This window comes from Yersinia sp. SCPM-O-B-9106 (C-191) (assembly GCF_026183365.1).
In the GTDB taxonomy this organism is placed as follows: domain Bacteria; phylum Pseudomonadota; class Gammaproteobacteria; order Enterobacterales; family Enterobacteriaceae; genus Yersinia; species Yersinia rochesterensis.
This window is the reverse complement of sequence record NZ_CP110791.1, coordinates 458,655-516,325: the sequence shown is the minus strand read 5'-3', so window position 1 is coordinate 516,325 and position 57,671 is coordinate 458,655. Positions and strand designations below refer to the sequence as shown.

Sequence of the window (57,671 nt, the reverse complement as noted above, 5' to 3'; positions counted from 1 at the left end):
TTCGTCAATGGCGGCGCGAGCATGTCACGCTACCGGTGCTTATCCTGACAGCGCGAGATGCACTTGAGGATAGAGTTGACGGGCTGGATGCCGGTGCTGACGATTACTTAATAAAACCTTTCGCCCTCGCAGAATTGTTGGCCCGTGTTCGAGCGCTGATCCGCCGCTATCAAGGGCAAAGTGACAATCTGGTCCAGCAAGATGACCTGAGTCTTAATCTGTCTACCCAGCAAGTGTGTTTGCAGGGCCAACAGTTGGAAGTCACACCCAAAGAATTTGCGATTCTCTCGCGTTTAATTATGCGGGCTGGCCAAACTGTCAATCGTGAATTGTTGCAGCAAGACCTGTATACCTGGAATGACGATCTCGGCTCCAATACGCTGGAAGTACATATTCACAATCTGCGGCGTAAATTGGGTAAAGACAGGATCCGGACAGTCCGGGGCATTGGCTATCGACTGGAAGCACTATGATGATCAGTATGCGACGCCGTCTCATTTTAATGCTGGCGTTAATATTACTGATTACTCAGTTGATCAGCGCGTTTTGGTTATGGCATGAAAGCCAAGAGCAAATCAGCTTTCTGGTCGATGAAACCCTAAGTGCCAAAGTGCGCAATGAGCGGGTTGATACCGAAATCGCCGAAGCCATTGCCTCACTACTTGCGCCGTCGCTCATCATGATGGCTATCACCCTGCTACTCTCTTTCTGGGCAATCAGTTGGATTATTCGGCCACTGGACCAATTACAGCAGAAGCTAGCCGAGCGTTCCGCCGATAATCTGACGCCCGTCATTGTTAACAGTGACATGCAAGAAATTGTCTCGGTCACTTCGACCCTTAATCAGCTGCTATCCCGGCTCTCCAATACTATTCAACAGGAGCGCTTGTTCACCGCCGATGCTGCGCACGAGCTACGCACTCCGCTTGCCGGTATTCGGCTGCATCTTGAATTGATGGAACAGCAAGGTATTACTGAAAGCAAACCGCTTATCAGCCGGATTGATTTATTAATACATACCATTGAGCAATTATTGATGTTGTCGAGGGCTGGGCAAAACTTTGCCAGCGGCCTTTATCAGACTCTCGATTGGATAGAAAACGTGGTGCAACCACTGAAAGAAGAGCTGGAGGAAATGTGTGCTCAGCGCCAGCAAACTCTACTGTGGGCACTTCCCCCTGATGCTCAGACTCAGGGCGATGCTACATTACTACGTTTGATGCTGCGTAATTTGGTGGAGAATGCACATCGTTACAGCCCGGTAGGCAGCCAAATATCCGTCAAACTCGCGACCGAAGCTCAGGGCAACCTGTTGCAAATCATAGATGAAGGGCCGGGAATAAAGCAGGAACAAGCCGGTGAACTGACTCAGGCGTTTCGCCGTATGGATCAGCGCTATGGTGGCAGCGGCTTAGGGTTGAATATTGTGATCCGAATTGCCCAACTGCACCAAGGCCGTCTAACGCTGGAGAATCGCACTGATCGCTCCGGGTTAAAAGCGCAATGTTGGATACCGACGACCACCCATAGCTAAAGTCAGCAGTTCAAATATCAACTTTATAATCATCTGTTTTATAAACAAAAAGGCCACCATGAAAGGTAGCCTTTGTTTCAATTCTTTTTTACTGATGAACGATAATTCTTACTGACAAACTATAATTCTTACAGACAAACTACAACGGGCAAATTAGCGTTCGTAGATAAACTCGATGCCGTCATCGTCTTCTTCATCCCAATCATCGTCTTCATCTTCTGCTTCAGCTTCCACTTCAGCCAGTTGCTCACGGTGATAGTCATCCCACATGAATTCAACTTTTTCTGGCGCGCTTTCAGCAATAGCCATCTCTTTGGGTTGCGAGTTAATGAAGTTCATTACATCCCAGCACAGCGCATTCACGTTGTCGCGATTTGCAGCCGAGATCATATAATACTTATCTTCCCATCCCAGAGCTTCTACAATGGCCTTAGCGCGTGCTTCAGCTTCTTCTGGGTCTAGCAGGTCAATCTTATTGAAAACAAGCCAGCGTGGCTTCTTAGCCAGATTTTCACTGTATTGCTGCAACTCATTAATAATGACTTTGGCATTTTGAACCGGATCAGATTCATCAACGGGGGCCAAATCGACTAAGTGCAGTAGCACGCGGCAACGTTCCAAATGTTTTAGGAAACGGATACCCAGGCCAGCACCTTCTGAAGCGCCTTCAATCAGACCAGGAATATCGGCAACCACAAAGCTTTGCTCGTAATCCATACGCACCACACCCAAGCTTGGGATTAGAGTGGTAAATGGATAATCAGCAACTTTTGGTTTAGCAGCAGAAACCGCGCGGATAAAGGTTGATTTACCGGCATTAGGTAACCCCAGCATCCCAACATCAGCCAGCAGCAGCAGCTCTAACGTCAGGTCACGGGTCTCGCCTTCAGTACCCATAGTCTTCTGGCGCGGGGCACGGTTAACTGAGGATTTGAAGCGGGCATTACCTAATCCGTGGAAACCGCCTTTTGCGACCATCTGACGCTGACCATGACGGGTCATATCAGCGACAATCTCACCCGTTCCCTGATCCAATACGCGGGTACCCACCGGGACTTTAATGGTGATGTCTTTACCCCGTTTACCGGTACAGTCGCGGCTCTGACCATTCTGCCCACGTTCAGCACGGAAAGATTTCACAAAATGGTAATCAATCAGTGTGTTGAGGTTTTCATCAGCCAGCAGGTAAATATCGCCACCGTCGCCACCGTCGCCACCATCAGGGCCACCATTAGGGATATATTTTTCGCGACGGAAACTGACACAACCGTTACCACCGTCACCGGCTACAACCAAAATCGTAGCTTCATCAACAAACTTCATTTACTTTCTCCGTAAATCATTCACCAGGCTGCTATTTTTGCGCAGCAACCGGGTTTATCGCTGTCCGACGTGGCCACCAACGGTGCCCAATTGCGGAAAACATTGCACCTGCCACCACCACGAATGCGCCTACATATCCCACAAAGTTGAGAGATGGTGCGGCGAACATATCTGGCCAGGCCAGCGCCAATAAAATTGAAAAAAACAAGGTAAATAGCGGCGTCAATGTGACGAGCGCACTTACCTGCGCTGCCTGCCAGCGCGCCATGGCCTCAGCCAAAGCACCATAACCAACCAGGGTATTAACCCCACAAAATAGTAAACAGGCAAACTGCCACCCATTTAGCTGAAAAATAACGGCTGGCTTTGCTAATGGGAATAATGCAATTGCACATAAAGTGTACAACAATAATAAGATTTGTTGCGATGCCATACGCCTTAATAGCACCTTCTGGGCAACACCATAACTCACCCAGACAACCGCTGCACAAACTCCCAATACCACGCCAAGAGTGTAATCAGTCAAACGGGTAAAAATTTCATGCAAACTGGTGTTAAAAAATAACATCAGGCCACAAATCAGCATAACCGCACCAATAACTTGGTTGATGCGCATCTGCTCTTTTAAAATCAGCACACTGGCAACCATCATCCCGACGGGTGAAAGTTGCCCGATGACCTGAGATGTGGTCGGGCTGAGATATTGTAATGATGAACTGAAGAAGATGAAATTCCCCAGCAAGCCACAGGTCGCAATAATCAGTAATACCAGCCAGCGACGTTGGCGAAAAAGTTTAAGCGAGGGCAACTGACGGCGTGAAGCCAGAATAATCCCCAAGCCGATAGCCGCCATCATAAAACGATACCAAACAATGGTATAAGGCTCCATGACCTCGAGCACTTGCTTCATTGCAATCGGCAAGGCACCCCAGAATACGGCAGTGGTCAGTGCCAAAAAAATACCTAAACCAGCCTGCTGCTTCGTATCCATTTTTTACCAGGGGGGTTAACCCAGAAATGTAAAAAGCCCCGCAACGAAATTGCAGGGCTTACATCTATTTACAGGACGCGAAAAACTTATTCAGCTTCGATGCTGATAAATTTACGGTTTTTCGGGCCTTTAACTTCGAACTTGACTTTACCGTCAGCCAAAGCAAACAGAGTATGGTCTTTGCCGCAACCAACGTTGATGCCTGCATGGAACTTAGTGCCACGCTGACGAACGATGATGCTGCCTGCCAGAACTGCTTCGCCGCCAAAACGTTTTACGCCAAGACGTTTACTTTCGGAGTCACGACCGTTACGAGTCGAGCCACCAGCCTTTTTATGTGCCATTTATCCGCTCTCCTAAATCTTAAGCGCTGATGCCGGTGATTTTGACATCAGTGAACCACTGACGATGACCTTGCTGCTTACGGTAATGCTTACGACGACGGAATTTAACAATCTTAATCTTCTCGCCACGACCGTGAGCAACTACTTCAGCCTTGATCTTGCCACCATCGACTAAAGGAGCGCCGATACTGATTTCTTCACCGTTAGCAATCATCAGAACTTGGTCAAACTCAACAGTTTCACCAGTTGCGATGTCCAGCTTTTCCAGGCGAATGGTCTGACCTTCGCTTACTCGGTGTTGTTTACCACCACTTTGGAAAACCGCGTACATATAAAACTCCGCTTTCCGCGCACTCCACTTTTGTAGTCCAGAGCGCACTATAAATATTCACAATAGGGCGCGAATTCTACGCAAAAATGTAGTGAATGACAAGTATATAATCAGCTCAAGAGAAGAAAAAAAGCACAGTTTCTTACATCTCGTTTATTTGATGGATTTTTCAAGTACAATCATAGTCTCAGGGAACGTCATGTAATAATGTGGGCGGTAATCTCATCGCAGTTAAAGAGAAAAACAGCTGAATATAACAATGAACCTAGAAAAGATTATCGACTTAACCGCGCCAGATATGGCGGCTGTAAACACAACTATTCTCGACCAATTGAACTCTGATGTTGTTCTCATCAATCAATTGGGCCATTACATTATCAGTGGTGGCGGCAAACGCATTCGCCCCATGATCGCTGTCTTGGTGGCTCGAGCGCTTGGCTATCAAGGGACGAAACATATCACGGTCGCAGCATTGATTGAATTTATTCATACGGCCACTCTGCTGCATGATGATGTCGTCGATGAATCTGATATGCGCCGAGGTAAGGCTACAGCAAATGCCGCCTTTGGTAATGCTGCCAGCGTATTAGTGGGCGATTATATCTATACGCGCTCATTCCAGATGATGACCAGCCTTGAATCACTGCGGGTGCTTACATTGATGTCAGCAGCCACGAACGTGATTGCTGAGGGTGAGGTTTTGCAGTTAATGAACTGCAACAATCCTGACATCACTGAAGAAAACTATATGCAGGTCATCTATAGCAAGACAGCGCGCTTGTTCGAAGCGGCTTCACAGTCTGCGGCTATATTGTCTGATGCCACGCAAGAGCAAGAACTCGCATTACAGAATTATGGCCGCTATCTGGGCACCGCTTTTCAACTTATCGACGACTTGCTGGATTACAGCTCCGATGGCACCACTTTGGGTAAAAATACCGGTGATGACCTCAATGAAGGCAAGCCGACACTTCCCTTACTGCATGCCATGCGTAATGGGACGCCGGAACATGCTGCAATGATTCGGCAAGCCATTGAAGAAGGGAATGGCCGCCATTTACTCGAACCGGTATTGCTTGCCATGCAGCAGTGCGGCTCACTGGACTACACCCGCCAGCGTGCTGAAGAAGAAGCCGATAAAGCCATTGCTGCCTTGCAGGTTCTCCCTGAAAGCGAATATCGACTGGCACTGGAAGGATTAGCTCATATTTCTGTACAACGCTCATTTTAAGAAACCATTAGGAAACTCTGGCACCTTGCCGGAGTTTTTCTTTTGTTAGTCACCAAAAACATTGAGATACATATCAATCTACTGATATTAAAAGAGTTAAATAGCCTGTAACTGTTGTATTTCATTCATGACAAAAGCTGCACCTCGCCCGCCATTATCCACACTCATCTATCGTCAACCGCTCTATTAGGCTTTTAGCGCCCTCACGAAAAATAAATGCGATAACTTGCTCACGTTCGGCTTCTGTAAAACGATAATACGCTTCAACCCATAGCACCAGAGGATCCTGCCTCGTTGTAATATATTGGGCTGGTTCTTCTCTTAACTGTAATGAATTCAATATGGTGACAGGTAAACTTTCAATGTGATACTCGACAGCCTTACCCTGAACACCACGACGACGGCGCTGTTCCCATCCCTCACGTTTAGCCATGAGGTTGACTCCTTGTGGAGATGACGGTAACCCATCAAGACCTGCCAATTCCTTAGCGGCAAACCACTCTTTTTTCATGGTGTTGCTTCCTAATATGCGTTATGACACAAAAAAGGAATATTTAGAAAACATTTAAAATTTTTCAGAAAATAAATGTTAGTATACTTCTAAATGATTACTTTCTGTTCACCGTACGATTAACAATGTACCGTTATTTATATCACTAACACGTCAGCGGCTTAGAAAAAAAAAAGGATTAAAGATGATTTTAAGGAAATCTGATTGGCACCCTGCCGACATCATTGCTGCACTTCGTAAGAAAGACACCACTCTGGCGGCGGTCTCTCGAAAAGCAGGTTTAAGTTCATCCACACTTGCTAATGCATTAACACGCCCTTGGCCCAAGGGAGAATGGTTGATTGCAGAATGCCTGGACATTCATCCTTCCGAAATTTGGCCAACACGCTATTTTGATTCAAAAACCGGTGCCCTTATCGACCGAAAAGTGAGGATTCGCCAGCCTATTGTCCAGGCATAAAAAAACCGCCAATAAACTGCTTCGGCGGTTGATGGTGTCATTTCAGGGGCGACGTTAGCCCCTGCTACACAGATTTATTTGACGAACTGCTCGCCTAACTCAATATCTTTGTGCAGGACATCTAGCATGCTTTCCAGCGCTTGTTGTTCAAAAGCACTCAGTTTGCCGATATCTTTACGTTCTGCTACACCGTTTTTGCCCAATAGAATTGGCTGAGCAAAGAAGCGGGCATATTTACCATCGCCTTCAACGTAAGAACATTCCACAACATTGCTTTCGCCTTGCAGAGCGCGAACCAAAGAAAGACCGAAGCGTGCAGCAGCTTGCCCCATAGACAGAGTCGCTGACCCGCCACCGGCTTTTGCTTCAACCACTTCAGTACCTGCATTCTGGATACGCTTTGTCAGATCAATAACTTCTTGTTCTGTGAAGCTGATACCTGGAATTTGTGAAAGTAATGGCAGGATAGTCACACCCGAGTGACCACCAATAACTGGCACTTCGATATCCTGAGGTTGTTTGCCTTTCAGTTCAGCCACAAAGGTGTTTGAACGGATGGCATCCAGCGTAGTAATACCGAATAATTTGTTTTTGTCGTAAACACCGGCTTTTTTCAGCACTTCAGCGGCGATAGCAACCGTAGTATTCACTGGGTTAGTAATGATACCAATTAATGCTTTCGGGCAAGTGCGCGCGATTTGCTCAACCAGATTACGCACGATACCGGCGTTAACATTGAACAGATCTGAACGGTCCATACCAGGTTTACGTGCTACGCCCGCAGAGATCAGAACAATATCTGCCCCTTCCAGGGCTGGGGTAGCATCTTCACCGCTGAAGCCTTTAATATTAACAGCAGTCGGGATATGGCTCAGATCAACCGCAACACCAGGAGTCACTGGCGCGATATCATATAATGAGAGGTCTGAACCTGAAGGAAGCTGGGTCTTGAGTAGGAGAGCGAGGGCCTGGCCGATACCACCAGCGGCACCGAGAACTGCAACTTTCATCCTATACTCCTTATTATATTTAATTTAAATTTGCCGTGAATTCATCTATTTACGAACCATAATTTATTGCGATTTTAAACACAATCTATTAACAGTCAGATTGAGATATCACGCATCAAAAAGGCGCATAAGGTTTGTATATTTTAGAGTAAATCGCTTATTCATTAATGATATAGCGCACATTATTCTAAAATTCCTCGCAGTATTCATGACAGGTTAATCGGCGGTTACATTACACCCTTTTTTCACATCAAAACAACATCATTTTAATAACATTTTAGCTACCCAAACCAAATGTTAATAAAAGTATATTTAGCATAATTGTAACAGCGAGATGATGTTAACATTCCAGCGCACCTTGATATCAGGGCTTTTATCGCCAATACTCCATAGTCATGTTGCATAAAAATTCATTTATATGCATAATAATCCTATTCACGATTGACTGTTCAGGGCATAAACAATGCGTAACCCCGCCAAACAAGAAGATCTTATCAAGGCGTTTAAAGCGTTATTGAAAGAAGAGAAATTCAGTTCCCAAGGTGAAATCGTTTTAGCCTTGCAGGAAGAAGGTTTCGAAAATATTAACCAGTCCAAAGTTTCGCGTATGTTGACCAAATTTGGTGCGGTCAGAACACGTAATGCAAAAATGGAAATGGTTTATTGTTTACCGGCTGAATTAGGGGTTCCGACAACCAGCAGCCCACTAAAGAACTTGGTATTAGATGTCGATTATAACGATTCGGTAGTCGTGATTAATACCAGCCCAGGAGCGGCCCAATTGATTGCCCGCCTGCTGGATTCATTAGGTAAAGCGGAAGGTATTCTAGGCAGCATTGCCGGTGACGACACCATTTTCACCACGCCGGCCAGAGGTTTCACTGTCGAACAGTTACATGAAGCTATCCTCCGCTTGTTCGAGCAAGAGCTTTAACTCGGCACTTTATCTGGTGCGGCGTGATACGCCGCATTATGCTTTTGAGCCTGTTTCTCTATTCTCTCTATCATCTGCCTCTTTAGCTCTAAACCAGAGTATCCGACTTCCTATTCCTTTCTACACCACAAAATAATTCTGTTTTCCTCTTATTAACGGTCAAACCCACCAGACTCTTTCGCACTTTTAGTCAAAAATACTCATTTCATTGAAATTAATACCTTTTTTAACAAACCTGCTGTTTTTTAATCATTTTTTATTCCTTTTAGTTCTTAAAAAGTAATAACCAAGGGTAAAGTGACGCTAAATATTATTAGCGGACTATTAATATTCTCCGTTACTAGATGTATACTCATTTTCGTGACGTAAATCACACTTCCTTTGAAGTGATAAAAGAATAAATAGAGGCAATAATATGAAAGTTAAAACTACCATCGCGACCATTAGCATTCTATCTGCGCTGTCATTTGGTGTTTTTGCAGCCGATTCAATCAGCGAAAGCCAGGCCAAAAACTTACAGCCGATGGGCACTATTACCGTCAGTGGCCTGAATGGCGCACCTTCTGATATTCGTCAGGCGCTGTCTGAGAAAGCCGATGCTATGGGCGCTAAAGCTTACAAAGTGATTGAAGCTCGTGAAGAGAATAATTGGCATGCCACCGCCACTATCTACCAATAATTGTTGAGTTGGTCGTCATTTGTCATCGAGACATAAAGAATGGCGGCAAAGCCACAGTTGAGATTTAAGTTGAATCAGCAGTAAAACCAACAGGCCAAAAGCACCAAAATGCATAATAAGCGCTGTTGGATTGTTAAATTTTATCTAGGAAATCATTATGAAAATCAAAACAACGCTAACCGCTTTAAGTTTACTTTCTGTTGTCGCCTTCGGCGCATCAGCAGCACAATCAGTCGATGCTGCTCAAGCTAGCAAAATGACGGATTTGGGTGCGATTAGTGTTAGCGGCATTACTGGCGCACCTTCTGATATTGAGCAGGCAATTGCCGATAAAGCAGACAGCAAAGGCGCGACTGCTTACAAAGTCATTGGCATTAATGATGACAATGGCTGGCACGCAACAGCTAAGATTTACAAATAAGATTATGCGCTAAGCATGAAAGTAAATGCCCCGCTCGTAGGGGCATACTTTCCAGCATGATGGTTTATTCAATCTGTTGAAACATTCATTTCCAGCATATTGAATAGAGTATCGATTGAAAAAAGTTGGTGAATTACATCAGCACCGCAACAGAATAATCCCTCGTCGTCTATCCGACGAACCCTTTTACCCCCGCTATGCGGGGGATTTTTTTATCCGGCTTATTCCTGAGATTGAGCTTCGCACTCTGCTTTTTGGCTCAAAGTATTCAATAACTTGTCATGGATCCCGCCGAAACCGCCATTACTCATCACCAGAATGTGATCCCCTGGTTGCGCTGTTTTGACAACCATATCAACTAACGTATCAATATCAGCACTCCAATGCGCTGGCTGAATACAGGCTTCGGCAACTTCAACGACTTGCCAAGGAATATGCTGTGGCTGGAACAGAAATACTTCATCAGCACGGCCCAATGACGGCGCCAGTTCATTTTTACACATACCTAACTTCATGGTGTTAGAACGCGGTTCTAGTACAGCCAGAATTCGTGCGGTTCCGCCCACTTTGCTGCGCAGGGCCGCCAGTGTCGCGAGAATTGCCGTGGGGTGATGAGCAAAATCATCGTAAACCGTGACACCATGAGCTTCGCCGCGTAATTCCAACCGGCGACGCGCATTAATAAAATCACCCAGTGCCCGGCAAGCATCTGCTGGTAACACGCCGACATGCCGGGCGGCGGCAATGGCCATCAAACCATTATGCATATTATGCTCGCCCACCAATGACCAGCTGACCTCGCCCACTAACTCATTGTCGAGGAACACTTCATAGACACTGGCATCTACCGCAACTTTACGTGCAAACCAACTGCCCGTTTCGCCCACCATTTCTTGTTCGCTCCAGCAGCCCATTGCCATCACTTGTTTCAAATGATTGTCATTATCCGGCACGATAATTTTGCCTGTCCCTGGAACTAAGCGCACCAAATGATGGAATTGCTTCTGGATCGCCTTAAGATCATCAAAGATATCAGCATGATCGAACTCGAGGTTATTCATGACCAAAGTTCTTGGGCTGTAGTGAACAAATTTAGAGCGCTTATCAAAGAAGGCGCAATCATATTCATCCGCTTCAATAACAAAGAATGGGCTATTACCTAAACGGGCGGAGACATCGAAATTACCCGGCACGCCACCAATGACAAAACCGGGTTCATAACCGCAAGCTTCCAGTATCCAGGTCACCATCCCGGCAGTGGTGGTTTTACCGTGAGTACCGGCGATGGCCAATACCCAGCGCTCCGGCAACACATGATCATGCAGCCATTGTGGGCCAGAAGTATAAGGAATACCTCGTTCCAATACCGCTTCAACACAGGGATTTCCGCGAGTCATGGCATTGCCGATGATGACGAGATCTGGAGCAGGATCCAGTTGAGCCGGAGAGTATCCCTGGATCAAGTTGATCCCTTGATTCTCCAGCAATGTGCTCATCGGTGGATACACGTTAGCATCCGACCCCGTCACTTCATGACCTAATGAGCGAGCAAGCATAGCCAAGCCGCCCATAAAAGTGCCGCAGATACCTAATATGTGAATGCGCATAAATTTTCCGTATTAATAAGCTTCGAGTTTGTCACCATTCTACCGCTCAGAATCAAAGAGAAGAAATGGAATTGCCTATGAATCATTCTCACCTTTGGGCTACACTGCTGCCATTAAGTGAGTTGTTCGTTAATAAATCGATATTTAACCGTAGATTCAGGGATTGTGTCATGAAAACGTTAGGCGAATTCATCGTTGAGAAGCAGCTAGATTTCTCTCACGCCACCGGCGAATTAACTGCATTACTTTCAGCAATCAAACTCGGCGCAAAAATCATTCATCGCGACATCAACAAAGCAGGTCTGGTTGATATTTTAGGTGCCAGTGGTGTTTCAAATATTCAGGGCGAAGACCAGATGAAACTGGACTTGTTTGCCAATGAAAAATTGAAAGCAGCCCTAAAAGCGCGTGGCGAAGTGGCCGGTATCGCTTCCGAAGAAGAAGATGACATTGTTATCTTTGATGGTGGCCGCGCAGAAAATGCCAAATATGTGGTTCTGATGGACCCACTGGATGGTTCTTCAAATATTGACGTGAATGTGTCCGTCGGTACTATTTTCTCAATCTATCGTCGCATCACCCCATTTGGTACGCCGATTACTGAAGCTGACTTCCTGCAACCGGGCACCAAACAAGTTGCCGCAGGTTATGTGGTATACGGCTCTTCAACCATGTTGGTGTATACCACCGGTTATGGCGTTCATACTTTCACTTATGATCCGTCGCTGGGTGTTTTCTGTTTATCCGGCGAAAAAGTGCGCTACCCCGCAACCGGTTGCATGTATTCCATCAACGAGGGGAACTACATTAAATTCCCGCTGGGTGTGAAGAAATACATCAAATATTGCCAGGAGCAGGATGAAGCCACTCACCGCCCTTATACCTCGCGCTATATTGGCTCATTGGTCGCTGACTTCCATCGCAACCTATTGAAAGGCGGGATTTATATTTATCCAAGCACCGCCAGCCATCCGCAAGGGAAACTGCGTTTGCTGTACGAATGCAATCCAATGGCGTTCCTGGCAGAACAAGCCGGCGGGAAAGCCACCGATGGGGTTAACCGCATTCTGGATATCGTGCCGGAGAAACTGCATCAGCGCGCACCTTTCTTCGTCGGGACTAAATCCATGGTGGAAGATGCCGAAGGCTTTATCGCCAAATTCCCGGATGAAGAAGCTCAGTAATATCATAAAAGCCACCTATTGGGTGGCTTGATATTTACGTTTTGTATCCGAGAACAGCGGCCACTAAGCCGCTGTTTTTTTTATGCTACAACCGCCAGCTCATCACCCTGTAATTTAAATACCGCCATACTGGCTGACAATGCATCAGCTTGCTCCTCCAATGAACGCGTCGCCGCAGCGGCCTGTTCAACCAATGTCGCGTTCTGCTGCGCAACCTGATCCATTTGAGCAATTGCCACATTCACTTGTTCAATACCGCTACTTTGCTCATAAGAAGCTGCTGATATCTCGCGCATCAATGCCGTCACGCGACTGACTTCATCAGCAATCTCATGCATAGTTTTCCCTGCGGATTCAGCCATATCCGCGCCTTCCCGCACACGATTTTGCGATTCAATAATCAAATCTTTAATTTCTTTTGCTGATTGCGCACTGCGCTGTGCCAGGTTACGGACTTCGCCCGCGACCACCGCAAAACCACGGCCCTGCTCACCGGCTCTGGCTGCTTCAACCGCCGCATTAAGCGCCAGAATGTTAGTCTGAAACGCAATGCCGTCAATGACGGCAATAATATCGGAGATGCGGCGCGAACTGGTGGTAATTGCCTGCATTTTATCAACCACATGGCTGACGACTTTGCTGCCTTTATTGGCGATGTCTGACACACTCATCGCCAAGCGATTAGCCTGATCTGAGTTTTCAGCATTCATTTTCACTGTCGAGGTCAGTTGCTCCATACTGGCCGCAGTCTGTTCTAATGAAGATGCTGATTCTTCCGTTCGTTCAGCTAAATGGGTGTTACCTGCGGCTAACTCCCGCGAACCCACCCCAATTTGCCCACCAACATCACGAACATTACTGACCGACACCACCAGCGATTGCTGCATGGTTTCCAGTGCTCTTGCTAGCCGAGCCAATTCCGTGTTGCCTTCACTGTTAATACTGTGGGTTAAATCACCAGCGGCTATATATTCCAACTGGTGAATTGATTGCTCCAATGGCCGCAAAATAATGTATTTAAGCGCAAACCAGGCCAGTACCGCAGAAACTAAGGTAATTATCCCCGCAACCACAATGATCGTCAGTTTGATGTTGGCGGCACTATTGGCTTTATCAATTTGTAGACGGCCGGCATTCTGCGCATAACTGCGAAAGGCCACGACATCATTATTAAAAGCTTTACTGATAGCAGTAATGCTCTTTTCCAGCACCTCATAATACTCATCCGCATAGCCCGCTTTAATAGCAGCGAGCATGGGAGTCACGCCCTTATCTACATAATCTTTATAGCTTTTCTGGATATTAGTCGCCAGTGTCTGTCCATCTCCCCGCTCAGATACTGCGCTAATAAAATGGGCCATCTCCTTTTGTGATAATGCCAATGACTCTTCGGCCTGCTTTGCCGTTTCTAATGATTCATCAATTAGCCCAATTTCTAACTGATGGATTGCCAGCGCGGCTTCAGTTCTGGCGCTTAATGTGGCATTGAAGCTATTCGATAGCGCTCCCAGTTCCTCCCCCTGGATTTGATTGATAGCTTGCAATGCGCGTGAGCTTTCTCGAATTGAATTTACGCCAATGATACTAACAATTAATAAAATCAATGACATAAGACTTAACTGAGCAATAAGCCCATTTTTAATGGTAATCTTTTTTAACATCGGTTTTTTCCGGTTATATGCAAATGGTTAAGATTACAAAGTATTAGCAGTACAGAGGACGGTCTTATTGTTTGATTAAGTTATCGGCGGTCACAGAGTCGTCTTGAACTATCAGCGGAAAAACAGCTTAAAATAGATACATTTAGCTAATGACGGGATTTTATCTCAATGAAATAGCCCTGATTCAGGCAATCTCACCGCCATCAAGCAATGAAAAGGACAGGAATTCAGATAAGACTTGGCTATAATAGCCAGCACTCCATTTCTGGTTTGATAAAAGGAAACCGACATGAGCTTGAACGACGTACCTGCAGGTAAAGACCTGCCAGAAGATATCTATGTTGTGATCGAAATCCCTGCCAATGCAGATCCGATCAAATATGAAATCGATAAAGAGACTGGCTCTCTGTTTGTAGACCGCTTCATGTCTACAGCTATGTTTTATCCGTGCAACTACGGCTACATCAACAACACCTTGTCATTAGATGGTGACCCGGTTGATGTGCTGGTGCCAACGCCGTATCCGTTGCAGCCAGGTGCAGTGATTCGTTGCCGCCCAGTTGGCGTGTTGAAAATGACTGACGAAGCGGGCGAAGATGCCAAGCTGGTTGCGGTTCCGCACAGCAAACTGACCAAAGAATATGATCACATTAAAGACGTGCAAGATCTGCCAGAGCTGCTGAAAGCTCAGATCAAACATTTCTTTGAGCATTACAAAGATCTGGAAACTGGCAAGTGGGTAAAAGTTGACGGTTGGGAAGATGCCGCCGCAGCTAAAGCTGAGATCTTGTCTTCTTTCGAGCGTGCAAAGAAGTAACTCTCTGTTTTACATTGAAAAAAGCACATAGCAAAAAAGGCACCTTCTGAAAAGGTGCCTTTTGAGTGAACAGCAAAAAACACCGCCATTGCGCGGTGTTTTTATTTTTCTTTATGTGGATATCTAACTTTGTGGCTTTTCATTTTCGTCATTGCGCTTGAGCCAATCACCACTGTAAATGCGCGGTAACCCTTCAATCGGTAAACGATAAAGATATATCCAAGCACTGCCGTAAGGCGTTTGGATCAACTCACGCCGATAATCCTTGGTATTACTTTTTAGTTCATCTAACTCATTCATAATAGACGAGTTAATCCGATAAACTTCACAATGCACAGTGCCGTCTCCGGGAACAACTGCCGGATAATGACCTAAATTGTACATATCAAAGCCTTCAAGGTCATGTTCGCCCAATAACTGGGCGTCCGTCATCCAGTGACTATTACCTTGCTTGCGCCGTAAACTACCGTAGACAATAATTCGCATTGTTAGAACTCAAACTGATAAAGCACATCTAATGCCTGATCAATACCAGACACCGCTTCCAGATACAACCTTGGCATCAACCGATAACGTAATGTTAACGTAGCCAGCGAATCAAATATACCTACACCATATTTTACTTGTAGGTCTTTGGTGACATAGCCACTCACCACCACTTGTGAGCTATCGCCAACTCCTTGAGTGTCCAGCGCCAGGTTACTGACACCAAATGCCTCGCCGATTTTACCCACCAGTTTACCACTTTGCGCCACGCCCATGCCGACCAGCATTGAGGTCATCATGCCGCTGTCAGCCCCGGAATTGCCCAAGCCCTGCCCACGTAACAGATAGGATAATGCTTCTTGCTGCGACATCGCCGGGTCTGAGAATATTTCTAGCCGTGGTGAATCCGCCATGCCGGTCACCCGCACGCCCGCTGTTACGCCGTTGGCGGTCGCATCAGGGTTACGAATTGCCTCAATATTGAGTAACGGCTGATCCGGCGGCCCGGAGAACAGCAATATCCCTTTGTTAACAATCAAGTCTTGGCCATAAGCGCGGAAGCTGCCGGATGGGATATTAATCTGCCCATTCAGCCCTAACCCGCGCTGATCCTGCACCATTTTTAAATTGCCCTGTAAACGCGCTTTCAGGCCAAATGCATTCAGACGAACATCATTACCCACCCGAATCACCAGATTACTGTTAATCGGAATACTGGCTGAGCGCGGTGAAATTGGCTTCAAATCATTATTGAGCATCACTTCATCAGGCGAGACGCCGACCGCGCTTTCCGGCACTTCTTGCACGGTAATGCGCGCCCACGGGATATCAACCGAGCCATTGAGAGTAAACAGTTGCGGCGTGGCTTCAAAAACAATATCCGGCGAAACATCAATCCGCACCATCGGTGGGACAGTGACCCGCAACTTATCGCCTTTCGCCGCAATTCTGGCCCGCCAAGCATTAATATCACGCCAGTCGGCATCGCCAGAGAGATTAAGCTGCCCCTGAGAGGTGCGAATCAACCCCTCCAGTGTCGAGGTCATCCCGTCGAAATTCATCGCCAGACGCCCTTCAGTGATATCAAATGGCATCCAGCTACCATCGACATCCACGTTATCCAGCGCCAGACGGCCAAAGACTAACGGGCTTTTCGCATTGCCGCCCAAACGGAGGTTGGCGTTTAGTGTCCCAGCGGCTTTTTCACCGTCACTCAGAATCGGGTTAATCATTGCTAGCGAGAAATTACTGATAGCAATGTTACCGGATAAATTACGCCGCCCTTCCGGGTCAGCCACCTGCACCTGCCCGGAGAATTGACCATTATTCACCAGTTTAATCAACCAGTCGGCCCGCACCTGCCCATTCGCCAAACCGCCATTCAGATTCAGGGTTTCAAAAGCAATTGGCAGCGGGTTGCCCTGCACCATTTGCTGGACTTTGACGCCATTCCCACTGAGTGACACCCGCACATCCGGCAAGCTGCCACCGGCCTTCCAGCTCACATCAGCCCGCCCGCTGAACACGCCACTCATGGTGGTATCCGGGCCAAGGAAAGGTTTTATCATGGCTAAATCAAAGCGATTCAGTACCACCGCCGCCTGCCCACTCGGGCCTGCTTCAATGGCGCGCGGCACACAAAGCTCGGCATTCGGGTTAAGCCAACAATGTGGCCCGATGGTGACCCGCTCGAGGGTGTTTTGGTAATCCAATGCAATAGCACGGCTTAAGCGCCATTCACCGACCGGTGTATCAAAGCGCGTGTTATTCAGCGTTCCACGCCAGCGCTCTTGCTGCCGGTCGAAGCTTCCCTCCAACGCCAACTGCCCGGAAACCGGCTCGCCCTGCATATTGAGGCGTAACTGATGCTGTTTTTCACTGCCACGAGCATCCAACGTCAGGAGGCTGACCAGCAAGTCAGCTTGCTTGAGTTGCTCGACTCTGATGGCCAACTGGCCCTGAATTTGATCTGTCGAGCGAACATCGCCATCAATTTTGACCCGGTTAATGGTCAATTCTTGCCATTGCAGACGATTCGCCGTGAGATCCGCCAATAACTGCGGCGCTTTCAGGTTCCCACGCAATTTCAGCGTCCCTTTGACCACACCGCCCAACCCCGGCAACGCGCCATCCAGTTGTGGCGCATCGACATTGGCATCAAGCAGCCAGTTATCATTCAGGTCGCCTTTGACATCCAGCTTATTGCGCCCTAATGCCAGATTGATGCCCGGAATATGCCACTGACCCGCTGCATTGCCGGTCAATGAACCGCGCGCAGTGACGCGATTTTGTTTTACATTGCCGTCCAGTGTTAGCTCCGGTACCTGTAATTGCCAGCTACCGCCGTGGAGACTGCCGCGCGTCACAATCTTGCCATCCAGTTTTGCTGGCCATTCCGGCCACTGTTTGGCGGTATTAATGCCCGATAAAGTTAATACCGAGTTCCAACTGATCGCTTTGCTCCAATCCACCACCCCGGTCAGGTCAGAATTACCTTGCAGTGCCGCCAGACGTAAACGTGTCAGATTGAATTGCTCGACATTCCCTTTGCCATCCAAAGTGAAAATCGCGGGCGGCAAGTCGGTTCCTTTAAAATCCGAGCGAATGGAGAGCGCATAATCTGTCGCCGCCCCATTGAAGCGCATTCTAAGATTATCGAGTTGAAACTGAGGTTCGCCGCTCAGTGGCCAATGCAATTGCTTGCTTTGCAGAGTGAGTGCCATTGGCAAACCCGCCTGCGCCAACGCGGTTTCGGCCTCTAGTTGCGCACTGACCGGGCCGGACAAATTAAGCGCGACCTTGAGTTGCTCACGTAGTTCGCCGCCCACAGTCAGCTTCACTTTCTCGCCTTTCAGTGGCTCAATATTCAACCCACTATTGATGGTCATACTCAGCGGCCACTTATCCGCCAGTGTCGCCTCACCTTGGGCGGACAATGTCCCCTGCGGCGATTTTATATCTAGCGTATTCAGTATGATGCGATTTTCTTGGGTACTGGCTTGCAGTAAAACATGGGTGATAAGCACATCGGTATCACCGGTCAGCCGGAGCTGTTGCCCTGAAATTTCTTTAATCTGTAGATCCAGCGGCAGCCGGAAGTCCGGCAAATCGGGCAATAACGGCTTGGCAAACAATTCTTTTAAGGTGTCGCCCAGCGGAGTTTCAGGTAGTGCGGGAGCCGCGGCCTGTTGCTCAACCGCTTCTTTGACGGCGATGGCGGTTTCAACTGCAGGTTTAGCGGCATCAGGGACAATAGCGGGCACGGTTTTCGGCAATGCTATCAATAACCCACTGATTTTAGTCGGCATCAAATCTAACGCCCGTTGCTGCCAATGTGCGCCCGAGCGGAATTCATCCAGTGAAATCGCGGTGTCATCAATAGTCACTTTGACATTATTCAGCGATAGCAAACGTAAAGTTATGGGATACGGGGTACTCAGTTCGCCCATCGGCTCAGTGCTGGCCGGGGTTTCTGCCGCCGGCGGCATGGCTTTGGTATCCACCACCACATCCACATCTTGTGCGGTCAGCGCATTGACGCACAGTTCACTGCGTTTCAAGCATGAAAGCTGTAAAGACAGATGAAGCTGCCCGGCTTTGACACTAACACCCGGCATTTGGTACTGAATACCTTTGAGTGTCAGGTCACGCCAGCCCCCACTGACACTGGCTATATCCAAGCCAGGTACCCAACGCGCGGCGCTGTTGATCAAAAAATGCAAACCGCTGGTGGTGCCGAGTAAGCCCGCCACAGTTCCGACCAACAGCAGGATAATGAGCAGAAACGCAATACTGAGTCTCTTTACCCACCTCAGTCTCTTTACTGGCATCGGTTTCTCTACCGGCACCTGTTCCTCTATCTGCGTCGGTTCTTTTATCTGAGTCATAGTTCAGGCCCCAAACCGATATAAAATTGCACGCCACGTGCTTCGTTGTCACCAATAGGTTTCGCGATATCCAGCTTAATCGGGCCAACCGGGGAAGCCCAGCGCACCCCGACCCCGGCACCGGTTTTTAAATCACTCTTGCGAATATCATTTACCGCTTCACCGGTATCGACGAATACCGCCCCCCACCAGCGGCCGGTGACGTTATATTGATATTCGAGGGAGCCGGTGGCTAATTTAGAGGCACCGGTTAACTTACCTTCACTGTCGCGCGGAGAAACATCACGGAATTTATAGCCGCGAATGCTGCGGTCCCCACCGGCGAAGAAGCGTAATGACGGCGGCACGCGGTCAAAGTTATTGGTTTCAATCCAGCCCAAATTGCCGCGCACGACAAAACGGTTTTTCTCACCCAAGGTGCGTATCCACACGTTTTGTGCCTGGAAGATGCCGAAATCAACATCAGACCCCCAAGTGGTATCAGACCAATCAATGGAATAGCGCTGGCTATCACCCCAGACCGGCATTGCTCCACCGCGCTGGCGGGTGCGGTTAATGCTCACCCCCGGATACAGCAGCATGGTGGTGTCCGTCACACTGCCCTGAGTAAAGTGATCCAGACTCCAGCGCAAGTTGATTGCCCGCTGCCAACCACTGGATAAATCCCAGAAGCGGGCGACGTTAAGGGTGGTGGTATCTGATTCGGTGTCATTCAGATCCGTGCGTCTAAACCCGCCCTGCAACAGGTAATATTGTTCAAGCGGGTTTTTTAACAGCGGGATTCGATAGCTGAAATCCAGCGTCTGCTCAGGAGCCGAGAGAGTGGTGCTGGTGGTGAGGCTGTGGCCGTAGGAGTTCACCCAAGGTTTACGCCAACTGGCGGTCAAACGCGGGCCGATATCAGTGGCATAACCGCCCCCCAACTCAACGGTATTCTCTGTTCGTGGCGTCACGACTGCATCGAGCGGCAAAGTTCTGGTTTTTTTCGCATCGCGGAAATCGGGTGAGACGACCACGGAGTTAAACCAGTTAGTCGCAGAAAGACGGCGGTTCAGTTCAGCCAGATCATCTGCGGAATACAATTGCCCCTCATGAAATGGCACTAAATTTTGCAGAAAATCCTCGCGGATTTGTGAGCCTTGGAAGATAACTTTACCGAAGCGATAGCGCTCGCCACTGTCGAAATCAATATCCCAGAAAGCTTGGCGCAGTTCTGCGGCAACACCTAACTGGCTTTTGATCATATTGGCATCGAAATAACCCCGGCGTAATGCCAGACCGGTCAATGAACTTTTGAAATTATCAAAAGCGCCATGATTAAGAACCGAGCCAATTTTGGGCGTATCGCGGCGCACCAGTGCCAAATAGTCGGGATCTGTTTTCGCCCCGCCTTGCAGCACAATATCCACACCAGCAATCAAGACTGGCTCTCCGGGAACCACGGTGACGACTAAAACGGAGCGCGCGGGTGCTGGGCGCTGTTGTAAATCAAAAGTGATGGTGGGGTCGTAATAACCCAAAGCCCGTAGCCCCTGGCGAATGGCTTCATCCACCCGCGAGCGAAAACGCCCATCAGCCGTGATTTCATCAGTGCCAATTGTGGATAAACGCGCCCTGACGTTTCTCTCTAAATCCCCGCTAAGGCCCTCTACCTGCAACCGAACATTGGCCGCATAGGCGATGGGTGTGGCGAGCAATACACACAAAAAACATAGAATAGGGTATCGTGGCACGCGCACTCCTAGTGAATTGTACTTTCCTATAAAAAACGATCTTACGGGCATGTAAAAAAGTGGCATCAAACGCACTATACTCTAAATAATTCGAGTTGCAGGAAGGCGGCAAACGAGAGAAACCCGATGAGCTTACTGTTTTGTAAGTGATTCGGGTGATTGAACGTAGCCAACGCACATGCAGCTTGAAGTATGACGAGTATATTATCCCGCGTACAAAGACCGATTAAAGCCTGTTTCCCCTAAAACTCCACCTTAAGCCGCTACATTAACGTGGAATGGGTCTTATTGTGTGCAAACTCGCAATCAGATACAACTGTCTATAACCATTCACTGTAAACATCTTGTTAGTTATTTACTGTAAACTTTGGACTAACTGTAAACATTGGAGCCTATTGTGGTGCAAAATTTTGATAAAACTACCGTCATTGATGTGGCGAATGCTTTACCGGGGCGACTGACACCAATGCCAGTGGCAACTCTCCATGTGGTTAATGGGCACTCCATGACGCATGTACCTGAAAATAGTGAAGTTGCTATCTTCGCCATGGGCTGTTTCTGGGGTGTCGAGCGCCTATTTTGGCAGCAACCGGGCGTTTATAGTACCGCTGCGGGCTACAGTGGTGGATATACCCCAAACCCAACTTATCATGAAGTGTGCAGCGGGCACACCGCCCATGCCGAAGTCGTGCGCGTTGTTTTTGACCCCGCCGTGATTAGCTATAAGCAACTATTACAGATTTTCTGGGAAAATCACGATCCCGCTCAAGGAATGCGCCAGGGGGGAGATGTCGGAACTCAATATCGTTCAGCCATTTACGTGCTGACACCCGAGCAGGAAGTGCAAGCGCAAGAGAGCAAAGCACTGTTCCAGCAAGCCATGGAAAAAGCCGGTGACCGCCGGATGATTACCAGTGACATCACTGCCGCCCTGCCGTTTTACTATGCTGAAGATGACCATCAGCAGTATTTATACAAAAATCCGCAGGGATATTGCGGCCTGGGCGGCATTGGCGTTTGTATGCCACCTAATTTGTAAGGCTGGCGGCGCTCTCGTCGCAACTGCTAACCCTAATGACTTGGCGTTGCAGGTAGGCCGCAAGTGAATAAATCCCGATGAGCTGACACGGGTCAGTGATTCGGGTGACAAATCGGGCAGGAACCGATTTGAACGCGGCTTGCAGCGGCCTCGCAGAGGCGAGGCCCATGGACGGGCCGAGTAACGAACGTAGCTAACACCGCTGCAACTTAAAGTAAGACGGGTTATACTACTTCAGGCTGTTTACTCAGCCCGATAGCGGCTTTCTGCCGTCATCTTGAATTCAACATTGAACTCATTGAATTAACCCAATAAAACAGTATGGCCCTTCCTTACGAGCGCCGGCGCTATCGTCGGTACGACACGGACAGATTATGTTAAACAGTATTTTACTGATTCTATTTTTAATCGCAGTGAGTGCCTTTTTCTCGTTATCCGAGATTTCACTGGCAGCATCGCGAAAAATTAAATTAAAACTTCTGGCAGATGAAGGCGATATCAACGCCTTACGGGTACTTAAATTACAAGAGACTCCGGGGATTTTCTTCACCGTGGTACAGATTGGGCTGAATGCCGTTGCTATCCTCGGCGGTATTGTCGGTGATGCCGCATTCTCCCCTTCTTTCAAAGTGATATTCGAACGCGTTATGTCGCCGGAGCTGGCTGATCAAGTCAGCTTTATCTGCTCATTTGTGCTGGTGACCAGCTTATTTATCTTGTTTGCAGATTTAACCCCGAAGCGCATCGGTATGATTTCACCTGAAGCGGTTGCCGTTCGTATCGTCAACCCGATGCGCTTCTGCATAATGATTTGTCGCCCATTAGTTTGGTTCTTCAATGGGATGGCGAATTTGATCTTCCGCCTATTCAAGCTGCCAATGGTTCGCAATGATGACATCACATCGGATGATATCTACGCCGTGGTAGAGGCTGGTGCATTGGCGGGGGTATTACGCAAACAAGAGCACGAGCTGATTGAAAACGTCTTTGAGCTGGAATCTCGCACCGTCCCCTCTTCCATGACATCCCGCGAAAGTGTGATTTATTTTGATCTGCGGGAAAGTGAAGACAGCATCAAAGAAAAGATTTCGACCCATCCGCATTCAAAATTTTTGGTCTGTGATGGTCATATTGATCAAGTGGTAGGTTATGTTGACTCTAAAGACTTACTGAACCGGGTATTGGGCAACCAAAGCTTGGTACTCAGCAGTGGGGTGCAAATCCGCTCGGCGTTGATTGTGCCGGACACACTGACACTCTCTGAAGCCCTGGAAAGCTTTAAAACGGCGGGTGAAGACTTCGCAGTTATTCTCAACGAATATGCTTTGGTCGTAGGGATAATTACTCTGAATGACGTGATGACCACGCTGATGGGCGATTTAGTCGGCCAAGGGCAAGAAGAACAGATTGTGGCCCGTGATGAAAACTCGTGGCTGATTGAGGGCGGCACCCCAATTGAAGATGTCATGCGCGTTCTGCATATTGATGAATTCCCGCAATCCGGCAATTATGAAACCATCGGCGGCTTTATGATGTATATGCTGCGCAAAATTCCCAAGCGCACCGATTTCGTCAAGTATGCCGGTTACAAGTTTGAAGTGGTGGACATTGATAGCTACAAAATCGACCAGTTATTAGTGACCAGATTCAGTGACCAGCCGACCCCCATATTGCCAAAAGCGCCGCATGAAAGCAGCGATGCATAGCCGGCCAGCTAACCAAAATCGTGATTCCTGAAAACATTAGCGGCCCCTAATTAGGGGCCGCAATTAATTCTGTACGGACTGATGTCATACCCAAAGTTATTGGAGTTACAGCTAGGCAGCAAGCGAATAAACCCCGATGAGCTTACCCAAGTAAGTGATTCGGGTGAGTGAGTGCCGCTAACAACGCTGTGACTTCAAGAAAGAAGGGTATCTGTTTGTAGGCGCATCACTTGCCGGTTAACTTCCGACATCACCTCAAAATGGCGTTTATCCCTAACTTTCGGGATTAAAATTTTGCCCTTATCAAACTCAAAAGCCCCCATATCCTTGATATACAACCGGCCACGAAACAGTGTTTTGACATACATCGCGATTTTTGCCGGATTGTAACGTTGGAAGATCCTCATTGTTTTACTTTCCTCCCATAGCACTGATACGCACCCTTTGGCGCCTTAGCGACCAAGTGAGCAGGTAGCGTAAGATAATTGCAGAGTAATAGACCTAGAGTATCGTGTTAAGTTCCCGCAAAACCAGTCATTGATGCTGGACTTACACAATATTACAGTGTTATTGAGAGAAAGTGAGAGTTTGTAACAGAATAACCATCTAGTTACTGTCAGAAATAATTATTTTAGACAAACAGGACAGACCTCTGATCTGCACCTATTATTGGGTAGCTTGCCTGTTTACAGGAATAAGCACCGACATGATTCATAATAGCCATAAGATCCCAAAGGACATCCCATGATAAAAAATAGCCTGCTTATACTGTCGCTGCTGTTAACCCCCTTTATGGCTAGCGCGCTCACCATCCAAGTTGGCCAGCGGGTTCCGCCGGTGGGTGTCAGCGATAAAGGCGAATTAAATTACGATAAGGCTACTGATCAGTTTAGCTACAAAAACTGGAATAGCGCGCAATTGCCCGGAAAAGTGCGAGTTGTCCAGCATATTGCAGGCCGCACATCAGCAAAAGAACTGAATGCGCCGTTAGTGGAAGCTATCAAGCACGCTAATCTGCCACACGAACATTACCAAACGACGACAATCGTCAATACCGATGACGCTATCTTCGGTACCGCGGTGTTTGTGCGTAATAGCATCGAAACCAATAAGCGGGAATTCCCCTGGTCACAGTTTGTGGTCGACAGCAACGGGAGTGTCAAAAAGGCTTGGGGTTTAGCGCAGGGAGGCTCGGCTATTGTGGTACTGGATCAGCAAGGAAATGTTAAATTTTTCAAAGACGGCGCGCTGACCCCCACCGAAGTGCAGCAGGTCATCGACCAACTGCACCAGCTAGTGAAGCAATAGTATTAGAATATAGACACCCGAAAGCCGGGGTTCAGGAAAGATTCACGGGGGGTATAAGACAGTGGTTTACCCTGCCAATCGTGAACCTGCGCCCCAGCAGCCATAGCAACAGCATGTCCGGCGGCGGTATCCCACACATTGGTCGGCCCAAAGCGCGGGTATAACTGTGCTTTTCCTTCGGCTACCAAACAAAACTTGAGTGATGAGCCGACAGATACCGTCTGATGCTCGCCCAATTGTGCCAAATAATCTTCCAGTTCGGCATCACTGTGGGAGCGGCTGACCACCACCAGCGGCGGGACGGCGTCGCGCACCTCAATCTGCATGCGCCGACCACACTCTTCTTTCCACGCCTGACCGTTTTCCGCGCTGTACATCACCTCGGTCACCGGGGCGTAGACCACTCCCAGCACCGGCACCCCTTGGTCAATCAAGGCGATATTGACGGTAAACTCGCCATTACGGTTTAGGAATTCCTTGGTACCATCCAGTGGGTCAACTAGCCAATAGCGCTGCCAGTGCTGCCGCACCGCCCAAGTCGGGGGATCTTCTTCCGATAACAGCGGGATATCGGGGGTCAATGCCGCTAACCCGGCTTTGATAATCTGGTGAGCCGCTAGATCCGCCGCCGTGACGGGAGAATCATCCTTTTTGTGGGCCACATCCAGGGGCTTCTCGCCCTGATAGACCGCCATAATCGCCACGCCTGCCTCGCGGGCCAGTTGGCAAATTTGCTCTAACATCATCCACCCCTTGGTATTATGAGTCATGTCGAATATTGATAGTGATGCTTAAATCAATAAGGGTTCCTGTAAGGTCTCACTCTATATTCATTTTAGAACGTAAAACTAAAATAAAAATTAATCATGACAAAGCCGAGTCCCCCTTTGGCAGACTAATAATTTTCCAGCCAAATAGCCACCTTTGCAGGATAAGGCCCAATGAAATCAGGGGAATTAACCTGCTGCAACTGTGAGCATCTCGGCGTTATCCGAAACCATTTTCTGCCAAACTTCACACTTTGCTATGACGACCTATTAAATTTACATATTCTTTTGCGATACAGGTCGAATTGTTTTGTTAATGGAAAAGACACAATGGAGAAAGCCATGTTTAAACGTCCACTGACGTTATCCCTCCTTGCCAGCCTGATTGCTGTCGCAACCTCAACCGCGCAAGCCGCTACTGTTGATTTGCGAGTACTGGAAACCACCGACCTGCACAGCAATATGATGGATTTTGATTACTACAAAGATAAACCTACCGAGAAATTTGGTCTGGTTCGCACCGCGAGCCTTATTGAAGCCGCTCGCCAACAAGCCACTAACAGTGTGCTGGTGGATAATGGCGATCTCATTCAGGGCAGCCCTCTGGGCGATTATATGGCCGCCAAAGGGCTAAAGGCCGGTGAGATTCACCCTGTTTATAAGGCGATGAATACACTGGACTATACCGTGGGTAACATCGGCAACCATGAATTTAATTATGGTCTGGATTACCTGAAAAAATCACTGGCGGGGGCCAAATTCCCCTATGTGAATGCCAACGTCATTGATGTCAAAACCGGTAAACCGCTGTTTCAGCCCTATTTAATTGTCGACACCCCGGTCAAAGATCGCGACGGGAAAAGCCATAATCTGCGTATCGGCTATATTGGCTTCGTGCCCCCGCAAGTGATGATATGGGATAAAGCCAATCTCACCGGCAAAGTCACCGTCGATGACATCACCGAAACCGCCAAAAAGTGGGTGCCGGAAATGCGCCAGCAAGGTGCCGATTTAGTGGTCGCCATCCCCCACTCCGGCCTCTCCAGTGATCCCTATAAAACCATGGCGGAAAACTCGGTTTATTACCTCAGCCAGGTGCCGGGAATTGATGCCATTATGTTTGGTCATGCCCATGCTGTCTTCCCAAGCAAAGATTTTGCCGCTATCAAAGGGGCGGATATCGCGCAAGGGACACTCAACGGTATTCCGGCAGTGATGCCCGGTCAGTGGGGTGACCATCTCGGCGTGGTTGATTTTGTGTTGAATAATGACCAAGGCCAATGGCAAGTGACGCAAGCCAAAGCCGAAGCTCGCCCTATCTTTGATAAAGCCACACAAAAATCGTTAGCCGCCGAAAATACAAACCTGGTCAAGGTGTTAGCTGCCGATCACCAAGGTACCCGCGATTTTGTCAGCCAGCCGATTGGCACAGCCTCGGATAATATGTACAGCTATTTGTCACTGATCCAAGACGATCCGACCGTACAAATTGTCAATAATGCCCAACGCGCCTATACCGAACACTTTATTCAGGGCGATCCTGATTTAGCTGATTTACCGGTGCTTTCTGCCGCCGCCCCCTTTAAAGCCGGTGGCCGTAAGAATGACCCAGCCAGTTTTGTCGAAGTGGAAAAAGGCGAACTGACTTTCCGCAATGCCGCCGATTTGTACCTTTACCCGAACACCTTAGTGGTGGTCAAAGCCAGTGGCGCGGACGTCAAGCAGTGGCTGGAGTGCTCTGCCGCGCAATTTAATCAAATTGATGTCAACAGCAGCAAGCCGCAATCGCTGATTAATTGGGACGGTTTCCGCACTTATAATTTCGATGTTATCGACGGAGTTAACTATGAAATTGATGTCAGCCAACCTGCCCGCTATGACGGCGAGTGTGCGCTGATTAATGACAAAGCCGAGCGCATCAAAAATCTGACTTTCAACGGCAAACCCATTGATCCCAAAGCGACTTTCCTGATTGCGACCAACAATTATCGCGCCTATAGCGGTAAGTTTGCCGGTACCGGTGATAGCCATATTGCGTTCGCCTCACCGGATGAAAACCGCGCGGTTCTGTCCGCTTATATCAGTGCGGAAACCAAAAAACAGGGGCAAGTGACCCCGCAAGCAGATAACAACTGGCGTCTGGCGACTCTTGATAGTCAGCATCCGCTGGATATCCGCTTTGAAACCTCGCCAAGTGCCAAAGCCGCTGAATTTATTCAGCAAAAAGCACAATACCCAATGAAAGCAATGGGGACGGACGAGATTGGTTTTGAAGTGTATCAAATTGATTTACAGAAGAAATAACTGCTAGCAACAGCGCTTTACGGAGCGCTGTTGCTAGCTCGCTTACCTCTTTAGAGCTATATCGCGAACCATAACATGTATTTATTATGCATCTTATAGATATTTAATTACTCAATGAGGTGTCATCATGGATTACCGCAATCAGTCTCTGGGTGCTTTGGCTATCGCCATTCCACGGGCAACAAAATTATTTCGTCAGCATCAGTTGGATTTCTGCTGTGGTGGCAAGCAAACACTGTTACGAGCAGCCACTAAGCTAAATCTGGATATTGACGCGCTAGAGGCGCAGTTGAGCGCCTTGCAAACCGAGCTACAATCATCTGAAGATTGGCAGCAACAACCGCTGGCAAACATCATTGATTTTATTATCAGCCGCTATCACAACCGCCATCGCGAGCAACTGCCAGAATTGATTCTAATGGCTGAAAAGGTTGAGCGCGTTCATGGCGAAAAACCAGCATGTCCTCGGGGGGTGGCGGCCGAACTTAGCGCTATTTTAGAAGAACTTACCCAGCATATGTACAAAGAGGAGCAAATTCTGTTCCCGATGATCAAACGCGGTATGGGGTCACAAGCCGGTGGGCCAATATTTGTCATGGAAGCTGAGCATGATGCGGTAGGACAACAGTTGGAAGTGGTTAAACAACTGACACAAAATATGACGCCACCAGAGGGTGCCTGTAACACCTGGCGGGCGCTTTATACCGGTATCAATGAATTCATAACTGACCTGATGGAACATATTCATCTGGAAAATAATTTGCTGTTTCCCCGCGCACTGGATGGCGAATAACCTCACTGTAGATTACAGACCCATTCAATAAACGCAAAAAGGGCGACATCATGTCGCCCTTTCTCATGCCATTCTCTGTCTAACTTACAGAATTTCCAGCAGTTCCACTTCAAACATCAATGCGCTGAATGGTGGGATAGTCGCACCAGCACCACGCTCGCCATAGGCCAGGTTATGTGGGATATACAGCTTCCACTTAGACCCAACTGGCATCATGGACAGAGCTTCAATCCAGCCGGGAATAACGCCGCTGACTGGGAACTCGGCTGGTTGGCCGCGCTCAACTGAGCTATCAAATACCGTGCCATCAACCAGGCGACCTGTATAGTGCACACGTACACGGTCTTGGCGAGATGGAATTGGGCCATCACCCGCCTGTAATACAGAGAATTGTAAGCCGGACTCGGTGGTGGTGACATCATCACGCTTGGCATTTTCTTCCAGGAATGTTTTCCCTTCTTCTACCAAAGCCTGTTGGCGTTCAACGCGAACTTTATCAGCTTTTTCATGCACTTCTTGCAATGCGCGATGTATTACATCAACAGGGACAGTCGGTGTATTCCCTTCCATCGCGTCACGCAAACCTGCCAACAATGCTTCTGGCAATAAACCTTCCAGCCCGGACTCTTGCAATTGCTGCCCGATTTGTAAACCAATTCCGTAGCTCGCTTGCGCTTCAACGCTATCAAAAGAAGGGATTGTCATGGATTTTCCTTTAGTCACTAATCATGTCGAAGCCGCCAGCATAACAGCAGCAGGGGAGCGCGGTAAAATCTTGCTTCGTGAATGATGACTTTTATCGTAGAAAAAGAAACAATGGTAGCAAGCTAATGGGGAATATCCCCGTTTATACCCGTCATGCTTCAAGCAAGAAAGGTTATACTTAGAAGCCTATGGGTAAATTGCCCTTTTGTTATTTATGTTGTTGAAGAGAGGTCACCATGGGCAGAATCGCGCCCAGGAGAAGGAAAAACACTCGAGTTTATCAGCCATTGCTACACGCCTGGCTGAGTATCCGGCAGAGGGTATTGCCGGAGACTAAAAATGCTGATGATCAAAATCTGATGTCAGAAGTCAGTGTGTCTGAACACATTTCTCCTGCTGAGGATATCGCCTCGACTGAAAATAATGTGTCCCCGCAAACTGCCGCAGCAGTTGCACAGGAAAAAGGGATTAAAGGGCTGTTACTGAAAATCTGGCATTTACCGGACAGTTTTGAGTGGATGGAGCCGTTGCCTCTCTTTCACCGCCGCTGGGTCATTATTGCGACCACGGTATTACTGCTGGCACTGCTGTGGCCGGCTTCCCGTGATAATACCAATAACACCTTCCCGGTGAGTGCGCCGTCCACTGACGTGCCACTACAGGCCCAATTACAAGGTAATCTTGATGCTCCGCCACCTCCAACGGTGGCGTCTCCACAGATACCGCCGTTACAGGGGAACTGGCAGAGTTATCAAATTCAATCAGGAAAAACACTGGCGCAGTTGTTCCGCGATAATAACTTGCCGGTGAATGAAGTTTTTGCGATGGCGCAAGTTGAAGGGAATGATAAACCGCTCAGTAACCTCAAAGCCGGACAAGAAGTTAAAATCATGCTGGATGCAGAAGGCATGGTGGCGGCGCTGGCCATTGAATCTACCAAAGCCATTGAATCTACCAATAGTACGGAAGCGCTATTTACCCGGCAAAACGATGGCAGTTATCGTCGCGAACGTTAACCCCAGCCGCCCAGAACCACTTCTGTTTACCGCCTTATTTTCTTTGATAATGTTATCCCGCCGCTCCCGCAGTAGGTTGTTTATGGATGGTCCACACCATTCATAACACCAGCGAATACCCATACTCACAAGGGAGTGATTATGAAATATAAATTGCCTGTTTTATGGCTACTTTACGCCCCATTTAGCGCAGTGGCTCAGCACTGTCCGGCGATTAATACTATCCAACAAATAGGGTTATTTTATTCCGCCGAAGCCGACGGTGACGAGCAATGGACAGGCTCCTTGCAAGGGTCTATACCGCAAAACAAAACCGCGATTAAAGATTTCAGTGAGGCACTTTTAATTCTCAACAGTGAAAATGAGGAGGGAAACAGCGTCCATCAGGGGATATTTCAAAAGTGTATTTATAACTTGCAGGCCGAGGGTTGGCAGTTAGATATGTATTACGGGAATAAAACCTGGCCGGTCTCCATCAGTGGCAAACCTCATTGGCAATATCAGCAGACGGCTTTTCTTGAAATTTACCACTGTTCAAAAGTGGCGGCTGAGGAGTGTCAGTTTGATATTTTGCCATCGGAATCAGCATCCTAACGGCTATTTACTCTTTACCAGAAAGCCAGACACTGTCAGAAAACAAGACATCGCCAGAAAGCAAAACGCCAGCACAAGGCTGGCGTTTTAGCAGGTTAACAGCAGCGTAACTTACGCTTCTGCAACCACAATCACGTTCAGTTTAGCGAATACGTCGCTGTGTACCTGGAAGTGAACTTCATGCTCACCAGTGGTACGCAGAACGCCATTCGGCAAACGAACTTCGCTCTTGGCCACTTCAACGCCAGCTGCAGTTACAGCGTCTGCGATGTCGCGAGTACCGATAGAGCCGAACAGTTTGCCTTCATCGCCAGATTTAGAAGCGATAGTAACGCTAACCAGTTCGTTAATTTTAGCAGCGCGAGCTTCAGCAGCAGCCAGAACGCCAGCCAATTTGGCTTCCAATTCTGCACGGCGTGCTTCAAAGAACTCTACGTTTTTCTTAGTTGCCGGAACAGCTTTACCTTGTGGAACCAGGAAGTTACGAGCGTAGCCCGCTTTAACATTCACTTGGTCACCCAGGCTGCCCAGGTTTGCTACTTTATCAAGCAGAATAACTTGCATTACCTTATCCTCTCAAAGTCGTTAATGGACAGTGGCCGATTACTGATGACGATCAGTGTACGGCAACAAAGACAGGTAGCGTGCGCGCTTGATACAACGGGCGAGCTGACGCTGGTATTTTGCGCGAGTACCGGTAATACGGCTCGGGACAATTTTGCCACTTTCAGTGACATAATTTTTCAGCGTAGCGATATCTTTATAATCAATCTCTACAACGCCTTCCGCGGTAAAACGGCAGAACTTGCGACGACGGAAATAACGTGCCATTTGGCTAGTCTCCAGAATCTATAAATTCAATCTGCTCGGCATGCAGAACCAATTTGTTCAGCCCATTGCGACCTTGATGGCAGCTAATGAAGCCTTCAACGGTTAACTGACTGCCGACCGTTATGCTGTGAGTTAATGCTTGTGACTTTTGTCCGCTGACAATAACAGGCATTCTGCACCATGTTTGTCGGCTGAATCCGGCTTCCTGCTGTGTTGATCGGTGCTCAAGCACAAATTGACAATGCGGAATGCCAGAAGGACTGACTTTTCGAACCGGTGTCTTGCACACAGTGCCAGAGAGTACCAGACGATTAGTGGTCACCACGGCAATTACTCTTCAGAATCCCCAGCTTCAGAATCATCATTGGCTTCTGACGCGAAGTCGTGACGCTCACGGCGTTCGTCTTTCGCTTTAACCATTGGTGATGCTTCAGTTACCGCGTGTTTAACGCGCATAACCATGCTACGGATAACGGCGTCGTTGAAGCGGAAGTTTGTTTCCAGCTCATCGATCGCTTCCTGCGGGGCTTCAACGTTCAGCAGAACGTAGTGAGCTTTGTGCAGTTTATTGATCGGGTAAGCCAGCTGACGGCGGCCCCAGTCTTCCAGACGGTGGATCGTACCAGCAGCATTAGTGATTGTTGCACTATAGCGCTCGATCATGCCCGGAACCTGTTCGCTTTGGTCAGGATGGACCATAAAAACGATTTCGTAATGACGCATCGATTATTGCTCCTTACGGATTATTCAGCCTCCTGATAGGGTCAACCGCGGCCCATGGAGGCAAGGAACGTGTTTGTGTGCGGCTGAAAAATGACGCGTAACTATACTTGCGGGCGGATTGAAACTCAAGGATTGCCGGGGATTTATTCTTGTTCTAACCATTACTCTGCTAAAACCGCACTTTTTGTTCATGACAGAACCTATGGATGTTAATCCATTAGTCCGCTAAATCTTTCAATGAAATCATTAGCTCCGCATGAATATTATTCATTTTTTTTGACAAAGTGAATCAATTATCACGTATTTTTAAATTAACAAAAGAGACTAAAATTAATTACATCCACCGCAAAACAAGCGGCGCAGCTAACTGAAAGTTATTCAAAGTATATAAATAAGATATTGGAGTCACCGATGAAACATACACTCACCATCGCAACCCTACTCGGCTTGGTCTTATCGACCAGCACTTTCGCTGCCACAGAAATAACCGCCCAACAAGCTATGCAGCAACAGCGCGTCAGTATCGGCGCATTGTCACTGGGCCACAATGTGGTTTCTCCTGATGACGCCACGGCGCAAATCAGTCAATTAGCCGATGAACGCGGAGCCAGTTCTTATCAGATAATTGCTATGCATGAACCTGGCGATAACAGTTCCATACACGTTAATGCCGTTCTCTATCGCTAAGATTCAATAGATAAATACAACACCAGAGAAACACCCAGAAATACAGAGAAAGAAAAAGATTGCCCGCAGACCCATTCCCCCCGCTTGTCGGGGGTTTTTTATAGATATTGACTAAAGAAAAGCGTCCCCGCAGCCAAGGCGGTTGGGGTGATTTTATGCCCAATCCCTGCTTCGGTGAGATAGGTTAGGTGCTTATCGCGCCCACTGATTTGCAGAGCTTGAACCAACCGCGCACTCTCTGCCGCCGGTACCACCTCATCCGCTTCACCATGCCAAACCAATAATGGCCGATCAGCAATTTTTTCTAACTGATGGGTAAGGTCATAATCTGTCAAAGGTGCCAGACGGCGCTCAAACTCTGCCGCGCTGACCTCGCGTCCGCCCTCCAAGGGAGGAAACAGCGTGTGCGCCAGCGAGGTAAAATAACCCGACCCCATAAAATCGGCGGCGACACTGACCCACGGATAGCGGGCAAACGCGCCCAACGTCGTCATCCCGCCCATTGATGCTCCCGCAACACCAATCCGCTCTCCCTCAATCAATCCCGCCTGTTGATAATGTTGTTTAATCGCGGGCAACTCATCAATATTCGATTTCAGGATCTCCCAAAAATGAGAAAGTCGCCGAGTTTCATTACCCTCAAAACGCGCGCCATGCATGTCCGCATCCGGCACGATAGTGCGAAAACCTGCTTGTGCGAAAACATAAGCAAAATAGGAATAAACCTCTTTTGACGAGGTGTAACCGTGATAAAAGAAAATGGTCGGTAGCGGCTGCTGGCGCTTACCCGCAGGGGCCGCATGGATGACCTCAATCCCATTAATGTTTTCCAGCGACATCTCAATCATGGCGAGAATCCTTTATTTATCAAGCACAGCATCAATACGAAAAACTGATTTATAGACTTAAAAACTTAATGCAGTTTGAAGTATGGCGGGTATAAAGTCTTAAACTAATTTCTTCCAAGATATTCCCTCATCTTGGCGCTTGAGCGTTACACTTGAGAAATAATGGGCTGGGCGGTGACGGCCCTGCTGACAAAGAGGTAAAAATGAAGATAAAACGCGCAATGGTGTTCCTACTGATCACTCTTGGACTTTCAGCTTGCAGTGCTTTTCACGTCACCCCGGCTCCGCCGCCTGTGGCTCAGCCCTATGCTCAGGAAATTACCCGCGCACAGAGCCTTAATTTACAAAAAGTGGGCTCCGTCTCAGCTCAAGTATTTGGCAGCCCAATGGATATCGAAGCTGAAATTAAACGCAGGGCAAATGCCAGTGGCGCGCCCTACTATTTGATTATCATGATGTCTGACAGTATTTATCCGGGCATTTGGTATGCCAACGCACTGTTGTATAAGTAAATTATTGAATTGTCAGCCCGCAACCCCGGTGGCGCGGCTCAACAACCGCGCGCAAACAGCTTCCGGCAACATATATTGATCCCGATGATCGAGCGTCATATGGCACCAGGCATCGGCTAACGGCGGTGAGGTAAACCGCAGTAATTGCGATGCACAGCATAAATCAAACAGTTGCTGGGTTATTGCCCGCCCTTGTTCTTCCTTAGGATTTTTCAGCCGCTGCTGCAATTGCCGCCATGCGCGGTCAAATAGCCGGTTTTGCCCTCGTACGGGATAAAACTCTTGCTGAAGCATGTCTATCGCAGAGGGGAGTTTGCGGAATGTGCGCAGCACATCAAGACACATAATATTGCCGGAGCCTTCCCAAATACTGTTGACCGGCATTTCCCGATAAATCCGCGGCAACTCACTTTGTTCGCAATAGCCAATCCCGCCGAGCACCTCCATCGCCTCCGCAACAAACCCACTGCCCAGCCCACAGACGCGGTATTTTGCCGCCGGTGTCAGTAATCGACTGAATATCTGCTCATGAATTTCGCCGGTTTTTTCCCATGCGCTGGCTAAGCGCATTAATAGCGCGGTGTGGCCCTCTAAACGCAATGCCATGCGGCTTAAGACTTGCCGCATCAAAGGTTGCTCAACCAGTGCTTTACCAAAAGCCTGCCGCTGCCAGGCATGATATAACGCGACGGAAAAAGCGCGCCTCATCAGGCCATGGCTACCGAGCGCGCAATCAAAACGGGTATATCCGCCCATTTTTAGAATTTGGCGAATGCCGTCGCCCTCCTCCCCCAATAACCAAGCGGTGGCGTGATCAAATTCGACCTCGCTGCTGGCATTCGAGCGGTTGCCGAGTTTCTCTTTCAAGCGCTCTAAGCGGATGGCGTTGTCGGTGCCGTCCGGCAATATTTTCGGCAGGAAGAAGCAAGATAAACCGCCCTCAGCTTGCGCCAGCACCAGATGCGCATCACTTTGTGGCACCGAGAAAAACCATTTGTGCCCGACCAGTCGATAAGCTTCTCCATGGCCGCGCACTTCCAGCGGCTCGGCTCTGGTAGAGTTACTTAATACATCAGAGCCGCCCTGTTTTTCCGTCATGCCCATGCCAATCAATAAACCCCGCTTCTGGCTACCGACGGTTTGATGAGAGTCATAGCGGTCTGAAAGCAGTGGCGGTAGCCAATTTTGGAATAGTGGCGGAAGTGTTTGTTGCAGCAGCGGGATCGCGCCAAATGTCATGGTTATCGGGCATAACGTCCCTGCCTCCACCTGGGCATGCAGGATAAAGCGCGCCGCACGGGCAACAAAAGAGCCTCTCCGAGCATCTTCTTGCCACGGCAAATTATGCACCCGGTGGCTGACCAACTCTTGCATTAACACATACCAAGCCGGATGAAATCGCACCTGATCCAAGCGCTGCCCAGCGGCATCGTAGCGCAATAATTCTGGCGGATTAGCATTTGCCAGCCGCCCTAGCTCAAGTGACCCCTGCGAACCCAGTTGCAGTCCAATCCGAGAAAGATCTTCCCCATCCCAGCTAGCATGTTCCCGCAACACAGCTTCCCGCAGGGCCATATCAGACAGAAATAAATTACTGTTCGATAATGGCTCTGGTTGGTTGAAAACTAAGTGAGTCTGCCACTCCATACTTTCCTCCATTCCAATATTCATTATGAAACCGTCATTCATAAATCAGGGTTAAGTATGGTGCAGACGTGGCTTTTTGCTGGCGGACTTATCACAAACAGATATTGATCTACTCAATATCACTGATAGTGGTGAAAAATCCCCCTATCTGACAAACAAAAGGCCAACATCCGAAAATGTTGGCCTTTTTGACATGCAGGGATGAAATGAAATGAATATACCCAAGTTACTTCGAGTTGCAGGTAGGCGGCAAATGAGCAAGTCCCCAGGAGCTTACATAAGTAAGTGACTGGGGTGAGTGAAAGCAGCCAACACCCCTGCATATTGAAGGGCGACGGGTATATTAGATTTTCAGTGCTCGCTGACGCACTGCTTCAAACAAACACACACCGGTAGCGACCGACACATTGAGGGAGGAAACACTCCCCGCCATCGGGATGCTGATCAGCTCGTCGCAGTGTTCGCGGGTCAAGCGGCGCATACCCTCACCTTCGGCCCCCATCACCAGCGCCATCGGGCCAGTCATTTTGCTCTGATATAAAGTGTGGTCAGCTTCACCGGCGGTGCCGACAATCCAGACATTGTGCTCTTGTAACACCCGCAGTGTACGCGCCAAATTCGTCACTTTAATCAATGGCACGTTTTCAGCAGCACCACTGGCGACTTTCTTGGCAATGGCATTAAGCTGCGCCGAGCGATCCCGCGGCACGATAACCGCGTGTACTCCCGCAGCATCCGCACTGCGCAAACACGCGCCCAGATTATGCGGGTCAGTGACACCATCCAGCACCAATAGAAAAGGCGTTTCCACACTTTCCAGTAATGCTGGCAAGTCATTTTCCTGATACTGACGCCCTTCACGGACTCGCGCCACGATACCCTGATGGACACCGCCCTCAACCTGTGAATCCAACCACTGGCGGCTGGCAACCTGAATGACCAAACCGGCAGCTTCCAGTTCAGCAATCAAGGGTTGTAGGCGACGATCGTCACGGCCTTTCAGAATAAAAACTTCCAAAAAACGTTGTGGATCATTGTCTAACAAGGCTTTGACGGAGTGAATACCGTAAATAATTTCGCTCATGATGCTCTTTTATAAATGATTAAATATAAATGAATGTGGGCGACCAAGGCCGCCCGACAATCAACAGGCCATTATTGGTCGCTGCTAGTTTTTTTCTTCGCGCGCTTGGCCTTGGTGGCAGCAGCAATTTTCTTGGTCTTGGCGGATGCTCTTTTCGCTTTCGCTTTGGCCTTTTTCTCAGCCAGCGCTTTTTCATCTAACTTAGCGGCAGCATCTACCGGACGGAAAGCACTATCCGGCTCAAAGTTTGCCGGTTTTTTAGCACGACGAGGGCGCTTCTGCCCACTTCCTGCCGGTGCTGGTGCGCCATCACGGCGCGGAGCTCCAGATGAAGCGCCGCGCCCACCACGCCCGGTGGAGGTATCGCGCATAGTACGTTGGCCGTCGGCTTTCTTGGCTTTATCACGCGCCGTTTTGCCTTCGCCACGCGGTTTACGGGTGCTGGAGACCAGTGCAAAATCAATTTTGCGCTCATCCATATGGACAGCTTCAACCCGGATTTCCACGGTATCACCCAGCCGGTAGACCATGCCGGAGGACTCGCCGATCAAGCGCTGACCGATGTTATCGTAGCGGTAGTAATCATTATCCAGGCTGGAAACATGTACCAGACCATCAATAAACAAGTCATCGAGGCGCACGAAGAAACCAAAGCCGGTGACACTGGCAATAATCCCGGTGAAGACTTTACCCACCTGATCTTGCATAAAGTCACACTTCAGCCAGTCAGCTACGTTACGGGTCGCTTCATCAGCGCGGCGTTCAGTCATTGAGCAATGTTCGCCCAATTGCAGCATCTCGTCATATTCACTGTGCCAGCCACCGGTGGGTGTCCAGCGCTCTTTCACATTGCCGTGCTCTTTAGCGAGCTGGTATTTGATAGCCCGATGCATGGCTAAATCAGGATAACGGCGAATTGGCGAGGTAAAATGCCCATAAGACGCTAATGCCAAGCCAAAGTGGCCGCGGTTTTCCGGATCGTAAATCGCCTGTTTCATCGAGCGCAGCAACATGGTTTGCAGCATTTCATGATCCGGACGATCCGCAACTTCATCCATCAGCACCGCATAATCTTTCGGCTCTGGTTTCAAACCGCCGCCGAGGGTCAGGCCCAGCTCACCCAGCACACTGCGCAGGGCTGAGATATGGTCATCACTTGGGCGGTCATGCACACGGAACAGCGCCGGTTCGTTGTGTTTTTCCACAAAACGCGCCGCAGCAATGTTCGCCAGAATCATGCATTCTTCAATCAATTTATGCGCGTCATTACGCACCGTCGATTCAACACGCTCAATGCGCCGTTCGGCATTGAAGATAAACTTGGCTTCTTCGGTTTCAAAGGCAATACCGCCGCGTTCAGCACGGGCTTGATCCAGCGCTTTGTACATGGTGTGCAGCTCTAACAAATGCGGCACCAGCGGCTTATATTGTTCACGCAGCGACTCTTCACCATCAATAATCCGCCACACTTTGGTGTAGGTCAGACGCGCGTGGGAGCTCATCACTGCTTCGTAGAACTTATACGACGATAACTTACCCTGGGCGGAGATGGTCATCTCACACACCATGCACAGGCGGTCTACCTGTGGATTCAGGGAGCAAAGGCCGTTGGACAGCACTTCCGGCAGCATCGGAACAACTTGCGACGGGAAGTAAACCGAGTTACCACGGCTGCGAGCTTCATCATCCAGCGCAGTGCGCGGGCGCACATAATAGCTGACATCAGCAATCGCCACCCACAAGCGCCAGCCACCACCGCGTTTTTTCTCACAATACACCGCATCATCGAAGTCACGGGCATCTTCACCATCAATAGTGACCAAAGGTAGGTTGCGTAAATCCACCCGCCCTTTTTTCGCTTCTTCCGGCACTTGCTCTTTCAGATCCGCAACTTGCTTTTCAACTTGTGGCGGCCAGGTATGCGGGATTTCATGGGTGCGCAGCGCGATATCTACCGCCATGCTGGTACCCATATTCTCGCCGAGCACTTCAACAATCTTACCCACCGCTTTAGAACGGCGAGTCGGGCGCTGAGTTAACTCGACCACGACCATATAGCCCATCCGCGCACCGCAGATAGCATCAGGTGGAATCAGGATATCAAAACTCAAGCGGCCATCATCCGGCACCACAAAACCGGTACCGGCATCAGTAAAGTAACGGCCGACAATCTGGCTAGTTTTCGGGACTAATACGCGCACGATACGCGCTTCACGGCGGCCTTTGCGGTCAGCGCCAACCGGCTGGGCCAAGACCACATCACCATGAATCGCGGTTTTCATCTGTTCTGCGGAGAGATACAGATCGTCTTTACTGCCTTCAACACGTAAAAAGCCGAAACCATCACGGTGGCCAATAACTGTCCCGCGCAATAAGTCCAGACGCTCAGGTAAGGCATAGCACTGACGGCGGGTGAAGACCAATTGCCCATCACGCTCCATGGCGCGCAGGCGGCGACGCAGCGCCTCTAGCTGTTCCTCACCAGATAAATTAAGTTCATTGGCCAGCTCTTCACGGCTGGCGGGTGTTTCGCGCTTCGCGAGATGAGCCAAAATGAATTCCCGGCTAGGGATCGGTGACTCATATTTCTCTGCTTCTCGTTCCAAGAATGGATCTTGTGACATTGCGGTTCCTCCGTTGTCAGCAGCAGCCTTATACCCCGCGTACTTGAAGCTGCAGGGGTGTTAGCTGCGCGCTCTCACCCGATTCACTTACCAGTGTAAGCTCATCGGGATTCGTTTACTGGCTGCCTACCAGCAACTCCAATTACTTTGGGTATATATATCTTTGATTAAGCAAAAATCTACTCAACAAGTAATAGCTTATAGAGCGGGACATTATCTTGAACCATATCGGCTAAAGTATAGTTATCCAACTCATTAAGGAAACTTTGTACTGCCTGATTAAGCACTTGTTTCAGGCGGCAAGCGGGTGTTATATGGCAAAAATCACTACTGCAATTCACCAGAGAAAGAGGTTCTAACTGGCGCACAACGTCGCCAATTCGAATCTGGTCAGCCGGTTTACCTAACCGTATGCCGCCGTTTTTCCCCCGCACAGCGGTGACCAGCCCGACACGGCTCAACTGATTGATTATTTTAACCATATGATTGCGAGACACGCCATAGACCTCAGTTACCTGAGAAATGCTGGTCATTTGGCCTTCAGGTAGCGAGGCCATATAAGTCAGCGCCCGCAAACCATAATCGGTAAAACTTGTTAACTGCACGTATACCCCTGAGTATCAGTTTACTCGGCTTAAACCCATCTAAGATGACACGTTTTGGATAGATTATAAGTGCGATTCTAAGTGCTATTTAGAAACTTATAGTTTGAATGATAAACCAGCCATAAAGCTTGCGGCTAATCTTTTAGATGGAGGGCGAGTCTTTTGATGTAAAACGGCTTATCCGAGGTCACTTCTGCACACAGTCATACCCAAAAATCTTAGCTTTGCAACTAACAACACGGCAACATCAAGTAAGAAAGGTATAAACAATAAACCGGACGTAAGCCCGGTTTATTGGAATCTGAATTCTGATTATTTAGCTATCAGCTAACTAATCATGCATCAAATGGGTCGCGCAGGATCATGGTTTCTTCACGATCTGGGCCGGTAGAAATAATATCAACCGGAACACCTGTCAGCTCTTCTACACGTTTGATGTAGTTCAGGGCTGCCTGTGGCAACTTACTGTGTTCTTTCACGCCAAAAGTAACGTCTGACCAGCCTGGCATGGTTTCGTAGATTGGCTCGATACCTTCCCAACCTTCAGCAGCCAGCGGAGTGGTCGTCACTTCGCGACCATCTGGCATGCGGTAGCCAACACAAAGCTTAACTTCTTTCAGGCCATCCAGCACGTCCAGTTTAGTCATGCAGAAGCCAGACAAGGAGTTGATCTGCACAGCACGACGCACCGCAACGATATCCAACCAGCCGGTACGACGGCTACGGCCAGTGGTCGCACCATATTCGTTGCCTTGCTTGCGCAGGAATTCGCCGGTCTCGTCATTCAGTTCAGTCGGGAATGGACCTGCACCTACACGAGTGGAATAAGCTTTAACGATACCCAGTACATAATCAACATAACGTGGACCCAGGCCAGAACCTGTCGCTACGCCACCTGCGGTGGTGTTAGATGAAGTCACATACGGATAAGTACCGTGGTCGATGTCCAGCAAAGTGCCTTGTGCGCCTTCAAACATCATGAAATCGCCACGTTTGCGGGCACCGTCCAACAATTCAGAAACATCAACGACCATTGCGGTCAGAATATCGGCGATAGCCAATACTTCATCCAGCACTTTCTGGTAGTCAACAGCTTCTTCTTTGTAGTAATGCACCAACTGGAAGTTGTGGTAATCCACAATTTCTTTCAGTTTGATCGCGAAAGTTTCTTTGTTGAATAAATCGCCTACACGCAGACCGCGGCGAGCAACTTTATCTTCATAGGCAGGGCCGATACCACGACCGGTAGTACCAATAGCTTTTGCACCACGTGCTTTTTCACGCGCATTATCCAGAGCTACATGATAAGGCAGGATTAATGGGCATGCTTCGGAGAGTAACAGTCGCTCACGTACAGGCACACCGCGCGCTTCAAGTTCTGTCATCTCTTTCATTAAAGCGTCAGGTGCCAGTACAACACCGTTGCCGATGATGCTGATTACGTTTTCACGCAGAATACCTGAGGGAATTAAATGAAGAACGGTTTTCTCACCGTTAATAACCAAAGTATGGCCAGCGTTGTGACCACCTTGATAGCGCACAACATATTTAGCCCGTTCAGTCAGCAGGTCAACGACCTTGCCCTTACCTTCGTCACCCCATTGGGTGCCCAGTACGACGACGTTCTTACCCATCTCAAAAATCACCAGGTTGCTTAAAAAAGGATTCTAACATCTCATTCGGCTGCTTTCAGTAATTTTTAACACATAACTGCACAATTTTTGTGCTTACATTTAGCCACCCATGCGGCTACGCAACATGTAGTAGATAACGATGCCTGCAACCACTAATCCTCCGCCAAAACGACGTAAAGTGGCATCAGGTAATTCAGTCATTGCCTGAATCATTTTGCGCCAGGTTTTGGGGTAAAGCATCGGGCCAAGCCCTTCCAGCACCAAAACCAAACCCAATGCTAACAAGATGGTTGAATTCATTTTCTGTCTCAATCAAATGGAAAAGGCGGCCTAAAATAGAAAAGGCCCGCATAAACGGGCCTTACTGTTGCTGTCAAAAACCGGCTGTCACGGCAGTCGTTATGGACGTTTGCTAGAGTTATCCGGCGATTTCATGTAGCGGAAAAAATCACTTTCAGGGCTCAGAACCATCACATCGTTGCCGCTGCTGAAGCTATTTTCATACGCGCGCAAGCTACGGATGAAAGCATAGAAGTCTGGATCTTTACTGAATGCGTCAGCAAACAGACGAGCCGCTTCTGCATCACCGCCACCACGCGTAATACGCGCCTGACGTTCTGCTTCTGCCAGAGTACGCGTCACTTCATAGTCAGCTGTTGCACGCAACTTCTCGGCTTCTTCCTGACCTTGCGAACGGTGACGACGGGCTACCGCTTCACGTTCAGCACGCATACGCTGGAAGATAGCGTCAGAGACTTCTGCCGGTAAGTTGATTTGCTTGATACGCACGTCAACTACTTCAATCCCCAGAGCCGCCATGCTGTTCGGGTTAACCGCTGGCTGTTTGCCACGGGTTTCCTGTTCAACACGGGCTGCCGCAGAGGCAATAGCATCATCCGCTTCAGTAGTAACGGCTTCATCGCCCACACTACCGGTATTCAGCGCATCACGAACATCTGAAGTCAGACGACCGCGTGAATCTGTTACGATGTCGCGCACATTCAGGCGACCGATTTCAGAACGCAAACGGTCACTGAATTTACGTTTCAACAGCACTTCAGCCTGAGATACATCACCACCACCGGTGGCCAGATAGTAACGGCTGAAATCGCTGATACGCCATTTCAGGTATGAGTCAACAATCAGGTCTTTTTTCTCGTTGGTCACGAAACGGTCGGCCTGGTTGTCCATGGTTTGAATACGGGCATCCAACGTCTTCACTGTTTCGATAAATGGTATTTTGAAGTGCAGACCCGGCGCGTACACCAGCGGCTTGTTCTCACTATCACGTAATACCTTGCCAAAGCGCAGTACAATACCGCGTTGACCTTCTTGTACCACAAACAGCGAAGCGTAGAGTGCGACTAACACCACAACGACGATAAGTAAAATAGACTTACGCATTGGTTATTCTCTCCCTACGCGAGTGGAAGTATCACGCTGAGCATTCGCCCGGCGCTGATCCATGATAGAGCCACTGGTTGAACTGGTATTCGAGTTACTTGCACCAGATTCTTGGCTGCTATTAGCAGAGGAAGGCGGATTCAAACGAATCAGACTGGTGTCTTTGTTGCCATCCGTTTTCTCTGTAGCACCTTGTCCACGCAGCAGTTGATCCAACGGCAGCACCATCAGACTATTACCTTTGTCATTCGCCAGCACTTTGCGAGTGTGACCGAGGACTTTCTCCATGGTTTCGATATACAGACGCTCACGGGTAATTTCCGGTGCAGCCTTATACTCAGGCAACAACTTAGCAAAACCAGCAACTTCACCCTGCGCTTCCAGCACTTTACGTGCGGCATATGCACGAGCATCTTCTAACAGACGCTGCGCCTGACCATTAGCACGAGGCTGAACTTCGTTGGTGTAAGCTTCTGCTTCACGAATATATTGTTGTTCGTTTTCACGGGCAGCAATCGCATCATCAAATGCCGCTTTAACTTCTTCCGGCGGACGCGCTGCCTGGAAGTTAACGTCCAGCAAAGTAATACCCATTTTGTATGGACGAATAGTTTCTTCCAGTACACGCTGAGTATCGCTACGCACGATGGTACGGCCTTCGGTGAGGATTTTGTCCATGGTGTATTTACCAATAACACCACGCACTGCGCTGTCAGTGGCCTGACGCAGACTGTCATCCGGGTTTGTCACGCTAAATAGATAAGCGGCCGGATCAGTTACGCGGTACTGGACGTTCATTTCGATACGAACGACGTTTTCATCAGAGGTCAACATGACACCTGAAGCCGCCAATTCACGTACAGACTCGACGTTAACCGGAGTAACTTCATCAATAAAGGTCGGTTTCCAGTTCAAACCTGGCTGTACAATGTGGCTTAATTTACCCAAGCGAGTCACAACACCGCGCTCAGCTTCTTTAATTGTATAGAAACCACTTGCCGCCCAGATAACCACAACCGCAACCACAGCGATACCCACAATACGCCCACTGAAAGCAGGGCCTTGTGTCGCGCCATTATTGCCATTGCCGTTGCCGCCACCTTTGCCTGTGAGGCTACTTAGCTTTTTGCTCAGTTTCCGGAAGATATCATCCAGATCGGGCGGCCCTTGGTCACGGCCACCTTTATTATTATTGTTATTGTTATTTCCGCCAGAGTTGCCGCCATTATTATTGCTGCTCCCCCACGGATCGCGGTCCTGTCCGTTATTACCGGGCTGATTCCACGCCATGTTTTAGCTCCATTCTTCTATGATTGGTTTTCTTCAGGCCAAGAGCACACGCCAAAGAAGCTGGCTCTTAATCTCGCAAAATCAATCAGATAATCAATTAATTAGCCGTACTGGCTCATTAGTAATATAACTGACCAAATCTTGCTCTTGCTTACAGAGACGACGCCAATCAACGATAGGCATTCTTACCACCATACCGACGTTCCCGTCCTCGTCTATCCACTCTTTTTCAATTGCCTGAAGCTGGTAAAAACGGCTGCGTAAACGGCCTGCCTGAGGCGGCAAACGTAATTCAAAGTGTGCGATCTCACCTGAAAGACGCTCCGTTAACGCTTGAAAGAGCAACGGGATACCTGCGCCAGTTTGGGCCGAAAGCCAAACTCTGACTGGCAGATTGTCTTCGTTGCGATCAATTCGCGGGACGAAATCATCCAACAAATCAATTTTATTCATTACTAATAATGTAGGGATTTCATCCGCCTCGATTTCTGCCAATACAGAATCGACTGCGGCCATATTCTCGGCCACCCGAGGATCAGCTGCATCAATAATGTGTAGCAGTAATGAGGCTTGCCGCGTTTCTTGTAATGTCGCTTTAAAAGCAGCAACCAGATCGTGCGGCAAATGCCGGATAAAGCCTACCGTATCCGCCAACACTGTATCGCCCACATCAGCCACAGTAATACGGCGTAAAGTTGGATCCAGCGTAGCAAATAGTTGGTCAGCCGCGTAAACATCAGCTGCCGTAATTTTGTTAAACAGGCTAGATTTACCGGCGTTGGTATATCCCACCAAAGATACTGTCGGAATATCAGCACGGGTGCGCGCGCGCCGCCCCTGCTCACGCTGCTTTGCAACTCGCTCCAAACGGCTCAAAATCAAGCTGATGCGGTCACGTAGCAAACGGCGGTCGGTCTCCAACTGGGTTTCACCTGGCCCTCTTAGGCCGATGCCCCCCTTTTGACGCTCAAGATGCGTCCAACCACGTACCAAGCGGGTCGCAATATGACGCAATTGCGCTAATTCGACCTGCAATTTACCTTCATGGGTACGGGCCCGTTGGGCAAAAATATCTAAAATCAGCCCAGTACGATCAATAACCCGACACTCACACAAACGCTCAAGATTTCGCTCCTGCGCTGCGGAAAGGGCATGATCAAACAAGACAACAGACGCACCACTGGCTTTCACTGCATCAGCAATTTCTACTGCCTTTCCCTCGCCCACAAAAAACTTAGGATGTGGAGCTTTGCGACTACCCGTCACAATTTGCAAAGCTTCTACGCCCGCAGAAGATACCAGCGCTTCGAACTCACGCAGATCCTCTGAGTTTTTGTCTTGCGAGAAATAGATATGAACCAGTACGGCCTGCTCACCGCCTTCATAACGGTCAAACAAACGTGCAACCTCTCAAACGGATCAAAACCGCTAGTGCGGAGAACATAAACCCGAATCCGTTGCTTATGTTCCCCGTCATGGTTGACCAGCAATGCGCTTTATTCAGCGTCATCGCTATCCTGCTGCGGTGATTGCGGCGCAGATGGATTACTACCATGATAATTATTAGTGCTACCACTCGGACTATTGCTGTGATGCGAAACCGGGCGAGAAGGCACAACAGTAGAGATGGCGTGTTTATAAACCATCTGGCTGACTGTATTTTTTAACAGAATGACAAACTGATCAAAAGACTCAACTTGGCCCTGCAGTTTAATGCCATTCACTAAATAAATAGAAACCGGAACCCGTTCACGACGCAATGCGTTCAGGAACGGATCTTGCAAAGATTGCCCCTTAGCCATTCTGTATTTTCCTTATTTGCTTGTTGTTATTAACTAAGAACCTATCGGCTCGAAAATAAACTGCGTAAAAAAATCCGCGCGTTGAGTACTAATCAATTGTACACAATCATTCAACCTATGCACTAACAACCTGTATTACAGAGTCTAAAGCCTCTCCCGGCTTATCGCTGTCAAGCCACTGGACTGAACCCCAGCCCCGCAACCAGGTCATTTGGCGCTTTGCCAGTTGGCGTGTCGCACAGATTCCGCGGTAAACCATGTCGTCGTAATCAATCTCACCGGACAGATAAGACCACATCTGCCGATATCCCACACAACGAATGGCTGGCATATCCGTATGCAAATCACCGCGGCCAAAAAGCGCCCTAGCCTCGGTTTCAAACCCTGCATCCAGCATTTGACGAAAACGTAATTCAATCCGCTGGTGCAACAGTTCTCGGCTAACAGGCGCAATCGCAAATTGGTGAACCCGATACGGTAAGGTTTCACCCGAAATTTTAGTCAGTTCTGTTAGAGTTTTACCTGAAATAAAAAAAACTTCCAGTGCTCTGGAGAGCCGTTGGGGATCATTAGGATGAATTCGCGCCGCCGCGACGGGATCGATTTCAGCCAATTGTTGATGTAATGCTTCCCAGCCCAGTTCCGCTGCCTGCTGTTCAATACGCTGGCGCACTTGCGGGTCTGCGCTCGGCAATGGCGATAACCCATCCAACAGCGCTTTAAAGTACAACATAGTGCCGCCCACCAGCAGCGGAATTCGCCCGGCGGCAGTAATCTCGGCCATTTCTTTTAATGCATCTTTACGGAAATCAGCGGCGGAGTATGCTTGCGCGGGATCGCGGATATCAATCAGCCGATGTGGCGCTAATGCCAGCTCTTCTGCGCTGGGTTTCGCGGTGCCGATATCCATACCGCGATAAATCAGGGCAGAATCGACACTGATTAACTCCACAGGTAGCCGTTGTCTCAGCGCAATGGAGAGCGCCGTTTTACCCGAGGCAGTTGGCCCCATAATAAAGATTGCCGGTGGCCGGTCTAGATTTTCAATATCATTCATGTTTCAGGGTTGCCAATGCAGCCTTTATATCAATAGGTTGTAATAGCCCAGTTGGTGGTGATTTTACCAACTGTGGACAAAGACGTTCAACATCTGCCAATAATTGTATCGCTTGAGACACATTCCATACCTCATGTTCACTGCCAAGATGGCGAGAAATCCATGTGGCGAGAGCATCTGGCGATATCTCTTCATGCTGCGACAGATAGCCTAACAGTTCCGGTATCAGTTTTTGTAAATTTTGTTGGCGTAATGGTAAAGATACTGCGCGTAAAGTCGCCTTTTCGTGTTCCACGGCCAATTCTATTCCCATGGTCACTAACAATTTCTGATGACGCTGGCACGCGGCTGCTTCATTTTTATCCAATGTCAGTTTTAAGGGGATTAATAGCGGCTGAGGGCGCAACCCTTCCGCGGGCGGATTCAACTGAGCTTGTTTCAACCAACGCTCAGCAACCCTTAATTCCAGTAATGCCACGCCCTGTTTATATTCAATAAGAGCATAGCAAGGCGGAAACACGGTGAGCACCCGGCCAAAGCTGTAATTATCGCCGTGCAGTGGCTCGTCATTAAGTCTCTGACGCGGCGCAGGCGAGGCCGGAGGTTGACTGACCGCCGCCGGTTTATTCACTACGGTCGGTTGCACCAGTTGGCGATATAATTCACCTTGTTGTTTTTGGTAGGGTTGACCGGCGTTATAAGTCGGGGCGGGTTCACGAGCGACTGGCCGTGCTGTCATGGCAGCCCGCTCCGGAGAAGAAACTCGTGCTACTGGCGCGGTTTTCGCCGGTTCCGGTTGAGCATATTTATTCCCCCCCGCCGCCACGCGATTTTCTGGTTGCCAGCGCGGGGCGTCGATTTCTTCACCATCTTCATTGATGTTCAGAGTCGGAGTAGCGGCTTGCTGTAAAACCGTGGTAACCGCTTGATAAATAAAATCATGCACTAGCCGCGCTTGATGGAAACGCACTTCATGTTTAGCCGGATGCACATTGACATCCACCTGATGTGGGTCAATATCCAGATACAATACATAGGCGGGTTGCTGGTCATCTTTGAGTAAATCTTGATAAGCCTGGCGGATCGCGTGGTTAATCAGCCGGTCGCGCATCATGCGGTTATTGACGTAGCAATATTGCATTTCACCCAGTGTACGGCTGGCAGCAGGGTCTGCTACCCAACCGCGAATCGTCAAATCACCGTGCTGCCAGGAAATCGCCAGCGCATGCTGCAAAAATGCCGGGCCACAGATACTCGCCAGGCGGCGCTCATGTTGGGAAGGGTCAGGCGCGGCGCGATACTGCCGCATTAACTTACCGTTATGGCTAAGATTGATTGCCACATCAAAACGCGCCAGCGCAATGCGCCGCACCACTTCATCAATATGACCAAACTCGGTTTTTTCAGTCCGCATAAATTTGCGACGGGCCGGCGTGTTATAAAACAGATCCAGCACTTCAAGGGTGCTGCCGACCGGATGAGCCGCAGGTTTGATGGTCACCGCCATATCGCGGCCTTCAGCATACGCCTGCCAGGCTTCATTTTGTTCGGCGGTGCGCGATGTCAACATTAGACGCGAGACTGAACTGATGCTGGCGAGTGCTTCGCCACGAAACCCCATACTGAGGATGGCTTCCAAATCTTCCAGCGAGCTTATTTTACTGGTGGCATGGCGCGCCAATGCTAATACCAAATCGTCTTTACCAATGCCGCAGCCATTATCACGGACACGAATCAGTTTCGCCCCACCACGTTCGATATCAATATCAATCCGTGTCGCACCGGCATCCAAGCTATTTTCTACCAACTCTTTCACCACCGACGCAGGCCGCTCTACCACTTCACCGGCGGCAATTTGGTTAGCAAGCTGTGGTGGTAGAATCTGAATTGGCATAGCAGTTCCTTTCGCTTACGACTGTGGAATAGTGAGAGTTTGCCCCAGTTGGACATTACCTGACTTTATCTTATTTGCCCGCTCAATCTCACTCATCGACACACCATATCTGGCTGCAATAGCCGACAGCGTATCGCCGCGTTTTACCTGATGCTTAACCGGCTGGCTTTTGCTCGGCTTGGCTTTCGCCACAGCTTTTGGCGCGGCGATTCCCGAGGCGGGGACTTTCAAGCGCTGCCCCACCCAGACCACATCATTTTTCAGTGTGTTATTTTGCCGCAACACCGCCATGCTGACGCCGTATTGACTGGCAATGCCGGATAAAGTTTCGCCGCGTTGGACTTTATGAATCTGGCTTTTACCCGTCGCAGCCGGTTTGGCGGCAGATGATCTGCCGCTGCTTGCTATGCTGCTGACCACCGGCTCTGGCTGGCTAACACTTGAACGCCGTGAAGAAGAATCAACCGCCGCGGTTTCAATTAGCGGACGGTTTTCGACCTTTGGGTCGGCTTGTAGCGGATGCGCGAGGAAATAACTGCGCAAACCTTTATAAATGGCTTGAGCAATTTTCTCCTGATACGCGCTACTGCCAAGCAGCCGCTCCTCCGTACTATTACTGATAAAGCCGGTTTCCACTAACAATGACGGAATATCCGGTGAACGTAACACCCCAAGACTGGCGTGTTCAGGCCGACGTTTGTGAATATCGCCCACTCTTTGCAGCTCATTCAGCACCTTAGTGGCGACGTCATAACCTACCCGCTGTGAGTGACCAAATTGTAAATCCAGCACCGCCTGACTTAAATAAGGGTCAGAGGCGGTGTTGGCCAATACATCACCGGCCCCACCAAGCAGTTCGGATTGTTTCTCATGCTGCTCCAGCCAATTACCCATTTCACTGTTAGCGCGGCGATTCGACAATACCCAAACTGACGCCCCGGTTGCGCTGCGGTTAGGCGCCGCATCAGCATGAATGGAGACCAACACGTTAGCGCCCTGCTTACGCGCCACATCAGAACGGCCCATTACCGAAATAAAATAATCGCCATTGCGGGTCAATACTGGTTTAAACATCGGGTCACTGTTAAGCAGTGCTTCAAGCCGACGGGCGATGGCGATAGTGACACTCTTCTCTTGCAAGCCATTTTGCCCAATCGCACCGGGATCCTGACCACCATGACCGGCATCAATCGCCACCACCACTCGGGAGCTGTTCGCCGCACTGGCAGTGTTGGTCTGGCGGGCGGTTTTGATCGGCCGCGCAGTATTCGTCGTGATGTTCTCGCTGCTCACCACCACAGTCGGCTTGTTGTTAAACGGGTTTTTAGCTACTGACGTGGTATTGGCGCTCGTGATCCGTGATTCCGTATTCGCATTCGTCGCCGGTGAAGTTAACCGCCCTGCGTTAGGGCTAGGCGTATTGGTTTGGTTCAGCGGCGTATTATTTGGGCTTAAAGACTGAGTTTGCCGCACAGGGGCACTCGCCGACGCTGTCATGGTGATCACCACGGTGTAATTGTTACCCGACTGCTGAGTCACCGCGCGAGTTTTGACTTTTTGTGTCAATTCCAGCACCAGACGGGTACTTTGTTCATCTTTCGGGGTACTGGAGCGGATTCTTTTCAGCAGATTCTGCCCACTGAATTCCAGTGGTAATCCAGAAAGATTGCCGCTTTGACGGACATCAAGCACCACCCGCTCGGGTGAATTTAAAGAAAAGAAAGCATAAACCGGCTGACCATCAAAACTGAGTGTCACTTTGCTTTCAGTCGAGCCATTGTTCACCTTAATATCGGTAAGCTTGGCGGCGAATGCAGAAGGCAGAGCAAATAAACTCACCATAATCAGCATTACGGCAGCCAATGATGGTCGCCAGAAAGTCTTTTTCGTCCAACAACCTGGTCGCGTAAAGCTATTTATTAGTCGCGTAGAGCTATGCATCATTATTAAATCGTCCTTGCACAGCAGCTAAACGGCGCAATACATCCGCGCCGGCATCAGAAAGGGCCACCAGGCGGGCTTCGCGCCCCTCGGCCTGATAAGCCAAATGCAGCTCAACATCCGCTTGTGGTAAGAACCCAGCCCCTTGTTGTGGCCATTCCACCAGGCAAATTGCTTGCTTATCAAAGTAATCACGAATGCCCATAAACTCCAGCTCCTCGGGGTCAGCCAGACGATATAGGTCAAAATGGTAAACCGGCCTTGGGGCTAGCGCATAAGGTTCAACCAAGGTATAAGTCGGGCTTTTAACATGCCCTGAATGGCCAAGGGCCTGAAGAAAGCCACGGCTAAAAGTTGTTTTTCCGGCACCTAAGTCACCGAACAAATAAATAACGCTGGCACCCTCGAAGGCATGAGCCAACGTGCCCCCTAATGCAACAGTCGCTGCCTCATCAGGCAGAGGTAAAACGAGTTCTTTCATTCTGTGATATCTATTTTGCTAACTCAGGATTAACGTACTTCGGAATAACTGACAGCAAATCTGTGGCCAGTAAACCCCGGGTGCCTTGAACTTCAGCCAGTTTGTCTGCGGCAACGCCATGCACAACACAACCTGCACAGGCGGCATCATACAGCACCAGCTTTTGTGCTATCAAACTCCCAATAATGCCGGACAGAATATCCCCCATACCGCCGGAGGCCATACCCGCATTACCGACATCAGCAATCGCCATCTCGCCCTGTTCACTGGCAATAAGAGTACCAGCCCCTTTCAAGACCACCACACCACCATATTGTTTAACGATGTTACGGGCAGAAAGTAAGCGGTCACTCTCAATATCAGCAACGCGGCAACCGAGCAGGCGGGCAGCTTCGCCAGGATGGGGAGTTAATACCCGATTCTGACGCTTCAGCGGATTTAATGCCAGCAAGTTGAGTGCATCAGCGTCCCATAATGCTGGTTTATCACTTTGTTGCAATAAATTCAGAGCATTTCGGCCCCAATCAGATTGCCCTAACCCCGGGCCGACCACCAATACATCAGCCCAACTCATACTTTGCGCCAGGGTTTCAGGGGTTAACTCCTGCACCATTAGCTCTGGACGAGCGGCCAAAATCGGGGCCACATGCTCAATGTGAGTAAGCACTCGCACCAGCCCAGCACCGCTACGCAGGGCAGCTTCTCCCGCCATGCGTATCGCGCCGCCAAACCCTTTATCGCCCCCCACCAGCAATAACCGCCCATGTTCACCTTTATGGGCGCAAGGGCGACGCGGTTTCAACCATTGTGGCAAATTACCGGCGGTCAGGCGCTCAATTTGGACGGGTTGAGCAGCCAGCCAGGGTGTCAATCCTAAATCATTACAGTGTAAATGCCCGACCCAATCACGGGCTTGCCCAGTGAGCAAACCGGGCTTTAGGGTGACAAACGTCAGAGTGTGATCCGCGCGAATGACGGAGCCGGGAGCCGCGCCGCTATCAGCACTCAGCCCTGACGGGATATCCAAGGCGATTTTTGCTGCACGGTGGCGGTTTGCCGTGTCAATCAACGTAGCATAAACACCTTGCGGCGCGGCTCGCAGGCCAATACCTAGCAAACCATCAATAATTAAATCGATATGTTGTGGCCATAAGATATCAGGTTGATTAATCACGCCGCCCGCTGCCAGCCATTGAGATTGTGCCTGATGGGCTTCTGCGGGCAGGGGCCGATTGCCAGGGCAAGCAATCAGTGTCACATTCAGACCCGCGGCCAATGCCCGGCTGGCAACAATGTAGCCATCGCCACCATTATTACCGTGGCCGCATAAAATCAGCCAGTGGCGCGCAGCGGGGTATTGCTTTCGCGCCAGTTCAAATGCGGCATTTCCTGCTCTCACCATCAGGTCAAATAAGCTCAGGGAGAAGTGTGCCGCGGCAACCGCCTCATTCTGGCGCACCCAGTCCGCAGAAAAAACAGAGTGTGGTAAACTAATACCGATTTGTTTCTTACTATGGTCCGTCATGGCACACCCCCTCGATCTGAATCAATTAGCCCAACATATCAAGCAATGGGGGCAATCGCTAGGTTTCCAGCAAGTCGGTATCTGCGATACAGATTTGTCAGCCGAAGAACCGCGGTTACAGGCCTGGCTTGATAAACAATATCATGGCGAAATGGCCTGGATGGCCCGCCACGGTATGCTGCGCGCGCGCGCGCATGAATTATTGCCTGGCACTTTTCGGGTGATCAGCGTGCGAATGAATTACCTGCCTGCCAAGGCCGCATTTGCCAGCACATTAAAGAATTCAGAACTCGGCTATATCAGCCGTTATGCCTTAGGCCGTGATTATCATAAATTGTTACGCCAACGCCTGAAAAAATTGGGTGACATGATTCAAAATTATTGTCTGGAGCAGGCGGCCGGTGATGTCAACTTCCGCCCGTTCGTCGATTCTGCGCCAATAATGGAGCGTTCCCTGGCGGCTAAAGCGGGTATTGGCTGGGTTGGTAAGCACTCACTAATTTTAAATCGTGAGGCCGGATCCTGGTTCTTCCTGGGTGAGTTGCTCATTGACCTGCCGCTGCCAGTCGATAAACCGCAAGAAGAACAATGCGGGCGCTGCGTTGCTTGCATGACCACCTGCCCGACTGGGGCTATCGTCGCGCCCTATACTGTTGATGCTCGCCGCTGCATTTCCTATCTAACTATTGAGTTGGAGGGCGCGATACCGGAAGAGTTTCGTCCCCTGATGGGCAATCGTATTTATGGTTGTGATGATTGCCAGCTTATCTGCCCGTGGAACCGCTTCTCCCAATTAACTGACGAAGAAGATTTCAGCCCTCGCGCAGTGCTGCACACTCCACAGTTGCTGGATTTATTTAGCTGGAATGAAGAGAAATTTTTACGGATAACCGAAGGCTCCGCCATTCGGCGAATTGGGCACCTGCGCTGGTTGCGTAATATCTCTGTGGCATTGGGCAATGCGCCCTATCTCGACAATGTTGTATTGGCACTGGAAGCACGCCGCGGCATTAATCCGATGTTAGATGAACATATTGAGTGGGCAATTTCACAACAATTAAAAAGACGGTCTACACTGATTGGGGATGTTCAGTCACCGCAGAAAAAACGGCTGGTGAGAGCGATTGAAAAAGGCCTGCCACGAGATGCCTGATACCGCGGTTACCTAATATTGCCTAATCTTGAGCAGAGTTTTTTTAACTATTTTTATTATGAATAAACCCAGACTTTTCCTGTGTATAAAAATAAAAACACCTTGTCAATCAAGTGTAAAAAAAAGTACAAGTGATCAGCATAACGTTTTCACATAAATATATATGCAAACAAATCAAATATTTATAAAACAGGAAATTAAAGCGGTTGATTTATGAACTGAATATAAAAACAGCAGAATCTGTGGATAACTCTGTTGAAGAATTTAATACAATGTATGTGCAATGGGGCGCAGCGTATGATTGGGCTGTGGATAATTAAGATAAAATTGAATGAAACATTTTGGAGCGGGAAACGAGACTCGAACTCGCGACCCCGACCTTGGCAAGGTCGTGCTCTACCAACTGAGCTATTCCCGCATTGAGATGCCGTTAAAACAGCATTTGACTACCTGAAATGACCAGCACTAAAAAAATAAAATTTGGAGCGGGAAACGAGACTCGAACTCGCGACCCCGACCTTGGCAAGGTCGTGCTCTACCAACTGAGCTATTCCCGCGTCGCTGTCATGCACTATAAAGAAAAACAGCACATTACTTTTATACTTTTCTATTACTGATAATTTTTTATGACCAACTTCTTATGATTCAAGAAATTGGAGCGGGAAACGAGACTCGAACTCGCGACCCCGACCTTGGCAAGGTCGTGCTCTACCAACTGAGCTATTCCCGCTCTGTGTCACACTTTCCAGTACTGAATCTGTTTGCGCAAGCTCGCGAATTCTTCATCGGTACGGGGTGCGCATTATACGAGAAATCCGTTTTGCCGCAAGCCCCTGAAAGCAAAAAAATCATTTTTCGGTTTAAGTGCCGATTAAAACAGCAATATGATGTTTTTACCAGCACCATGCAAAGCATAAACCCAAAGTTATTGAAATTTGAGGCCAGGCTACCAGCTAACACCCCCACAGCTTCAAGGCCGAAAGGTTCCCCAAAGTCATTGGAGTTGTGGGTAGGCAGCCAGCAAACGCATCCCGCTGAGCTTACATCAGTAAGTGATTCGGGTAAGTGCGCGCAGCTAACACCCCCACAGCTTCAAGGCCGAAAGGTTCCCCAAAGTCATTGGAGTTGTGGGTAGGCAGCCAGCAAACGCATCCCGATGAGCTTACATCAGTAAGTGATTCGGGTAAGTGCGCGCAGCTAACACCCCCACAGCTTCAAGGCCGAAAGGGATTAAGATTGAATAAAATGTTCGCGATAATAAGCAAGCTCGGCCACTGACTCGCGGATATCATCCAGTGCCTGATGAGTATTTTTCTTTTTAAAACCCGCCAGAATCTCGGGTTTCCAGCGGCGGGCCAGTTCTTTTAAGGTGCTGACATCCAGATAACGGTAATGGAAGTAAGCTTCAAGCTCTGGCATATAGCGGAACAGGAAGCGCCGGTCTTGACCCACGCTGTTACCGCAAATAGGGGAAACGCCTGCCGGAACCCACTGCTTTAGAAATTCAATTGTTTGCAACTCAGCATCGCTATCACTAAAGGGGCTGTCTTTAACGCGCTGAACCAAGCCACTGCCGGTATGCGTGCGCACATTCCACTCATCCATTAGCCCAAGCTGCTCATCAGACTGGTGGACGGCCAACACCGGGCCTTCCGCCAGGATATTCAGGTTAGCATCGGTAACCAGAGTGGCTATCTCGATGATCCGATCCCGCTGCGGATCAAGACCGGTCATTTCTAGATCGATCCAGATTAGATTATTTTGATTTTCTGCCATGATTTTTCCTGCCTGTTAGCGGGTGAGACTACCGAACAAACGGTTAATTGATAAAATAATGTGTATCATAGCCCTTTTGGTCGCAACCAGCGATATACCCAAAGAAATTGGAGTTGCAGGCAGGCAGCAAGCGAACGAGTTCCGATGAGCTTACTCAAGTAAGTGATTCGGATGAGTGAACGTAGCGAACACCCCTGCGGCTTCAAATACTAAGGGTATTAATGCAGATTCAAGTGAGGCACAGTGAGTAAGAATAAACTGTCGAAAGGTCAGCAACGCCGTGTACAGGCTAACCATCAGCGCCGGCTACGCACTGATAGAAAACCTGAGTTAGATGACTCTCAGCTTGGCGATGCGCAAGAAGGTATCGTAATCAGTCGCTTCGGTCAGCATGCTGATGTCGAAGCTGCCGATGGTGTTCAGCATCGTTGTAATATCCGCCGTACCATCAAGTCACTGGTGACGGGTGACCGTGTGGTTTGGCGTCCCGGCCTGCAAGCGCAGGAAGGTGTGCGAGTTAAAGGTATTGTCGAAGCCGTTCATGAGCGGACATCCGTTCTAACGCGCCCTGATTTGTATGACGGTGTGAAGCCGATCGCCGCGAATATTAATCAGATTGTGATCGTTTCGGCGATTTTGCCCGAACTTTCGCTCAATATCATCGACCGCTATCTGGTGGCCTGTGAAACATTAGATGTCGAGCCGTTAATCGTACTGAATAAAATCGATTTACTGGACGCCGATGGCCGTAAATTCGTTGATGGCATGATGGATATC

The 57,671-nt window shown here is 49.0% G+C and carries 55 protein-coding genes and 3 tRNA genes (2 of these 58 cut by a window edge); 20 read left to right on the top strand and 38 right to left on the bottom strand.

Translation table 11 applies throughout. The features are described 5' to 3' along the window. Together pmrA and pmrB are read left to right on the top strand one after the other, a co-directional pair. Window positions 1–473 carry the 3' portion of a two-component system response regulator PmrA gene (gene pmrA / locus OP863_RS02340; RefSeq protein WP_038636819.1) on the top strand. 187 nt of this gene lie to the left of the window's left edge, so 473 of the gene's 660 nt are visible here — the last part of the coding sequence; its start codon lies beyond the left edge, outside the window; the stop codon is at window positions 471–473. Beyond that, window positions 473–1,534, top strand: coding sequence for a two-component system sensor histidine kinase PmrB (pmrB, locus tag OP863_RS02335; protein ID WP_265526226.1), 1,062 nt, complete (start codon window positions 473–475; stop codon window positions 1,532–1,534). The genes pmrA and pmrB overlap by 1 nt, the downstream gene beginning before the upstream one ends. 153 nt (window positions 1,535–1,687) lie before the next feature. Here pmrB and cgtA read toward each other — a convergent pair whose 3' ends face one another. The 4 genes from cgtA to rplU form a co-directional block, all read right to left on the bottom strand. After that, the gene (gene cgtA, locus OP863_RS02330) at window positions 1,688–2,857 is read right to left on the bottom strand and encodes an Obg family GTPase CgtA (RefSeq protein ID WP_145591768.1); all 1,170 of its coding nucleotides are present in this window, start codon (window positions 2,855–2,857) and stop codon (window positions 1,688–1,690) included. Between the two features lie 31 nt (window positions 2,858–2,888). Further along, window positions 2,889–3,848 (bottom strand): DMT family transporter, encoded by a 960-nt coding sequence (locus OP863_RS02325; RefSeq protein ID WP_038636824.1) that lies wholly within the window; start codon window positions 3,846–3,848, stop codon window positions 2,889–2,891. A gap of 86 nt (window positions 3,849–3,934) precedes the next feature. Beyond that, complete coding sequence (gene rpmA, locus OP863_RS02320) at window positions 3,935–4,192, bottom strand: 50S ribosomal protein L27 (protein WP_002210179.1); 258 nt, start codon at window positions 4,190–4,192, stop codon at window positions 3,935–3,937. A gap of 19 nt (window positions 4,193–4,211) precedes the next feature. Next, window positions 4,212–4,523, bottom strand: coding sequence for a 50S ribosomal protein L21 (gene rplU, locus OP863_RS02315; protein ID WP_038636827.1), 312 nt, complete (start codon window positions 4,521–4,523; stop codon window positions 4,212–4,214). Window positions 4,524–4,782: 259 nt separating this feature from the next. On the opposite strand from rplU, the gene ispB reads away from it, so the two are divergent. After that, window positions 4,783–5,754 (top strand): octaprenyl diphosphate synthase, encoded by a 972-nt coding sequence (gene ispB / locus OP863_RS02310; RefSeq protein ID WP_038636830.1) that lies wholly within the window; start codon window positions 4,783–4,785, stop codon window positions 5,752–5,754. Window positions 5,755–5,908: 154 nt separating this feature from the next. Here ispB and OP863_RS02305 read toward each other — a convergent pair whose 3' ends face one another. Beyond that, window positions 5,909–6,265, bottom strand: coding sequence for a DNA-binding protein (locus OP863_RS02305; RefSeq protein WP_038636833.1), 357 nt, complete (start codon window positions 6,263–6,265; stop codon window positions 5,909–5,911). Window positions 6,266–6,449: 184 nt separating this feature from the next. On the opposite strand from OP863_RS02305, the gene OP863_RS02300 reads away from it, so the two are divergent. Next, on the top strand, window positions 6,450–6,725 hold the full coding sequence (locus OP863_RS02300; RefSeq protein ID WP_038636837.1) for a helix-turn-helix domain-containing protein: 276 nt from the start codon (window positions 6,450–6,452) through the stop codon (window positions 6,723–6,725). A 74-nt stretch (window positions 6,726–6,799) separates the two neighbouring features. Here the strand turns inward: OP863_RS02300 and mdh are convergent, their stop codons facing one another. Then, on the bottom strand, window positions 6,800–7,735 hold the full coding sequence (gene mdh / locus OP863_RS02295; protein WP_038636841.1) for a malate dehydrogenase: 936 nt from the start codon (window positions 7,733–7,735) through the stop codon (window positions 6,800–6,802). 463 nt (window positions 7,736–8,198) lie between these two features. On the opposite strand from mdh, the gene argR reads away from it, so the two are divergent. The 3 genes from argR (at window position 8,199) to OP863_RS02280 (ending at window position 9,769) form a co-directional block, all read left to right on the top strand. Then, window positions 8,199–8,669, top strand: coding sequence for a transcriptional regulator ArgR (argR, locus tag OP863_RS02290; RefSeq protein WP_004389210.1), 471 nt, complete (start codon window positions 8,199–8,201; stop codon window positions 8,667–8,669). A 415-nt stretch (window positions 8,670–9,084) separates the two neighbouring features. Then, window positions 9,085–9,348 (top strand): peroxide/acid stress response protein YhcN, encoded by a 264-nt coding sequence (gene yhcN, locus OP863_RS02285; RefSeq protein WP_038636844.1) that lies wholly within the window; start codon window positions 9,085–9,087, stop codon window positions 9,346–9,348. Window positions 9,349–9,505: 157 nt separating this feature from the next. Beyond that, window positions 9,506–9,769 (top strand): YdgH/BhsA/McbA-like domain containing protein, encoded by a 264-nt coding sequence (locus OP863_RS02280; RefSeq protein WP_038636847.1) that lies wholly within the window; start codon window positions 9,506–9,508, stop codon window positions 9,767–9,769. Window positions 9,770–9,990: 221 nt separating this feature from the next. Here OP863_RS02280 and mpl read toward each other — a convergent pair whose 3' ends face one another. Further along, entirely contained in the window at window positions 9,991–11,376 is a 1,386-nt protein-coding gene (mpl, locus tag OP863_RS02275; RefSeq protein ID WP_145588795.1) for a UDP-N-acetylmuramate:L-alanyl-gamma-D-glutamyl-meso-diaminopimelate ligase, read from the bottom strand. 170 nt (window positions 11,377–11,546) lie between these two features. Here mpl and fbp point away from each other — a divergent pair, with 170 nt between their 5' ends. Beyond that, window positions 11,547–12,560 (top strand): class 1 fructose-bisphosphatase, encoded by a 1,014-nt coding sequence (gene fbp, locus OP863_RS02270; RefSeq protein WP_004389206.1) that lies wholly within the window; start codon window positions 11,547–11,549, stop codon window positions 12,558–12,560. 80 nt (window positions 12,561–12,640) lie between these two features. On the opposite strand, the gene OP863_RS02265 is transcribed toward fbp, so the two are convergent. Next, window positions 12,641–14,221, bottom strand: coding sequence for a methyl-accepting chemotaxis protein (locus OP863_RS02265; RefSeq protein ID WP_265525841.1), 1,581 nt, complete (start codon window positions 14,219–14,221; stop codon window positions 12,641–12,643). A gap of 289 nt (window positions 14,222–14,510) precedes the next feature. Here OP863_RS02265 and ppa point away from each other — a divergent pair, with 289 nt between their 5' ends. Then, window positions 14,511–15,038, top strand: a complete 528-nt coding sequence (gene ppa / locus OP863_RS02260) for an inorganic diphosphatase (RefSeq protein ID WP_038636859.1) — start codon at window positions 14,511–14,513, stop codon at window positions 15,036–15,038. Between the two features lie 123 nt (window positions 15,039–15,161). On the opposite strand, the gene OP863_RS02255 is transcribed toward ppa, so the two are convergent. The 3 genes from OP863_RS02255 to tamA all read right to left on the bottom strand — a co-directional run bounded on the left by OP863_RS02255 (window position 15,162) and on the right by tamA (window position 21,144). Continuing rightward, entirely contained in the window at window positions 15,162–15,524 is a 363-nt protein-coding gene (locus tag OP863_RS02255) for a gamma-glutamylcyclotransferase family protein (RefSeq protein WP_038636863.1), read from the bottom strand. A gap of 2 nt (window positions 15,525–15,526) precedes the next feature. After that, window positions 15,527–19,339, bottom strand: a complete 3,813-nt coding sequence (gene tamB, locus OP863_RS02250) for an autotransporter assembly complex protein TamB (protein WP_265526224.1) — start codon at window positions 19,337–19,339, stop codon at window positions 15,527–15,529. A gap of 68 nt (window positions 19,340–19,407) precedes the next feature. Continuing rightward, complete coding sequence (gene tamA / locus OP863_RS02245; protein ID WP_145588797.1) at window positions 19,408–21,144, bottom strand: autotransporter assembly complex protein TamA; 1,737 nt, start codon at window positions 21,142–21,144, stop codon at window positions 19,408–19,410. 400 nt (window positions 21,145–21,544) lie between these two features. Between tamA and msrA the strand changes: the two genes are divergently transcribed. Together msrA and OP863_RS02235 are read left to right on the top strand one after the other, a co-directional pair. Continuing rightward, entirely contained in the window at window positions 21,545–22,183 is a 639-nt protein-coding gene (gene msrA / locus OP863_RS02240) for a peptide-methionine (S)-S-oxide reductase MsrA (protein WP_072103611.1), read from the top strand. Between the two features lie 374 nt (window positions 22,184–22,557). Continuing rightward, window positions 22,558–23,889 (top strand): hemolysin family protein, encoded by a 1,332-nt coding sequence (locus OP863_RS02235; RefSeq protein WP_038636876.1) that lies wholly within the window; start codon window positions 22,558–22,560, stop codon window positions 23,887–23,889. A gap of 194 nt (window positions 23,890–24,083) precedes the next feature. Here the strand turns inward: OP863_RS02235 and OP863_RS02230 are convergent, their stop codons facing one another. After that, on the bottom strand, window positions 24,084–24,296 hold the full coding sequence (locus OP863_RS02230; protein ID WP_005175427.1) for a DUF1107 domain-containing protein: 213 nt from the start codon (window positions 24,294–24,296) through the stop codon (window positions 24,084–24,086). A gap of 337 nt (window positions 24,297–24,633) precedes the next feature. Between OP863_RS02230 and OP863_RS02225 the strand changes: the two genes are divergently transcribed. Further along, window positions 24,634–25,197, top strand: coding sequence for a YtfJ family protein (locus OP863_RS02225; RefSeq protein ID WP_145588798.1), 564 nt, complete (start codon window positions 24,634–24,636; stop codon window positions 25,195–25,197). A 2-nt stretch (window positions 25,198–25,199) separates the two neighbouring features. Here OP863_RS02225 and cysQ read toward each other — a convergent pair whose 3' ends face one another. Beyond that, entirely contained in the window at window positions 25,200–25,940 is a 741-nt protein-coding gene (gene cysQ / locus OP863_RS02220; protein ID WP_186368341.1) for a 3'(2'),5'-bisphosphate nucleotidase CysQ, read from the bottom strand. 354 nt (window positions 25,941–26,294) lie between these two features. Here cysQ and OP863_RS02215 point away from each other — a divergent pair, with 354 nt between their 5' ends. Together OP863_RS02215 and ytfE are read left to right on the top strand one after the other, a co-directional pair. Beyond that, entirely contained in the window at window positions 26,295–28,268 is a 1,974-nt protein-coding gene (locus OP863_RS02215) for a bifunctional 2',3'-cyclic-nucleotide 2'-phosphodiesterase/3'-nucleotidase (protein WP_265525840.1), read from the top strand. A gap of 127 nt (window positions 28,269–28,395) precedes the next feature. Continuing rightward, a complete protein-coding gene (gene ytfE, locus OP863_RS02210; RefSeq protein WP_038636891.1) occupies window positions 28,396–29,061 on the top strand; it encodes an iron-sulfur cluster repair protein YtfE in 666 nt (221 codons plus the stop codon). 84 nt (window positions 29,062–29,145) lie between these two features. On the opposite strand, the gene OP863_RS02205 is transcribed toward ytfE, so the two are convergent. Then, window positions 29,146–29,766, bottom strand: a complete 621-nt coding sequence (locus tag OP863_RS02205; RefSeq protein WP_038636897.1) for a peptidylprolyl isomerase — start codon at window positions 29,764–29,766, stop codon at window positions 29,146–29,148. A 236-nt stretch (window positions 29,767–30,002) separates the two neighbouring features. On the opposite strand from OP863_RS02205, the gene OP863_RS02200 reads away from it, so the two are divergent. Continuing rightward, window positions 30,003–30,782: a LysM-like peptidoglycan-binding domain-containing protein gene (locus OP863_RS02200; protein WP_145588801.1), complete on the top strand. Its 780-nt coding sequence runs from the start codon at window positions 30,003–30,005 to the stop codon at window positions 30,780–30,782. 141 nt (window positions 30,783–30,923) lie between these two features. Next, entirely contained in the window at window positions 30,924–31,376 is a 453-nt protein-coding gene (locus OP863_RS02195) for a DUF3757 domain-containing protein (protein ID WP_038636903.1), read from the top strand. A 111-nt stretch (window positions 31,377–31,487) separates the two neighbouring features. Here OP863_RS02195 and rplI read toward each other — a convergent pair whose 3' ends face one another. Genes rplI through rpsF form a run of 4 tightly spaced genes read right to left on the bottom strand, consistent with a single transcriptional unit; the run spans window position 31,488 to window position 32,930 of the window. Then, window positions 31,488–31,940 (bottom strand): 50S ribosomal protein L9, encoded by a 453-nt coding sequence (gene rplI, locus OP863_RS02190; protein WP_038636905.1) that lies wholly within the window; start codon window positions 31,938–31,940, stop codon window positions 31,488–31,490. Window positions 31,941–31,979: 39 nt separating this feature from the next. Continuing rightward, window positions 31,980–32,207, bottom strand: coding sequence for a 30S ribosomal protein S18 (gene rpsR / locus OP863_RS02185; protein ID WP_004392491.1), 228 nt, complete (start codon window positions 32,205–32,207; stop codon window positions 31,980–31,982). A 4-nt stretch (window positions 32,208–32,211) separates the two neighbouring features. Next, window positions 32,212–32,532 (bottom strand): primosomal replication protein N, encoded by a 321-nt coding sequence (gene priB / locus OP863_RS02180; protein ID WP_049613473.1) that lies wholly within the window; start codon window positions 32,530–32,532, stop codon window positions 32,212–32,214. A gap of 5 nt (window positions 32,533–32,537) precedes the next feature. Beyond that, on the bottom strand, window positions 32,538–32,930 hold the full coding sequence (gene rpsF / locus OP863_RS02175) for a 30S ribosomal protein S6 (RefSeq protein WP_002210153.1): 393 nt from the start codon (window positions 32,928–32,930) through the stop codon (window positions 32,538–32,540). A 411-nt stretch (window positions 32,931–33,341) separates the two neighbouring features. Here rpsF and OP863_RS02170 point away from each other — a divergent pair, with 411 nt between their 5' ends. Then, complete coding sequence (locus OP863_RS02170; protein WP_038636909.1) at window positions 33,342–33,617, top strand: DUF1471 domain-containing protein; 276 nt, start codon at window positions 33,342–33,344, stop codon at window positions 33,615–33,617. A gap of 98 nt (window positions 33,618–33,715) precedes the next feature. Here OP863_RS02170 and yjfP read toward each other — a convergent pair whose 3' ends face one another. Next, entirely contained in the window at window positions 33,716–34,465 is a 750-nt protein-coding gene (yjfP, locus tag OP863_RS02165) for an esterase (RefSeq protein WP_145591765.1), read from the bottom strand. Between the two features lie 203 nt (window positions 34,466–34,668). Here yjfP and bsmA point away from each other — a divergent pair, with 203 nt between their 5' ends. Next, window positions 34,669–34,977, top strand: a complete 309-nt coding sequence (gene bsmA / locus OP863_RS02160) for a biofilm peroxide resistance protein BsmA (protein ID WP_145588803.1) — start codon at window positions 34,669–34,671, stop codon at window positions 34,975–34,977. Window positions 34,978–34,989: 12 nt separating this feature from the next. On the opposite strand, the gene OP863_RS02155 is transcribed toward bsmA, so the two are convergent. The 15 genes from OP863_RS02155 to nnr all read right to left on the bottom strand — a co-directional run bounded on the left by OP863_RS02155 (window position 34,990) and on the right by nnr (window position 53,965). Beyond that, window positions 34,990–36,636 carry an isovaleryl-CoA dehydrogenase gene (locus tag OP863_RS02155; protein ID WP_145588816.1) on the bottom strand — a complete coding sequence of 549 codons (1,647 nt, stop codon included), beginning with the start codon at window positions 36,634–36,636 and terminating at the stop codon, window positions 34,990–34,992. Between the two features lie 331 nt (window positions 36,637–36,967). After that, window positions 36,968–37,708, bottom strand: a complete 741-nt coding sequence (gene rlmB / locus OP863_RS02150; protein ID WP_004392482.1) for a 23S rRNA (guanosine(2251)-2'-O)-methyltransferase RlmB — start codon at window positions 37,706–37,708, stop codon at window positions 36,968–36,970. A gap of 71 nt (window positions 37,709–37,779) precedes the next feature. Further along, window positions 37,780–40,332: a ribonuclease R gene (gene rnr / locus OP863_RS02145; protein WP_145588804.1), complete on the bottom strand. Its 2,553-nt coding sequence runs from the start codon at window positions 40,330–40,332 to the stop codon at window positions 37,780–37,782. Between the two features lie 179 nt (window positions 40,333–40,511). Then, window positions 40,512–40,937: a nitric oxide-sensing transcriptional repressor NsrR gene (gene nsrR / locus OP863_RS02140; protein ID WP_145588805.1), complete on the bottom strand. Its 426-nt coding sequence runs from the start codon at window positions 40,935–40,937 to the stop codon at window positions 40,512–40,514. 335 nt (window positions 40,938–41,272) lie between these two features. After that, window positions 41,273–42,571, bottom strand: coding sequence for an adenylosuccinate synthase (locus tag OP863_RS02135; RefSeq protein WP_038636925.1), 1,299 nt, complete (start codon window positions 42,569–42,571; stop codon window positions 41,273–41,275). Window positions 42,572–42,670: 99 nt separating this feature from the next. Then, window positions 42,671–42,871, bottom strand: coding sequence for a DUF2065 domain-containing protein (locus OP863_RS02130; protein WP_145588806.1), 201 nt, complete (start codon window positions 42,869–42,871; stop codon window positions 42,671–42,673). A 99-nt stretch (window positions 42,872–42,970) separates the two neighbouring features. Then, complete coding sequence (gene hflC / locus OP863_RS02125; RefSeq protein ID WP_038636928.1) at window positions 42,971–43,975, bottom strand: protease modulator HflC; 1,005 nt, start codon at window positions 43,973–43,975, stop codon at window positions 42,971–42,973. 3 nt (window positions 43,976–43,978) lie between these two features. Then, complete coding sequence (gene hflK, locus OP863_RS02120) at window positions 43,979–45,265, bottom strand: FtsH protease activity modulator HflK (RefSeq protein WP_038636930.1); 1,287 nt, start codon at window positions 45,263–45,265, stop codon at window positions 43,979–43,981. A gap of 93 nt (window positions 45,266–45,358) precedes the next feature. Continuing rightward, window positions 45,359–46,663, bottom strand: coding sequence for a ribosome rescue GTPase HflX (gene hflX / locus OP863_RS02115; RefSeq protein WP_038636933.1), 1,305 nt, complete (start codon window positions 46,661–46,663; stop codon window positions 45,359–45,361). 98 nt (window positions 46,664–46,761) lie between these two features. After that, entirely contained in the window at window positions 46,762–47,067 is a 306-nt protein-coding gene (gene hfq / locus OP863_RS02110) for an RNA chaperone Hfq (protein WP_042562589.1), read from the bottom strand. A gap of 115 nt (window positions 47,068–47,182) precedes the next feature. Beyond that, on the bottom strand, window positions 47,183–48,124 hold the full coding sequence (miaA, locus tag OP863_RS02105) for a tRNA (adenosine(37)-N6)-dimethylallyltransferase MiaA (protein ID WP_145588807.1): 942 nt from the start codon (window positions 48,122–48,124) through the stop codon (window positions 47,183–47,185). After that, window positions 48,117–50,018, bottom strand: a complete 1,902-nt coding sequence (gene mutL, locus OP863_RS02100) for a DNA mismatch repair endonuclease MutL (RefSeq protein WP_265525839.1) — start codon at window positions 50,016–50,018, stop codon at window positions 48,117–48,119. The genes miaA and mutL overlap by 8 nt, the downstream gene beginning before the upstream one ends. Window positions 50,019–50,033: 15 nt before the next feature. Continuing rightward, window positions 50,034–51,869 (bottom strand): N-acetylmuramoyl-L-alanine amidase AmiB, encoded by a 1,836-nt coding sequence (gene amiB, locus OP863_RS02095; RefSeq protein ID WP_265526223.1) that lies wholly within the window; start codon window positions 51,867–51,869, stop codon window positions 50,034–50,036. Between the two features lie 82 nt (window positions 51,870–51,951). Next, window positions 51,952–52,440, bottom strand: coding sequence for a tRNA (adenosine(37)-N6)-threonylcarbamoyltransferase complex ATPase subunit type 1 TsaE (tsaE, locus tag OP863_RS02090; protein ID WP_145591763.1), 489 nt, complete (start codon window positions 52,438–52,440; stop codon window positions 51,952–51,954). A 10-nt stretch (window positions 52,441–52,450) separates the two neighbouring features. Continuing rightward, complete coding sequence (nnr, locus tag OP863_RS02085; RefSeq protein WP_265525838.1) at window positions 52,451–53,965, bottom strand: bifunctional ADP-dependent NAD(P)H-hydrate dehydratase/NAD(P)H-hydrate epimerase; 1,515 nt, start codon at window positions 53,963–53,965, stop codon at window positions 52,451–52,453. On the opposite strand from nnr, the gene queG reads away from it, so the two are divergent. Next, complete coding sequence (queG, locus tag OP863_RS02080; RefSeq protein WP_265525837.1) at window positions 53,964–55,118, top strand: tRNA epoxyqueuosine(34) reductase QueG; 1,155 nt, start codon at window positions 53,964–53,966, stop codon at window positions 55,116–55,118. The genes nnr and queG overlap by 2 nt on opposite strands. Window positions 55,119–55,460: 342 nt before the next feature. Here the strand turns inward: queG and OP863_RS02075 are convergent. The 4 genes from OP863_RS02075 to orn all read right to left on the bottom strand — a co-directional run bounded on the left by OP863_RS02075 (window position 55,461) and on the right by orn (window position 56,894). Next, window positions 55,461–55,536: transfer RNA gene (locus OP863_RS02075), tRNA-Gly, on the bottom strand. A gap of 63 nt (window positions 55,537–55,599) precedes the next feature. Continuing rightward, window positions 55,600–55,675, bottom strand: a tRNA-Gly gene (locus OP863_RS02070). A gap of 97 nt (window positions 55,676–55,772) precedes the next feature. Continuing rightward, window positions 55,773–55,848 (bottom strand) — tRNA-Gly (locus tag OP863_RS02065). A 500-nt stretch (window positions 55,849–56,348) separates the two neighbouring features. Further along, complete coding sequence (gene orn / locus OP863_RS02060) at window positions 56,349–56,894, bottom strand: oligoribonuclease (protein WP_038636953.1); 546 nt, start codon at window positions 56,892–56,894, stop codon at window positions 56,349–56,351. A gap of 243 nt (window positions 56,895–57,137) precedes the next feature. On the opposite strand from orn, the gene rsgA reads away from it, so the two are divergent. Beyond that, window positions 57,138–57,671, top strand: the 5' portion of a protein-coding gene (gene rsgA, locus OP863_RS02055) for a small ribosomal subunit biogenesis GTPase RsgA (RefSeq protein ID WP_038636955.1). The gene runs 519 nt beyond the window's last position; the window shows 534 of its 1,053 coding nt (coding positions 1–534); it begins with the start codon at window positions 57,138–57,140; its stop codon lies off the right edge, out of view.

Coding starts and splice junctions, on each gene's coding strand:
- pmrB (WP_265526226.1), top strand. CDS start 473: ATGATCAGTATGCGACGCCGTCTCATTTTAATGCTGGCGTTAATATTA.
- cgtA (WP_145591768.1), bottom strand. CDS start 2,857: ATGAAGTTTGTTGATGAAGCTACGATTTTGGTTGTAGCCGGTGACGGT.
- OP863_RS02325 (WP_038636824.1), bottom strand. CDS start 3,848: ATGGATACGAAGCAGCAGGCTGGTTTAGGTATTTTTTTGGCACTGACC.
- rpmA (WP_002210179.1), bottom strand. CDS start 4,192: ATGGCACATAAAAAGGCTGGTGGCTCGACTCGTAACGGTCGTGACTCC.
- rplU (WP_038636827.1), bottom strand. CDS start 4,523: ATGTACGCGGTTTTCCAAAGTGGTGGTAAACAACACCGAGTAAGCGAA.
- ispB (WP_038636830.1), top strand. CDS start 4,783: ATGAACCTAGAAAAGATTATCGACTTAACCGCGCCAGATATGGCGGCT.
- OP863_RS02305 (WP_038636833.1), bottom strand. CDS start 6,265: ATGAAAAAAGAGTGGTTTGCCGCTAAGGAATTGGCAGGTCTTGATGGG.
- OP863_RS02300 (WP_038636837.1), top strand. CDS start 6,450: ATGATTTTAAGGAAATCTGATTGGCACCCTGCCGACATCATTGCTGCA.
- mdh (WP_038636841.1), bottom strand. CDS start 7,735: ATGAAAGTTGCAGTTCTCGGTGCCGCTGGTGGTATCGGCCAGGCCCTC.
- argR (WP_004389210.1), top strand. CDS start 8,199: ATGCGTAACCCCGCCAAACAAGAAGATCTTATCAAGGCGTTTAAAGCG.
- yhcN (WP_038636844.1), top strand. CDS start 9,085: ATGAAAGTTAAAACTACCATCGCGACCATTAGCATTCTATCTGCGCTG.
- OP863_RS02280 (WP_038636847.1), top strand. CDS start 9,506: ATGAAAATCAAAACAACGCTAACCGCTTTAAGTTTACTTTCTGTTGTC.
- mpl (WP_145588795.1), bottom strand. CDS start 11,376: ATGCGCATTCACATATTAGGTATCTGCGGCACTTTTATGGGCGGCTTG.
- fbp (WP_004389206.1), top strand. CDS start 11,547: ATGAAAACGTTAGGCGAATTCATCGTTGAGAAGCAGCTAGATTTCTCT.
- OP863_RS02265 (WP_265525841.1), bottom strand. CDS start 14,221: ATGTTAAAAAAGATTACCATTAAAAATGGGCTTATTGCTCAGTTAAGT.
- ppa (WP_038636859.1), top strand. CDS start 14,511: ATGAGCTTGAACGACGTACCTGCAGGTAAAGACCTGCCAGAAGATATC.
- OP863_RS02255 (WP_038636863.1), bottom strand. CDS start 15,524: ATGCGAATTATTGTCTACGGTAGTTTACGGCGCAAGCAAGGTAATAGT.
- OP863_RS02235 (WP_038636876.1), top strand. CDS start 22,558: ATGTTAAACAGTATTTTACTGATTCTATTTTTAATCGCAGTGAGTGCC.
- OP863_RS02230 (WP_005175427.1), bottom strand. CDS start 24,296: ATGAGGATCTTCCAACGTTACAATCCGGCAAAAATCGCGATGTATGTC.
- OP863_RS02225 (WP_145588798.1), top strand. CDS start 24,634: ATGATAAAAAATAGCCTGCTTATACTGTCGCTGCTGTTAACCCCCTTT.
- cysQ (WP_186368341.1), bottom strand. CDS start 25,940: ATGTTAGAGCAAATTTGCCAACTGGCCCGCGAGGCAGGCGTGGCGATT.
- OP863_RS02215 (WP_265525840.1), top strand. CDS start 26,295: ATGGAGAAAGCCATGTTTAAACGTCCACTGACGTTATCCCTCCTTGCC.
- ytfE (WP_038636891.1), top strand. CDS start 28,396: ATGGATTACCGCAATCAGTCTCTGGGTGCTTTGGCTATCGCCATTCCA.
- OP863_RS02205 (WP_038636897.1), bottom strand. CDS start 29,766: ATGACAATCCCTTCTTTTGATAGCGTTGAAGCGCAAGCGAGCTACGGA.
- OP863_RS02200 (WP_145588801.1), top strand. CDS start 30,003: ATGGGCAGAATCGCGCCCAGGAGAAGGAAAAACACTCGAGTTTATCAG.
- OP863_RS02195 (WP_038636903.1), top strand. CDS start 30,924: ATGAAATATAAATTGCCTGTTTTATGGCTACTTTACGCCCCATTTAGC.
- rplI (WP_038636905.1), bottom strand. CDS start 31,940: ATGCAAGTTATTCTGCTTGATAAAGTAGCAAACCTGGGCAGCCTGGGT.
- rpsR (WP_004392491.1), bottom strand. CDS start 32,207: ATGGCACGTTATTTCCGTCGTCGCAAGTTCTGCCGTTTTACCGCGGAA.
- rpsF (WP_002210153.1), bottom strand. CDS start 32,930: ATGCGTCATTACGAAATCGTTTTTATGGTCCATCCTGACCAAAGCGAA.
- OP863_RS02170 (WP_038636909.1), top strand. CDS start 33,342: ATGAAACATACACTCACCATCGCAACCCTACTCGGCTTGGTCTTATCG.
- yjfP (WP_145591765.1), bottom strand. CDS start 34,465: ATGATTGAGATGTCGCTGGAAAACATTAATGGGATTGAGGTCATCCAT.
- bsmA (WP_145588803.1), top strand. CDS start 34,669: ATGAAGATAAAACGCGCAATGGTGTTCCTACTGATCACTCTTGGACTT.
- OP863_RS02155 (WP_145588816.1), bottom strand. CDS start 36,636: ATGGAGGAAAGTATGGAGTGGCAGACTCACTTAGTTTTCAACCAACCA.
- rlmB (WP_004392482.1), bottom strand. CDS start 37,708: ATGAGCGAAATTATTTACGGTATTCACTCCGTCAAAGCCTTGTTAGAC.
- rnr (WP_145588804.1), bottom strand. CDS start 40,332: ATGTCACAAGATCCATTCTTGGAACGAGAAGCAGAGAAATATGAGTCA.
- OP863_RS02135 (WP_038636925.1), bottom strand. CDS start 42,571: ATGGGTAAGAACGTCGTCGTACTGGGCACCCAATGGGGTGACGAAGGT.
- OP863_RS02130 (WP_145588806.1), bottom strand. CDS start 42,871: ATGAATTCAACCATCTTGTTAGCATTGGGTTTGGTTTTGGTGCTGGAA.
- hflC (WP_038636928.1), bottom strand. CDS start 43,975: ATGCGTAAGTCTATTTTACTTATCGTCGTTGTGGTGTTAGTCGCACTC.
- hflK (WP_038636930.1), bottom strand. CDS start 45,265: ATGGCGTGGAATCAGCCCGGTAATAACGGACAGGACCGCGATCCGTGG.
- hfq (WP_042562589.1), bottom strand. CDS start 47,067: ATGGCTAAGGGGCAATCTTTGCAAGATCCGTTCCTGAACGCATTGCGT.
- miaA (WP_145588807.1), bottom strand. CDS start 48,124: ATGAATGATATTGAAAATCTAGACCGGCCACCGGCAATCTTTATTATG.
- mutL (WP_265525839.1), bottom strand. CDS start 50,018: ATGCCAATTCAGATTCTACCACCACAGCTTGCTAACCAAATTGCCGCC.
- amiB (WP_265526223.1), bottom strand. CDS start 51,869: ATGCTGATTATGGTGAGTTTATTTGCTCTGCCTTCTGCATTCGCCGCC.
- tsaE (WP_145591763.1), bottom strand. CDS start 52,440: ATGAAAGAACTCGTTTTACCTCTGCCTGATGAGGCAGCGACTGTTGCA.
- queG (WP_265525837.1), top strand. CDS start 53,964: ATGGCACACCCCCTCGATCTGAATCAATTAGCCCAACATATCAAGCAA.
- nnr (WP_265525838.1), bottom strand. CDS start 53,965: ATGACGGACCATAGTAAGAAACAAATCGGTATTAGTTTACCACACTCT.
- orn (WP_038636953.1), bottom strand. CDS start 56,894: ATGGCAGAAAATCAAAATAATCTAATCTGGATCGATCTAGAAATGACC.